The following is a 57671-nucleotide window of genomic DNA, read 5'->3' on the forward strand; positions in this document are numbered from 1 at the left end:
CTCCCTCTATAATCTTTTTGTTTTCTTACGAAAACTCCGTTTATCTAAGGATTTCATAGCTACTCTTTTTCATTAGACATTATTTACATGGTTAGTTTTAGCTTATCTTCAAGAAAATGGATGTAAGGGGGCTTGTTGACCAGCTCCACTTAAGTATTTTTTTAAAGTAGAGGGGATTTTACGTATGATCGCCACGATGGATCTCCACGTTTCTCATGGGGTTAACCCTCCCATGTCTCCCAGAGTCGATGCTCCTACATTCCTTCGTTCAACCTTGCCATGAGGGTGGAGGTCAGATATGCTCCCCGCCAGGGTCTCTGCCCGTAGTTTTAGTTTATGTTCTGACTTCTCCGTGCTTCAAATGTCTTAGAATATTAGATTAATTAATAATCAGCTTCGATAAATAGAGTTTTAATAAAACAAAATTATTGAGTTATGCAGCTTCTTGTAAGTTATTAAAATGCGGAATATCACTAAGCATCTTTTCTTCACTGAACTCACATTGTTTTGTGCCTATTGTAAATAAGATTCGTATTAGTTTATTGCATATGGCAATTAAAGACGGCATCTTTTTTAACGGATTGTCTGGACGGGTAGTATAATACTCATGCAGGGCTTTAAAGGCTTGGTTCTTCGCGACTAAAGGCATTACAACTCTAAAGAGGAGAGCTCTTAGCTTCTTTCTTCCTCGTTTTGTAATGGTGGTGCGTCCTTTATGAAGTCCTGATGTATTTTCCCGTAAGTTTAGTCCAGCTAGTTTAATAATTTGTTTTGGGTGAGAATAGTTTCTTAGATCGCCTACTTCAGCTAGAAACGCAGCGACAGTATCTTTCCCTATTCCTGTGATTGCCACCATGTTCTGCACACCAGGAACTTGTTTAAGTAATTCATCTAAATGAGCATCTAGTTCCTCGAACTTTTCTTTGAGTAAATCATATTGAGCCAATAAGGTTTTAAGCTCTAATTTAGCCATGTTATTCCCTTGTTTAATGCCGACTGAACGACTAGCTGCCTCTTTTAATCTCTTCACTCTACTTAAACCAACACCTCTTTGGGCGCCCTTTTTAAGGTGTTGTAAAATTTCATCATCAGATAATTTCAGTAGCTCATCTGGCAGAAGATCAAGCTTTAAAGTACGAAGTGCAGCCTTTCCTTCCCAGTCTTTAAATGCGGTAAAAAACTCAGGAAAATAACGGTCTAGCCAATTGTGTACCTTGCCTTGCACAGACCGGAGGTCCGTTGATAGTAGTTCGCGTATTTTCATGGCCCCTCGGAGTTCCGCATAAACACCTTCAGGGATAATTGGTTCAGCGTAGCGACCATCTTTGACCAGTTGTGCTATGACTTTGGCATCTTTTACGTCATTCTTGGTTGGTGAATTATCGTCTAATTCTTTACTTTTCTTCGTGTGTAACGGATTGACCACAACACACTTGATATTTAATTCTTTTAAGTAATGTGCAAGGTTAAGCCAGTAATGCCCTGTCGGCTCCATACCAACGATAACCTTGTTCATTTGATTAGCAGCTTGAAGTTGATTGATCCAACCTATTAAGCCATCAAACCCTGATTGCGTATTTTCAAAAGTAATAGATTTTCCTAGATCCATTCCTCTGAAGTCCTGTGCTCTTGCGACGTGGTTAAACTTCGCAATATCAACACCTACGATTAGAGTTTCAGCTGTGATTTGAGCTATTTTGTTATTTTGGTTATAATTCATTAGTGAGTCCTCCTTGGTTATCAATTAAGGGTCCTTTTGCGCGCAAAGCTTTGGACACCTCGTATCATACCAAGAGGGCTCTTTTTCTATCAAACTCCAAATTCTTTAATTACAGGAATGCTCCCCGTTGAACAAGAGCAGCGACCCGTTTGTTGAAGAGGAGTTTACTTTACTTTCTAAAACATCTATCTTCTTTTCGATTCTTCTCAACTGCTCGCTTCTTTTCTTTGTTGAACGTATTAAGTAGAAAATTAAAATAATTAAAGACACAGGAATTAAGAATCCGACTATCTGATACAAAATATCAATAAAGTCTGTCGCCACTATACTTCCCCCCCTTTATGAAAAACTCAATTTTTTTCTTATCTTTTCCTTGTTCAACTAATGCTTCCTGTTAGTTGAAGAAGATGAGTGATTATCATCAAACTGCAACAATTCCTTGATTCTTTTGAATAAAAATAAGTTTCAAGAGCAAAATATTGTTGAAGCATTAAAAGAAAAAGGCGGTGATATTTATGTATGGTAATAATAATCTGGTTGGTGTAGGAATAATTGCAATTCTTTTAACATCTATTTACACTGCAATTTTAGCTTCACTACTTATGCAAACTAAAGAACGGGTTGATTATATTTATCAGAAGGAACGTTTAAATAAAGATGCTTAAATATGGCGATGATTTCATCGCTTTTTTTATTTATCGAAGTAAACTCCCCCGTTTATGAAACAAGAGCAGCGACAGCTTCTTGTGCTATCGCTCTCCGTTTGTTGAAGAGGAGTTTACTATACTCTCTAAAACATCTATCTTCTTTTCGATTCTTCTCAACTGCTCGCTTCTCCACTTATATATATTTCCTCAATTGTCATCGACCAATTTCTATATCTACGTTTTCTTTTGTTATTTGGCAGTGGATTGGTTATTTTATCTATCTTTGAAACGAGATCCCGATTTCTTCTAAGAATATATTCTGTGTGCCACTCATTATCATACGCTTCAGTGAATAAATTCACCATGAGTTTATATCCTTCTTCAGTATAGTTAGAGGGGTGTTGAATCATATAGCAAGAAACCAGCCAAAAATGTAAAGCATATAGTTCTGGGTCGTTATGCTCCCAAACCAGTGGAAATTGAAACATCTCGTAGCAGGAAAATCCATCTGTTTCCTTCGCCCCGCATTCAACACATTTACCCAGACCCATTATTGTGTTATTGTCAACCATTGTAGATGATTCCTCCGTATAAGTTAATTTTACTCATTTATATTACTCTTTAACGTAACGTAAAGATCAACATATTATTCAATTCTTCTCCCCGTTAACTTAAGTACATTACTGCACACTTTCCTTCCCTTTGTCGTTATGGAAGGGTGGGACGTTCACTTTTCTTTATGAAGGGAAAAAGTGCGTTTTACAGTTTTTGATGAATGGTTCGTCCCGTTCACAAAAAACGAGCTCTTTTAGTATCGAAAAGCGGGGACGGTTCTCACGTGAAAAACGGCCTTTCAGCCTGAAATGTTACGTGAGATCCGTCCCTTTTAATCACTTCTTCTCCTGCTTTCTACGATTTTTTATAATATAATTCCTTATAATTTCTCTATATCATTCACCAATACAGGTAAGCCATTCTGAAACAAATGTTGATTGCCTGCAAGTTCCCGTGTGGATGCTTGTGGAAGTTTTTCTGAATAGGTTTTATGATGTTTAATAGGTACTATTACTTCGTCGCGGCTGTGGTAAAGAAACAGGTTGGGAATTGCGGGCAAACTTTTCTGGAAATTACTTTGGAGCATGAAATCTTTCAACTGCCAATCTTCATCTAACCCCCAGTATGGTGAAGCAATGATAAACAAACCACAGAAAGTCAGATTAGATGATTCCTCGGAAAGGTACTTTAATAAAACAGATCCTCCCAATGAATGACCAACCAAAATCACCTCTCCGTTAAGCTTATCCAGATCTTTTTCAAGCTGTTTCTTCCATAGGGTATATTCGGGGTTCTCCGGGTTAGGCATCTTTGGACAAACAAAGTTATATTGATTCCTGAGTTTTCTTTCCAAATACGCTGAAAGATTGCTACTTCCTTCTCCTTCGCCTTGCGGACCAGCACTGTGAATAAATAAAACTGTTTTTCTCATCTTGGCTTCCCCTCCCGTTCCTATTAAAAGCCCCTGTTTTTCTTTAACAATCTTTCTCATGCCCAGTAAAGCAGCGTGAATAGGAGTGTAAAATACTGTGTAGTTTTCTGTCTTTTAACAATAGAAGACTGATATAACAACAAAAAATCACATGTGATTTTGCTTGTAAATGGCTTGTTTGCACCTCTGAAGTAAACCCGCCAGCTGAAGAATGTGGGTTGGTTTCTTCATTTATATCCGGCCCGTGCCATTTTACTCAAAAGTGCGGCTGCCACAGGGTTTTCATACCGCACAAACTCCTGCCAGTTCCAAAATAAAACCCTCCATATAAACACCAGCGAGATTTACTTTGTTAAACTTGTTGTTGCACTTTAAAAGGAGGGAACTTTCATGGCGGATATAAAAGAAGTTAGTTATCTCGAAGAAACGTTAATTCAATTAAGAAAAGCATATAAAAAGCTCTCATCAAATATAGAAGATCAGGATCAGAATTTTAAAGACCTGCAAAAATATATGGTTGACTATAAAAGTGAACTCGATAAATTCGAAGTGTATGATTACCAGCAAACGTTAAGCATGATTGATAAGCAGGGCTTTGCACAAGTAAGGGAACGTGAACAAGTAAAAAAGCTGATCGAATCCCCTTATTTTGGCCGGTTTGACTTTTTATACATTGGAGACTCCCCTGATGAAACAGAAACATTTTATATTGGGCGTTTTGGTTTTACAGATGAAGAAGGGACACCACTGATCTATGATTGGCGCGCACCTGTTTGTAATCTATACTACGAATTTGAAATCGGCAAGGCGCATTATGTTGCGATGGAACAACGATTTGAAGGGAAACTTACCGGGAAGCGACAGATTAAAATCGAGAATTCCAAGCTTCAATTTGTCCTGGATAGTTCGTTAACGATACAGGATGAAGTTCTACAGCAAACATTGAATCAGCATTCAAATGAAAAGATGAAAACGATTGTCACTTCTATTCAGCGGGAACAAAATAGAATTGTCCGTAATGACTCCGCATATAATGTCATCATCCAAGGAGTAGCAGGGTCAGGGAAAACTGCGGTAGCACTGCACCGCCTCGCTTATTTTCTATATAAATTCCGTGATACGTTAAAACCAGAACGTATTTTTATTTTGTCGCCAAATAAAGTGTTTGGAGATTATATTTCATCGGTCCTGCCAGAGCTTGGCGAAGAGCCGATTCGTTCCTTCACCCTGGACGAGCTTACCACTAACTTATTACCAGCAGCTGTTACGTTTACACCATTTCAGGAAGAAACGAATGTCATTTTATCTGATCCTGAAGGAACTTTAGCCACTCGAGCTAAAATCAAGGGAAATTATTCATTTGTTGAGAAATTACAATCTTATTTGTATGAATTAGATTCGAAGCTGCTTAAAGACGAAACCATCTCCATTGCTGGCACAGAATTTTCGGCAGATTATTTAAAAGGCCGTTTCCTTCAGTATCGAAAAGAACCGGTTGTCACCCGTTTAGAGCTTATGACAGACGATATTCTTCAAGTACTAAAAGCAAAACGTAATAGAGAAGGAAAAATTCCAAGCAAGAATGAAATTATGAAACGTTTGAAAAAACGTCTTCTTTACACATCACCACTTGCAATCTATCGCGCATTTAGCGAGACGCTTGGAGAGGGTTCATTTATCTTTTCAAAGAAGCACTTCGAATTTAATGATGTCTACCCTTACTTATACGTACAGTTTTATTTTAAAGGGATTAAGAAGTATGAGCTTGTCCAGCACTTTGTGTTAGATGAATGCAGGATTACACCCCTGTTCAATATGCAGTATTGTCAAAGGTGTTTAGTTGTAAGCGGACTATCATTGGAGACTTTAGCCAGGCACTTTTGCCGTACAAAACCATTTCAAAAGAGGGGTTTGAAAACATATTTACTAATATAGACTATGCAGAGTTAACAACAACGTATCGGTCATCGTATGAAATTGCCATCTATGCGAAGAAATTTATGCATAGCGGAGAGATTCACCCCATTGCAAGGCATGGAAAAGAACCAAAAGAATTAACATATACAACATTTGAGCAAATGATGGAGCTAATCCATGAGAATGCCCGGAATGACTTTAAAACTACGGCTATCATCTGTAAATCGGAAAAGGATTTACTCGTCTTGCAGCACCAGTTAAACATACCCTTCACCGTGCTCGACGCCCAGACAGAAAGGTTTGAAACCGGCCTCCTGTTAACAACGATCCAGTATGCCAAAGGGCTTGAGTTTGATTCCGTCATCTTGCCTTTTGTGAACGAAACCAATTACAAAACGACTTTCGAGCGTGGACTGCTTTATATTGGGGCAACCAGGGCGATGCACGAATTAACTGTATTAGTGGATGGCAATGCCCCTTCCAAATTATTGTAACTCCTTTAAAATAGCTATGATTGATTCCACATCTTTCATGGCTATTTTTAATTGATTTATTAAATCATCTGTTACATGAAAAAATTCGGTTGTAAACTTCGGAGACATTAAGATTTGCATGATATCTGTGGTTTCTTTTGGATCTTCCATCTCATGAAATAAATGGGCTATGCTTGCAATTGAAAAGTGTGCGCTGCGTAACGTGCGGATAATGAGTAATTTTTGCACATCACGTTCTGTATAAATTCTTCGATTCTGTGTATTTCTTTCAACAGAAAATAACCCGTTTCGTTCCCAGTTTCGTATTGTTTCTTCCGTCAATTGAAGCATCGCAGCAACAGACTGGTGCGAATAAGTTTTACATGTAACTGGTTTGTTTTTTAATAACTGGTCAACTGTTTCAATAGCTTTTAGAGCATAATCATATTCTGTCTGTAAATAAGCTAAGTAGGATTCGGCTGCTTGTAAGCTCTCCTTGAACTGTTGACCACCGCTAAGCTGCACAATTTTCGCTGCCTTTTTTCTTAAGTTACTTTGAATAAATTCCTGTCTGAAAGCAAGCCTGGCTATTTTCATTTGCTTTAAATGCAGTTCTGAATAATCTCTGTAACCATTAGCTTTTCTCGGCACAGGCGACATAAACTGCCATTCTTCATATAGACGGACAGTATTTGGATGAACTTGTGCCAGTTCAGCAATTTCACTGGTTCTCATATAAAGCCGCCTTTCTGCCTGAAGGTAGAATATAATGAGATGGAAATGAACCAAATCTCGTTGTTTTCATTGTCTCAGCGTAATCAAATAATCTATATAGTTTAAATATCGTTTTCAGTTAAAAATTCCTGTATTACTCTGTTAACCTCATCCGGGTTATCTAAGTTTGTTGCGTGGTGTGCATTCTTTATGATTTTCAATTGCGCATTTTTTATTTTTTCCATCATCGCTTTCTGTTCCCTCATAATCATCGTGTCATGATCCCCTTGTAAAAGTAATGTCGGGCACTTTACTTTTTCCAGATCCTTCCCGCTTTCCATTCTGGTTACAGCATCCCACACACGATTCCAGTTATTTCTATCAATCATTTCAAAGGCTTCCTGTATGTAATCTTTATTATCGGGATTAAATTTCGAAAGCATCTTTGCTTGTATTTTTCCGGCAGCACTCATGGGTATTAAGCGGTTGGAAAAACGGTTGACCGGAACGAATATTTTTTCATACCAATTAAATGAATTAGTAAAAGGAGTTCCAATTAATATTAATGCTTCCACTCTATCCGGGTAACGAATCGCGGTCTGAAGTGAAATATGGCCGCCCATAGATAAACCGCAAAGCACCGCCTTTTCAATATTCAGATGGTCTAACAGAGCAATCAAGTCTCTGGAAAAATCTTCAGAGTCAACTTTCCCTTTAGGTAAAGATGATTGTCCATGCCCTCTGACATCCCAGACGACCGTTTGATAATTCTCAGAAAAATAGTCAACCTGCGGATGCCATTGTTTATGGTTCCAGGACGCACCGTGTGTAAAAATAATCGCTTTTCCTTCTCCCTGATTTTCGTAATACAGGGTGACATTATTACTTGTTAATACAGGCAATTCAGCCCCTCCTCCAATAACTCATCTCTTGCCATCTTTAATTTATCATGCAGAACTCCTCCCTCCTAGCAAAATAATCTTTTTTTACAAAATATAATTCCCGGTGATTTTCATAACCCGTGAAAAATAATCTACTGTCAGTTCCCTTAAGCGTTTGTGACTTTGCAGGTGGGGAAAGGAAATAAATTTATGGATAAATGGAAAATGAAGGGGATTTTTCAAAGCCTTGAAGTGTATGAGAGAGCGGATTAATCATGCTTCAAGCAGTACCGGCCGGCAGCTGTTGCACGGCCGGTTCCTGGTGTTTACCAGGTAAAGTATGAAGCCTTATTTATCTAAGCCCCTCTTAACTTCCCTCGCCCTGTCCGTCCATAAGCTGCACCTTCCTGGCTTCTGTACCGTCCAAGTTCATTTCATATAATTCATATTCCGGGTCTCCCTTGCCGAAGTTTACATCTGTCGTGAAGTAAATTCGGTCAGCAGCAATCACAGGATCTCCTGCATGCTTCTTTAAATCTGTGAGCTGCTCATGCTCCTTCGTTTCCCGGTTGTAGCGGAACAATTCATACTGAAAAATACCTGAAGATTCAGGATCGCTGATCGCCTGATAAATAATTTCATTTTCTTCAGGCGTCAATTCGAATGTATAGATATCCCTCTCCAATTCGGGGTCGCTCACTACCTGAAGACCGTTCGGGTCATCCAGAGGGATTTCAAACACCCGCTGATACATGTCATTGAAAATATCTTCGGCTGACTGCACATGGGCATCATCAGGCATCTGCACAAAAACAGAACTCCCTTCCCCGCTTATTTTCATGGACTGCATGGAATACTTTTCAAGATCGGTATGCTTCTTATGCTCTCCTGTTGCCAGGTTAAATTCATGAAGATCAAAGTCATGGGGCTGCTTGCTGGCAATAGGCGAATAATTATCAAAGATTTCGGCGCTCAGGTAAAAAACAGATTCGTCTTCCGCTGAAAATTCAATTTCTGTTACAGCTGCAGAGATTGAAAACAGCTCACTAGTTTCACCGTTCGGCAATTCCAGTAAGTGAACGGTACTAAGCAGCTCCTGCTCTGGATCTTTCCCGGTCGCTATAAAAGCAAGCTTATCTCCGTTTCTGGAAAAAGCCGGATCCAGTATCACTTTATCATTCTCCAGTTCAGCGAGTTTGTCTGCCTGTTCCCCGTCCTGGCTCTGCAAGTATAGCGCCGGCTCACCGTCCGTATAGTTTACATATGCGATTGCCCCATCAGGAGAAATATCATACTGGGAAGACAGGCCGTTCATTTTTTCATCGCTGTCCTTCCCCAGAATGATTCCTGCGGCCGAGAGTATGACCGTTATGCCGCCAATACCCCCGGCTATGATAAAAATTTTTTTCTTATTCATGGAAATAACCCCTTATCTAATGTAGTAAAATCAGCTCTGAGATTTTCACGAGTACGTAAACAGCAGCTGCTACGGTTATGCCTGCAAGCGCAAAGGAGCAGTACTTGTTTTTTCCCAGCAGCTTCATCTGGCCCCAATACAGCAGGGACCATCCTGCAAGGGGAAGCACCGTTACCACCATCCACAGCTGGAAGCCCCCGAACAGCCATAGTCCGGCCCAGATAAAAAATAATGTCACTGTTGAAAAAACGATGCCCGCCGGAAAATTAATCGTGTGCAGCCACTTTGCCTCTCTCACATTCGTCTTCTGGAAATTCGTTTCATAAATAGTTGTCTGGTATACAAGTGCTAAGGCCAGAATAATCAGCAGCCAGTTCACTGCGGCTAACGGGAGATAAAAAGTATGATCAATACTGGATATGATCCCAAAACCGAATAACAAGTTGAGAATATGGGCGATTAACATGCCGTTCATCCAGCGTCTTCTGCTCCCTTTCCCAAATTGGTTCAGAGCGGTGAATAAAAGCAGCGAGTTTATTATGACGGCGCTGATCAGCCAGACGATATAAGCATCACCCTGAGTTATTAAAGCGAGCAAATAGGCAGAAAAAATAAAGACGAAGGAGACAATGCTGAGGGTAAGCATAAACTCTTTCCGGTAAGGGTAGACAGACTGCTGCAGTGCCGCACCGATCTCTACCCCGGAGCCAAACATCTCCATTGCCTTTCGTTCAGCCTCACCACTGCTCATCCCCTCACTGATTAATTCCTCTTTTCTCATCTCAAGGTGGACGGTCATTTCCTCAGCCATGTCTGCCTTCTCTTCCTTTGAGCACTCTGTCTGATTTACAATTCTCTCCACATACCGATTGAAATCAGATTTCACCTAATCCCTCCGTGCTCCTTTTCACCAGGTTACGGATCATATCGAAATTCTTATGCTTCTTCTCCAGCTCACTTCTCCCCTCATCAGTGATTTGATAATATTTCCGCCGCCCCGCTTCCGTCTCGCTCCAGTAGGATGCTGCCCACTGGTTCCGCTCGAGACGCTTCAATGCGGGATAAAGTGTCCCTTCGCTCATTTCATATGCTCCGTCACTTAGCTGCTTTAATTTTTTTGTAATCTCATAACCGTACATATCCTGCTGGGCAATTAACGTGAGAAGCAATAAATCAATGCTCCCTTTCATCATCTCTTTATCCAAGTCCATTCACCTCTTTAAATGATTCATGTAATATTGATATTGTAATACGACATACATCGTATTACAATGTATTTATGGAAATATTTACATTTATTTTTCAGGAGGAAAAATTATGGATTGGATAATTTATGGAATATTAGCGTTGACAGCTGCCGGGTGGCTGCTGCTCGGAGTCGTTTACAACAAGCTGCGGAAGTACTTTCTTCCCCATATCATCAACCAGCTTGGCTTAACCCTGCTGATGATCAGTCTGTTCGTCATCGGTGGATGGGAAGGAATGGGAGTGGGTATGATTGCATTAATGATTATAGGCGCAGGCCTGCTCATGGCGCTGTCGGTTTTTGTTTATTCCAGGGTGAAAAAGAAGAGGCCAGTGTGAGGGGGGGAATGGAGTTGAGTACGGTAAGGTTGTATTACGTCTCTGTAGAGTTGAGGTATACCCGCCAATTGGCGGACTGTATTAATAAATATCTACTGCAAAGCTCCTCACTTTCCGGGAGGAGGGCGAATTTTAGTAAGAAATCAGCCGATGAAATATTTAGACGGAAAAATTCCGGTTAATTAATAAAATTTATTAAAAAGTGCCTAAATAGACGGAGCGATTCCGCCTATTAACCTGAAATACTCAAAAATGAGAGAATTTCTTTTCAATAACCGGAAAACTTCCCCTTATACTAGTCCAAAACGAGCACCCGTCTTCATTTAACCGGAAAAACTCCGTTTATTTTGCGTTTGCTTTTTATATTCCTCTTATAGAAACTGACTAGTTCAATGCCTACTGCATCAAAAGAATAAGAGACCCTTTATAATCATAATGTGTTCGGTTTTAGGAGCCAATTTTGTTAAAAACAAGGCAATTAACGTACTAATTCGCATACTAACTGACAAAGAAATCACACCCATTTTAACAACGGAAAAAGCACCCGAATTATTGATATGCTCCCCCAAAGGTAGACAGATGAAATAAACAAAATCTGTTTACCTTTGGGGGAGTTTTTGTGTCTAGAAAAGACTTTACGGCATCAGAAAAACTTAGGATTATCGCTGAATATAACGAAGGGGACCTCCCTGGTGAAGAGGTAGAGAAAATATAGTCTTAATGCAAGAACCATTAGGAATTGGAGGGCTCTGTATGAAGAGTCCGGCGCTGAGAGCCTGGAACCAATAAGGAGTCATACATCTTATTCAGCCGAACTAAAGCAGGCAGCCGTTCGTGACTATCTCTCCGGCAGATTTTCACAAAATGAAGTTATAAGGAAATATGGGATCTCAACTAGATCGGTTCTCATGGGATGGGTCGAGCTTTATAATGGTCATAAAGCACTTAAGGATGACAGGAAAGGATTGAGTCGCTCTATGACCAAGGGAAAGAAGGTTTGTTTCGAGGAAAAGGTTGAAATCGTTAAAGACTGTTTGGCTCATGGGAAAGATTATGCCCGATCAGTGGAGATTCACAAGGTTTCTTATGCACAGATTTACAGCTGGGTAAGAAAGTACCTTCAAGGTGGGGAAGAAGCTCTTCAGGATAATCGTGGAAAGCAAAGAACGGAAAAAGAAATGACAAAAGAAGAAAAAGAAATGAAGAAGCTGAAAATAGAGAACGAGCGTCTTCGTGCGGAAAATGCGTTCTTAAAAAAGTTGGAGGAGATCGAAAGGAGGCGGTATTGAGTGAGACCCGGTACCATAGCCGGTACACTGCTATATACGAACTCAGCACGGAAGAAAATATGTCTGTCCAGTTACTTTGTGACATTGCCCATGTTTCCAGGCAGGGATATTACAAATGGAAGAATCGCAGACCTTCGGCCAGAGAGAAATTAAATCGACGAGTTATGGAAGAGATGACTCTTCTTCAACATAAGTTGAAGGGTATTTATGGCTATCGGAGAATGGCGATTTCGATGAACCGGATCTTTAAGGAGCCTTTGAACCATAAACGTATTCTCCGTCTTATGAAAAGTGCTAACCTCTTGTCTGTCATTCGTCGTAAGAAATGCCGTTATAAATACTCTTCACCCCAGCATACAGCTGAAAATGTACTGAATCGCGAATTCCAGGCAGATCGCCCAAACCAGAAGTGGGTAACTGATGTGACAGAAATGAAGTATGGTAACCGTAAGGCTTACCTCAGTGCCATTATGGACCTCCATGATGGCAGCGTGATCTCTTATGTACTTGGTAAATCAAACAACAATGAGCTCGTGTTTAAAACGCTGAAAAAAGCTCTGAAGGCAGCACCTGATTCACAGGCACTGTTACACAGTGACCGAGGATTTCAATACACCTCCCATCCTTTTAAGAGAATGATCGAACAGGCGAATATGAAGCAAAGCATGTCCCGTGTTGGCCGCTGTATTGACAATGGCCCGATGGAGTCGTTCTGGGGCAAATTGAAGTGTGAAAAATACAGGCTTGGTTCAGACAATACTTTCGAGGAACTACAAAAAGACATTGATGACTACATACAGTTCTATAACCATTACCGTTACCAGGAAAAACTAAACGGCCTCAGTCCCTGTGAGTACAGAGCTAAGGCCGCTTAATACATTTTTGTTATTTCAGCTGTCTACTTGACGGGGTGCTGTTCATTATTCAGGTGCTTTTTTTCTATATATTTCCCCTTATTCAACTAACGCTCCCGTTCGTATTATAAGGTTAGCCAGATATTTTCTGGTTGACCTTATTTTATGTGGTCTTATTATAACAGTAGCTGGGGCAGTACGACCCTCCCCGTGGGGCCTTGAATCCGACAACTAAACCGCTCTCCCCCTACTTGTAGAAACATGTATGAGGCTGGTTGGGACTTGATCTCGTATATCAAGCGAAGCTATGACACTGCAAGATTGGTTAGGAGTAACCAGCAAGTTATTCTAAAGGAGACGTCTATAATGAATTCAGTTGTAGGTCTGAATGTTTAAAAAGGAGAAAGTCAGGTCCCAGGCATTCTGGGAAAAGAAAAGGCCATACCGTAAAATTATTAGTGTAAAGTATACTCTTGAGGGTTTACTCTTGTTGATTTTCTTGAGGAGATTAAGGCTAAAACAGTTAAACCGCCTGTTGTTCTATAGTCCACAGGGCATTAACTAATAGCTGGTTTTGTTGAAAATGAGCATTGACAGCTTATTTGACTTACTTCAATAAGGGGTGAACCTTTACCTCAATTTCTTTAGGTTTAGAGAGAAAGGCCCTGAACAAACTTCTGCATCAGGATATGTGCAACGGCAGAAGGAGAAGCCATACTTATAGGGAAACAGGTGCAGGAACTGGCGCTTGCATTTAACAATATGAAAGAGATTTGCAACTTTCCATAAATACTTTTATGACCTTTGGATATAAAAATCTGCTTAAAGTGAAGGATGATTACTTTGTTTTTGTAAATCATTAAAGTAATGATACACAAAATCTCGAAATTTTTGAGCTGCAATGGACAGGTAGCGATTTTCTAACCATGCTATTTGGTAGGTGCGCTGACAAACTGGCTTATCAATTTGCAAAAGGCGAATAGGTAGCTTCTTATTTTCTATTAAAGTTTCTGGCAAAAAAGCAACACCAATGCCGGTGCGAATGAAATGACTTATTGCGGAAAGTTCGTCAACTTCACAAACAATTTTTGGGGTGAAACCTGCTTTTTTACAAAAATCATCAGTCATTTCTCGAAAAGGATTTCCTTCTTTTATACTTATAAAAGCATCGTCAAACAACTGACTAAGGTCGATCCTCTTACGATCAGCGAATCGGTGCGTGGTCGGAACAGCTAGTAATATTTCTTCAGTGAGAAAGGATTTTCCAGCTATCCCCTCCACTTCTAGTGGTGGAAAAGTAATGCAAAAATCGATATCGCCATTTCTTAGTTGTTTCACCTTTTCATTATTTGAAGCTTGGCTGATTTGGAGTTTAATATCAGGATGCTCGGATAAGAAAGTGCCTATGAGGTCAGAAAAACATTTATGAGTTGTTGTTGATATAAAAACACGCCCCCCTTCTATCCGCGCAAGATCCTTGACTTCTTTTCTGCCTTCTTCAAGTGCCGAAAGCGCGATCTCCACTTTCTTCAGAAATACCTTCCCAAATGAATTGAGTTGGATATTCCTTCCTTTCCGCTCAAATAACTGTACACCCAAATCCTCTTCCAACCTCGCAATTGTTTTACTAAGAGCAGGTTGAGCAATACGAATTTCTTGCGCCGCTTTGGTCATGTGTTCTAACCTAGCAACCGTTCGAAAATATTGTAGTTGCAACAATTCCATTTTTCCCACCGCCTATTGATATACTCTGGTTTATATAATTATATAAAAATATATATTTTAATTTATTTACTATTTATCATAATATGATTATTACAAGATGACACAGATTTTGTTTGTAGGAAGAGGGATTACGAATGGGAAGTGCGGTTCAGCAACGCACATGAGTGAAATTAATAAGTCCTCTGGTCTTCACACTTATCATATCGATGATGAGTGCAATGATGTTTAATACCGTACTTCCTGAAATCAGTATGGACTTTCATCTTTCATACTCGCAAGTAAGTTGGATTTCTACAGCCTGCATGTTGATCTACGCATAATTTTTAAGTTAAAAACGATCTTCAAGCATCCCGTAAGTGACGGCTCCATTTTTGCTTGTGATCCCATGACCAGCCTGACATCCCAAGCATTTTTGATGGTTCTCCTTGGAAGGACATTGCTAGGAATGGGTGCTGAAGTAGTTCCCGCTGCAGCCATGATTACTCCAGTGCGCTATTTTGCTCCCAAAAGTCGAGACCGCGCTTTTGGGATATCAGCAGCTGGTTTGCGCTTGTTAGTTCCCTGTGCCCAGTCGTTGCTTCTCTAATTGTCAGCAATTGTTCTTGAGAATTAGTAATACAAATGAAAGGCAAAAGGTGGTGAAATTGATGAAACTAAATCACATGAATCTTACTGTTACAGACGTTGATGCTACTCGAATATTTTTTGAGCAATATTTTAACTTACAGACCAAAGGTAATCATAGCGATTCATTCGCTGTACTGGTTGATAAAGACGGATTTTTGCTCGCCCTAATGAAAGGTGTTCATGTTAACTATCCTCAGTCGTTTCATATAGGTTTTGAACAGGAGAGCGAAGAACAGGTAAATAAGATCAATCAACGATTAAAGGATGATGGATATAACGTAAAACTACCAATAAGGGCTCATCGTTGGACATTTTATGTTAAAGCTCCTGGTGGATTTACTGTTGAAGTTTTTAGCTGAGTATAAATACATTCAATAGCGCTCTGCTACTGAAAAGGAAAATGGGAAAAACCTCTTTTTATAGATGTGCAGATGATATGTGATAAGGTGAGATGCTATATGCGAGCAGCAGCATTTTCAAGTTATGGGCCACCGGAAATGTTACAGATAATGGAACTTGATGACCCGCAAGCTGGAGCAGGTCAAGTTCGAGTACGGGTTAAAGCCGCTGGCGTCCAACCGTTCGATTGTGCAGTACGTAATAGTGGATGGACACCGCCGGGACTGGAGATTACTTTTCCTCAGATTCTTGGTAATGAGTTCTCTGGAATTATCGATCAAGTGGGAGAGGGTGTCACAGGCTTCACTATGGGCGATGAGGTTTTAGGCTGGGCGTTAATGGCTTGTTATGCCGAATATGTAGTTGTCAGTGTGGATCAGATTGTGCAGAAACCACAGAAAATGTCTTGGGAGCATGCAGGTGTTATAACTGCCTCAGGGCAAACTGCTCACACGGCATTACGTGAGCTTGGTGTTGGCAAGGGAGACACCGTATTGATTCATGCTGCAGCTGGTGGAGTTGGTACCTTCGCAGTACAATTGGCACAAGCGTGGGGAGCAGCAACAGTCATCGGCACCGCCAGCGAACGCAATCACGATTACCTCCGTTCACTAGGCGCGGTCCCTGTTACCTATGGAGAAGGACTTGTTGACAGAGTGCGATCAATCTCCCCGAGAGGTGTAGATGTTGCCTTTGACGCTGCGGGGGGAGACGCTTTGGAAGCCTCAATGAAGCTTGTCAATGACATGGAGCGAATTGGAACAATTGTAGCGTTCGATCTTGCAGAGGAATTTGGTGTACGTCCTATACGGAGCGAACGTTCAACTGATCGGCTTTCCGAACTCGTTAGCCTTTACGTTCAAGGAAAGTTAAACATACACACTAGAAATATATTCCCACTTGATGAGGTTGTGAGTGCACATCATGAGGTAGAAACTGGACACGGTTGCGGAAAGGTTGTCCTTAAAATCGACTAGAATTACTCATAAACCATATTATTAATGGCTAATAATTAGAGTTTGCCCCAAAATATCATTATTAGTGACAACCTCTATTTCAATTTTCTTTAACATTTAAAGGTAGGGAAGAATGAATTACCCATCACAGGTTAAGTAGTTCCGTTCGTGAAGAGAAAAATACAAATAGAACCGTAATTACTAGTCCAAATATCTAGCTAATTGGACTAGTAATTTTTATTGATAAAATAAGGTTTTTGCCTAATTTGGTCTTTAATTGGAACCCGAAATATCATACTAAAAAAACAGACTAATGCCCATTATTCAATAATTATTTTATATGTTAAAGTAGCTGCTATTTGCTTATCTAATCATAGTATTAAACCTTTTATCTGTTCAGGATATTTAGAAGCATATCTAATAGCATATGGTACACCCATCGAATATGCCATAAGACAGTAATTTTGAACTTTACTGTCTCCAACAACACTTTCAATATCCGATACATGATGTTCCAAGGAATACCCAGAAAAAGGTGCTTCGCTTTGCCCTCTCCCCCTTAAACTTAAAAGTGTACATCTTCTTGGTGAATAGTATTTTATTACATTAATAAATTGCTCAGCAAAATTCATTGCCCCAGGAACATATAATAAAGGGGTTAGGTTTTTATCATACCTTTCTGTTTCCAGATAATGAATGTTAACATTTTTATTCTTAACAAACTATTCCTTAAAGTCCATCTATTCACCCCACCTATTAACCTCTTAGATTTAAGATATTGCTAACTACTGCTCGCTTCTATTTTATTATACCTTCTTGAAGTATGCTCCCCGTTTGTTGAACAAGATCAGCGACAGCATCTTGTGCTTACGCTCTCCTTTAGTGAAAGAAGAGCATTGATAGTTTCTATTGCTAATTCGATAAAACTTTATTTTTTATATTTTCTGTATCTATTCCAGCTGCACTCAATTTAACTGCTGCTTCTTCCTCAATTATGTCCTTTAAGATTTGGAGAGTCTGGTCAAATCCCACATGTCTGTCCATCATAAAGCTCATTTTATGTTCGATATCTATCCAAGTGGATATATCAGCCTCATTATGTTGTATCTGTGCTTCTAATTTATCAAGAGCATTAGCAACCTTTGATTCATACGATTCTTTATTTTCAAATTCAAACCAAAGATTATAGACCTCTTCTCCTAAAAAATTTCCTAATGTATCTCTTATTCTTTCAATTGATTTAATTTCATTTAATGCTTTTTGTTCTTTAGCTGTATGATTATCCATAGTATCAAATGCAGGGATATCTCCTGCTTCAGCTTCAACTAAGTCATGGATAATAATCATTTTCAATAATCTGGAGGTATCTACTTTCTGCTTTAAGTATGGCTCTATTAACATTGCCATTAAGGACACTCTCCAAGTATGCTCAGCCACACTTTCTTGTCTGCCATTAGAAAGCCAACTGTGTCGCATTTCAAACTTCAACTTTTCGCCTAGTTTAACTATTTCCATTATCTTCAAAAGTTCTTTATTCATTTCTCTACCCCCGTTTAATATCCACTTTTGGCTTTATTTCAGAAGTAAGTTTTATTCGATAAAACTCCCCGATAGCACTACAACAGCCCTGGCAGCTACTTGAAGTATTGCATCCGTTTGTTTTTATACTTGCACTAATTCTCTCCACACACTTTGTACAACAACATAATTACAAAAATGGCAGTCGTAGTCATTGCAAATAAAGATGCACTTTTGCAACTCACAATTTCGCTACCGCGTTAGTTAAGTAAGGAAATACTATTTATTTCACTTTGCTACCCATCAGTATATCTTTTAACTGGTCAACATTATCGACAATAAAAGTAGGATTAGAACGTCTTAATTCTTCAAATGAACCATACCCATAAGTAACCCCAATAGAGTCAATTCCAGTATTAATTGAGCCGATAATATCGTGCTCTCTATCTCCAATCATAATAAAATCCCCAAGTTTATATTCAGTATATTTATCTAGTATGTATTGAATGATTTCAGTTTTTGAAGCTCTTGTTCCATCAAGATTGCTCCCTGCAATAAGTTCAAAATACTGGTCAATATTGAAGTACTTCAGTATTTGCTCAGCGAAAACAGTAGGCTTTGAAGTTGCAACAACTAAAATAAATCCTTGTTCTTTTAACAATTTTAATAACAAGGCAATATTTGAATATAACTCATTTTCAAACATTCCTTTTTCCTTAAACCTCTCCCTATATAAATCTATTGCTTTTTGTGAATTCGCCTCATCAAAATTGTAATATTCAGCAAATGACACTTGTAATGGTGGTCCAATAAAACATTCTAGTTTATCAATATCAGGCTCATAAATGCCCATTTTATGTAACGCATATTGAACGGATTTAGTTATTCCTGCTTTTGGGTCTGAAAGTGTGCCGTCTAAATCAAATAAAATCACTTTATATTTATCCATATGAGACCCCCTCTATTAACAGTTAATCAGACTAATCGTACCATATGAAAAACAAATAAATTCCTATTTTTTATTCAACTAACCTGTTCATTAATTTAAAACTGTTGAAAATTCCTTATTGCAAAATTTTCCCCGTTAGTGACACAAAGGGTAACAACAGCTCCCTTTGTTATCGCTCTCAGTTATCAAAAGAAACCTAACCCTCATTTATTTCCTTCCACTCATTTTCTAATGCTCATTTCCCATAGACTCCAGTATTCATCACCAATCTTTCTTGAGTCTCTATGTAACCCTTCTTTTATAAATCCTGCGTTTTCATAACATGAAATTGCTGGAGCGTTAAAATCAAAAACACCGAGACTAACTCTATGTAATTTAAGTTCATCAAATACAATTTTGAGGATTTCTTTCATCAATCTCTCACCTATTCCTTTACCTCTTACATTTTCATCTCCAACTAACACCTTTCCTACTCTTGCTGACATGTTTTTTCTATCAATATTTCCTAATGATATATGTCCTATTACATCCCCTGTTTCATTATCTATTACACTGTAAATCATAACACGAGAATTATCAGTATTCGCACCTTTAAGATAATCCTCCAGCTGTTGTTCAGTTAACGGAAAACTAAAATTTGGACCTCCCCATTGGAGTAAAAAATTTGGAGTTTCAATCCAATTTATTAGTTGTTTAAAGTCTGAACGTTCAAAAAACCTCAACTTTACCATAATAAAGTTCTCCTTATCATATTTGAATGCAAATCTTATTCAACTCCTCGTTTCTTTAAGTACATTGCTTCACATAACCTTTATATTCTTTCATTTACTTTAACATAAATATCCAAAACCTTCCTTTTCACATTGGAATTCACATGGCAAACCATATTGAAATCACAAGAAGGAAATATTTATTTCCCCTTATGTGAATAGAAGTGTAAAATAGCCGGAAAAACTTCACTTATTTTACGTTTGCTTTTTATATTCCTCCTATAAAACTACTCAGATGTTATTACATCACCTGCTTTAATAAAATAAGAGACCCTTTAAAATCAAAGGATCTCTTTTTTGGCTGCTATTTAATTACTGTACGGATAATGTGAGCCGTGAAGGACAATTTTCAGGTCGCCATCATCACTTCTTGTAAATGCGAAACTGTATTCCACTTCCACAGGTTCTCCTCCATCAGCTGGTGTAAAATAATAGACGCCCATACTTACAGCCTTATTTCCTTCAATGATAACCCCTTCATTTTCCCACTGTACATCTGTCCAGGGCGCAATAGCAAAACCATTATCCTCGGGATACTCTTCATTTCCTCCTACGAAATAAGACAAAGCCCCTTCAAAGGTACCGCGGAAACGATCCTCTCTGGCTAAAGTTGGTTTGAAAAGAACCTCGCCTATGTCATAACCATAGAAACGTTCGATATGTTCGGAAGCAGCGGCTTCATAGTCGCCATCCTCGCTGTATACTTCACCGATATGAACAATGCCTTCTCCCCAGCTTTGCTGAAATTCCAGAACTTCCTCCTCTGTAATCTCAGCAGCTTCGTCTCCTTCTTCCACATTTTCCTCTTCTGTTGTTTCTTCTGCAGGATCATTTTCAGTTTCAGTTGCCGTATCCTCTTCTGCGCATGCTGTCAGGACTGCGACCGATAGAAACCCTGCAATACCAATCATTTTAAATCGTTTCATCATCTCACTGCCTTTTTATCCAATATTGTTACCTAACTATTAACTAAACTAGTTAAGCGAAGTGAAAACACGGACAATAATAGCAGTAATATGTTGCTAAAACAACAGCTCCCTTAGAAAAAAGTGGTTATATTTGATAGAATCATAAAGTTTGAAAAATGACTTAGATAAAAAGTTCTAAAGAGAACCGGAAATAAGCCAAAGCCAGGTTTTAAAATAGGACTAAAAAGCTTAAAGAACAAAAACAACTAAACCCTACCAGAAGCTGGAGATAAAGTATACAAGTTCCTATACTTTGAAAAATCTTAACCCCAACCGATCCTCAGACAAACAAGAGGATAGTGGATTATTTATGTTAAATTAGAATAAAGATATATACAGACAATGTTAAGGAATGTTTTACAAGTTCGGATCACACAAAATTTCTTCCACTGAATAACTAAGTGTAAAAATTAATGAGGAGAGATTATTATGAAAATGAAAGCAGAAAAAACTTTAAGAGTTTGTGAAAAAGGACATAAGTATTACAAAAGCACTGAATGTCCGAGCTGCCCTACTTGTGATAAAGAAATGAAACCTGAAAGCGGCTTCCTGTCGAAACTGAGTTCACCTGCAAGAAATGCCTTAGTTCACGAAGGGATTGATACTTTGCCAAAACTCTCAAAGTACACCGAAAAAGAAATTCTAAAAATCCATGGTATTGGACCTGCCTCCTTACCAACACTGAGAACCTCATTAGAAGAAGCGGGTTTATCTTTTAAAGAAAAATAATAATACGTTTCCTGTCAATTGTAAACATGGATGGATTGTTTAAGTCGTGTGCTTATAGTAACAGGACGCGATCGTAAAATTACAGGAAGAAGAAACCAACCTGCGGAAGAATGCGGGTTGGTTTACGCCACTATATCTGCATCCTGCTCCAGGCTTCCCGACTCCCGGAGATCCGACAGCCCCGGCCGCTTATCAAGGCGCGACTCCACACCCCGGGAAAGCTGGGACAGCGCAATGACCGGCACATTCAGATCCCGGGCCATCACCTTCAAAGCCCGGGAAATCTCCGCCACCTCCTCCTGCCTGTTCGACCGCTTCGTAATCGGCCGCAGAAGCTGCAAATAATCAATCACCACAAAGTGATCCAGCTCCGGATACCTGTCTATCAACCGCTTCGTGTTCGCGTAAATCTCCGAGACCTTCACCGACGACCGGTCGCAAATATATAGCTTCTCCTTCCCGATCGCCTCCACAGCCCCCGTATATCTCTCCCAGTCCCCCTTATCAAACAGCTTCACCGGATCCCTCAGCTTCTGGGAATTGATCCTCCCCCGTGCTGAAATCATCCGCTGCAAAAACTGTTCACTGCTCATTTCCAGAGAGTAAAGGTGGCCGTATGCCCCCTTACTCCCTGCCATCCCGGCAGAACCTCCTTCCACTAAACCACTCCCGTCCGACCCGGCTCCCATGTGCAAATGACCTGCCGCGACATTCAAAGCAAACGCCGTCTTCCCAACCGACGGCCTTGCCGCGACAATAATAAACTGCCCTTTCCCATGCCCGTTCGTGAGCCGGTCATAATCCCGGTACCCGGTGAGGAGCCCCAACGGCCTCTCCCCCTTCACTGCCTGCTCATACATGGCATCAAGTGTCCCCCGTAAATCAAACTCTTCAGCCGCAGCCTCCAGCCCACCAAACTGCTGGGCCTCCCTCAAGAAGACATCCACCCGGTCCTCCCCCGTGCTGATATCCACCTCATCCGGCGCCATCAGCATCTCTTCCGCAAGCCGCCTTACCTCCCCACGCTTCCACGCCTTCATGACCAGCTTTTCATACAGCTTGTACCCTTTTACCGACGGCACCCCTTCCATCATCTCGCTCAAATCCAGCTGCGCCATATGGGACGTGCCAAGCTTTTCATGCAATGTCGCCCGGTTGATCACCTCCCCGCGGCTGCCGATCTCAAGCATTGCCCGCAACAATCCCTGATGCATAATCGACATCTGCTCCGGCTGCACCCCCACCTGCTTCACAAGAGAGTTATCGAGAAGAATACACCCAAGCATCAGCTTCTCCGCTTCAAAATTCCCCTGGAACACCACTGGCCATCAGCTCCCACTCTTCAATTTCAGAAAGCGCATCCCGCCGGAACTCCGGGCGGGCCCGCTCTGCCAGGTCATGCACCGTAGGCGGAAATTTAGAGTGGACAACATATTTGTCCAGCCGCCTCATCACAGTAGAGTATTTCTGAGAGGCCAGCACCCGCTGCCACGCCTCCACCGTTGAACCGCTGAGAACAACCCTTCCGGGAAAAAAGGAGTTGATCTGCTCGAGCAACTTTGCTGTTTCCTGCTTATCCATCGTTCAGGCCAGCCCTGTGAGATAACGCTCAAACTCAGTGTCTCTGTTTTCACTGCCACGCTCGTTTAAATACGATTCGAATTTAGTCCCAAATAAAGTTTCCGGGCGGAGAAACTTATTCATTTCCGGATCTTCCAGCCAGTCGGCTGTTTTCGTATCGATGACTTTTCTAAAGTCTTCGACTTGATGTCCTTCTTTCCATCTTGCCTGTATAAGGCTCTGTGTTTTTTGCGTTTTCGCCTGAAAGTTTTTCCCTGTTTGTTCGTTCAGGTAATCGACGATCTCAGCTATATGTTCTTTTGTTATTTCTGTTGTAGTCTCTGGTATTGTAGTGGCATTCTGCACATTCGTAGTTTCGTTTTTACTTGTGGAGTTTTCCTCAGGGGTTGTGGTTTTTACAATTTCGTCTTCATGTGCAAACGGAATGTCGAGGCTTTCAGCCTCATCGAAATCGAATTCTTCAAGAATAATCAAGTGATCGTCATAATGTACCGGCGGTTCGATCTGAAGTTCTTCTCTCAGGAAGTTCAGATCGACTCTATACCCGTCAAGGAAGCAGCCGATTTCCAGGAGATCCTTCTGCAGCTTTCCAAGGTTCACCCGGTACTGCCTCGTATGGTCCCAGCTGTGGTGAGGATTTCTCCGTTCGGAAAGCCAGCCGCTGGCAACAAGTGTTTTCAGGTAGTGGCGCATTGTCTTCACAGCTACATTCAGCATCGTTTCCTCGGAAAGCTCCTCTGCCGTCTTAAAAATCCAGCCATTACACGGCTCCAGGTCCGAATCGTTCCGGCGCTTACGCTCCTCTTCAATAAAATAATCAAAATCCTTCGTAAACTGGGACCAGTACAGCATCTGGTTCAACACCAGCGCCAGACGGTAATCCCCCGTCAGCATAATGAACTCTTCCTTAATCACCGACCGCAGCATTTTCCTCGTTTCCATCACATAAACAACCCCTTTAACATTTTTTAGCCTTTCATAAGACATGTACATGTTTAAGGGTAAAAAGGAGGGGGTGGTAATTGGGGAAATAAAAAAAGACCCCGGCTGTCGGGGTCGAGAATTTGACACTCCCTTATTTAATAAGGGAGTATCAAGACAATGTGTGAAATTTGTGTAAAACCCAAAACTCTTTGTATAGGTAATTTTTAATTCATTTAAATAGTAATCCCATTTGCAATCATTTTTTTTTGGATACTTGTTAAAATTGTTTCATCAAGAATAAATGAATTCTTTTGAAAAAAATCAATTGTTAACGTTCTGTAAATACTATTTTTAGGTACTTCCAAGAATTGAAAGGAATTTATTTCAAAGACTTCACCGTTAAAATATGCTTCCATAAAGCGTTCAGAATTATCTCCAATTTGAGATAATAAGTCAAAAAGAGCATAGCCCTTTATTTTAGATTCTTTTAATGTAGATTCAATTAAATGAATATCTTCAAAAGGATCCTGATAAGAAGTAGTTATAAATAAACATTCATATTTGCTTTGATCATCTAGACGAAAAATTTTATAACTATCCATTATTCACTCTCCTCCATTCATTTATGAATTCTAAACTTCAATATAACATTTTATAAAAAAAGAATCTAGAATTTATTATTCCTTATAGTAGTTATCTATTATATCAAAAACATTCAGGATTATACCTCTGGCATCAGATATGTTGTCAATAACTTTAGTGCGGTCTATATTCAACGGACCTTCTAAGTTATTCCAATGGAAGAGTGAGTTCCGATTTTTATTTAAAAAATTGTAGCTATCTTGCACGCTTTCGCGTTGTTGATCTGTGAAGTATGCCTGATAAGCGCTTTGGAGAACATATTTCCCATTATGGGATTTACAAAACATACTAAATTTCCCTTCTTCTAGAGGAATGTTCTTTTCTTTCATTCTATACCTCAAATGTCCTTCTAGAACCCTTAATGAAGGGAATGTTAAAAACGTGTAATCAAACATATCTGCTTGGAGTCTTAAGTTATAAATGGACTGATAAAGGACTTTTTTCATCTTTTCATCAAGTTTACCATGTGAATTTGGCAAAAAGTTTTCAAGCGACTCTTTAATTTCATCTTTAGTAATTTTTTCTCCAACACTAAAATTTTGTTCCATAACTTTTGGCATTTCTTCTACTTCAAGTAAGGCCATTACCAATGTATATACTTCAGCAAATAATTTCAGCGGTTTTCCTTGAACCATTAGTTTTTGGGATTTATGAAAGTATGATACAACGACTGTTTCGTTGAAATCTCCATCCAAAAACCATTTTGTCCATCTTGCATTTTCATCCTTGTGATTAAGTTTTATTCCTTTTCCTTCTAATACTAGCTCTATAACAGTTGTTATATCATCAAAACTAATATCTTTAAACACAAAGTAAGGCTTCTCAAATTTAGATATATTCGAGTGGGTGCATATTGGTGACTCTTTTAAAAAGTCGGCCAATTCAATTTTAAATTCATCCCTTTTTCCGGGATTGGGATCGATAGTTGTAGTACCATCATTATTATAATGAAAATCAATTTTATTATCTTCTCCATTAATTACATAATCTATACGATATCTAATCCCACTTATATGTCTGATTTCTTTGAAATCACACTCTTCTTCTCTTCCTAGAATAAAATAACTAACTGCTTCATTAATTTTATCTCTTAAAATATTCAATCTACCATAAGTACTCTTTGTTTTACTCATTTTATTCCTCCATAAATGTGACCCTTGCATGAAAATTCTGTTTTTCAATTGTTATATAACTTATTAAACAGATTAACTTCCTTATATCAAAATCAATTTCTATACTATCTAGTTCTTTAATTTTATTGCCTTCATCTTTCCAAAAGTATTTAGCAATCTTATTAAGTACATTATCATTGAAGACGAAACTACCAACCTTTAATTGAATAGGTATATGATCTGTTTCTCCTACTATCATACGAAACATAGTCAAATCAACATTATGTTCCATATCAAACTGAATATTTACCCTTTTCTCAGGTTGATTTATAGCTTTCTTAGCTAATTCATCAACTAATTCATTATAATAATCTCCCGAATGCGCCTTAACTTTTGTAAAGAATATGTCGATTACTTTACTATATTCGTTCATCTTTTCTTTGTATGATTTAGTACTTCCCTTCTTGGCTTCCCAACTACCATCTACCCACTTTTGGATACCTTCATAATCATAATAAATGTTCAATCTTTCATAACCATTTTCTATAGCCCACTCAACAGCTGCTAGTGCTCCGGAAATCTCTGCAGAAACATTCCAAAGGTTTTCATCTTTTATATCAATTCTCTGTGAGATAGTATGTATTAATTTTTCATTCCAAATAAAAGCACACCCGTAACCAGCAATATTTTTATCCTTAGAAAAACTTCCATCCACAAATACAATCAAACTATTTTCCGTATTTTTTTTGTATATTTCATCTTTATTATCTATGTATGCTTTAGCGCTCTCTATATTAGTGAATGACTTATACTCAGCGCCACTGTAACCCCGAACTTGTAACTCACATTCATACCAGGAATTGAAAATACCTACTTTTTTACCTTTACGAACTGCATAATATTTACCCATTCAAGAACCCCCCTCCAAATAATTATGTTTTGTTACATATATTTCTAATTATATACTATTTGTATATATTTGGTATTATATTGTAGCTAAAAAATATTAGAGTTTTTTATGGAATTTGTAAACAGTCTATCACACAGTGGTGAATATTTTGTCATTTAGTGGTAATAGCTGTATCGATGGTGATACATTTTATTGGCTGTAATGATTTTAGGAAATTAAATACTATCGTTCTCTCTTTAATTCCGTCGAAATTTGCGTTGAATATTTAATAGAGAAAAACAGAGGACAATGATAATAAAAAACAAGAATCAAGATAATGACGGTATATTTTCCGATTCAGAAAAAAGGGAGGCAATTCACCTTTCACCAATATACAGTATATGGAATTTCATTACTAAGATTATGCATTTAATACCAGTTTAAATAATTGCTCCCCCCCCCCGGCATACTCGATAAATAGTCAGGTAGCTTATCTTAATACTCTCCTTTGTCCTCTGCCACTTCGGATAAAGGCCTAAAAAACTCATTCTCTTCATACTCATACTTCACTTTCTCCAGGCGTTCTCTAAAGTACTTTTCCAGCTCTTTATCAGTACAGTAAATAAAACAGCCCTTTTGTCCTCGGGTCATTAATGTGCGGTAAGTGTTCCGGATTATTTCGTCAGCCAGCTTTGCTGCTTTTTCCAGGTCTTCTTTTTGCATCTTCTTCAACCCGCGAAGTGAGTTATCTGTTTTAGCTCGTTTGGATGGATCGGTGATAACTTGTCCGTCCCTGTAAACCAGGTCATCTCCGATAATGACCCCGACATAATCGAACTCCAGTCCTTGGGAGGTATGGATACAGCCAATCTCGTTCACGGACTCTGGGTCAATCGCCCACGTAGCAGTGTTGTCCAAGTTCCAGCTCATTGCAAAGCCCGTGTCTTCAAGCACGATATCATAATGATATGGATCTGCTTTCCCTTCCTTTGCCCAGTTCCAGCAATAACCTGCTACAAGCCTGGCTTTATTGTTTTTCTCATTAAGCTTGGTGATTACTTCTCTTAATTCATTAGGGTCTGAATATACTCTGAAGTCATAGGTTGCTCCCATATGGTGTGTGTTCGCTGTTTCACGAATCTGCAGTACATCATCGACCCAAGCCAGGTAACCGTCTGACCCATTGCATCTGAACTGTGATTCCAGCTTCATTGTTGTCACGTTAGCCCCTTCTAACTCGGCAAAACGTTTAATCTCATCTATGCTTCCGGCATCCTTAAGTGTCACTCTTTGCCGTTCGTCTATAAAATAAATCGCCAGCTTGGAAGCGGCCATGATTTCCTTTGTCTGGTTCTCCCCCAGGTGTGAAAACATACCTGATTTTTCATTCAAACGATGGGCTTCATCCACAATGAGGCAATCGAACTCATCACGTGGAGCATCAATATACGAGCCGGATCCTTTAAACAGATTATCGATATGGCCTTTACGGAAATCCTGCTTTAATTTTGCGGCATAAATGTTCCTTGGTGCAGCGTTCTTAGTGACATACTGGCTTACGAGTCCGCGCTTAGTCATCTCAACCAGCAGATTAATTGCCAGGACAGACTTCCAGGTCCACCTTCGATCACTAAAACTTCCTTCGTCTTTGTTCTCAACGCTTGGTTTGCCAGCTGCAACGCCGTCTCATAGACAACTTTTTGATCATCAATCATGACAAATTCCCGGTTACCTTTCAGCATTTTGCTGAGAGCATCCTGCAGCGACTTGGAAGGACCGATTCTTCCTTTTTCTATCTCATAAAGATTTTTCTTCTGGTCTCCAGTATGGATATACCGCTTAATAAAATCACGGAGTTTCTGGGCATCCCCTTTTAAAAACACGGGTGCCTTCTCCACATAAAACTCATATATTGGATCTGTCAGAGGGTCATTTTCTTTTTGATGGATGTAATTATGTAAATACGCACATGGATAAAGCTGAAGATCCTCTTTTTGAGCATTTTCATTATAGTCCTCGATAAGAGCTGCATAAGACCAGGCCTGATAAGAAGGATGTGTAGTTTCAGCAAGACCGTGCCTGAATTGAGTTTTAACAATAGCTTCTTTCCCAACAATCTTTTCCACCTTGTCCCATTGCTTCAACTCAACAATTACTACAGATCCCCGCTGGTCTTTTTCATAGCCTGAAATAAGCATATCCACCCGCTTGGACGTATACGGGATTTTGAACTCTATCGCTACTCCAGCGTCCTCAGGAATTTCCTGATCCATCAAAACTCGGTACATATACTGCATCGAGTTGTCCCAGGAACGGACTTCACTCTCATTAATCCGGCCGACCTTTGTTTCATAATTATCCTGAATGTGCTGGACCAGCTTGTCCGCAAACACGTCTTTAAGAAATTCCGATTTCGTTGCTTCGTAGACGATCATATTGTTCACCACGTTTCCCTTAAATACTTTATATAAATTTGATAAAATGGTATATTTTTGTATTATTTTATCATATAAAAACCATAAAGATAGGATATTCTGGATTTATTTGATTATTAACCTGACACCATATGGGAACACTAAAAATTGAGGTGTTGAAAAAATGGAAAACCCATGGATATTTTTATCTGTATTTATATCCTTACTCATCGTTGCTATATATTCAACCTACCGCCAGCTAAAAAATACTAAAGAAGGCAGCCCTTATGCCATGCGCCCCCTAGAGGTTCAATTTTCAATTGATAAGGTCGATAAGATGAGCGGAAGACAATTCGAACATTTCCTGAAAACTTTATTTGAAGAAAAGGGTTATAAAGCGACTGTAACTAAAGATTCAGGTGATTATGGTGCTGACCTTATCCTTAAAAAAAGAGGAAAAAAGACTGTAGTACAAGCAAAGTGTTACAGTTCTTCTATTGGACTTTCAGCTGTACAACAAGTGGTTGCTGCGGTTAGTTTCTATAAGGCAGATGAGGCTTTAGTTATTACTAATAATTATTTCACAAAGCAAGCTAAAGCATTAGCAAACGCAAATAAAGTTACCTTAATAGATCGTACTAAGCTATGTAACATGATGGATGAAATCTATGCGGTTTCTACTCCAAGGTTTCTACGAAATTTCTTCTTACCGATTCGATCAGGTGATTGATATTAGGCCTAGTACTTTTATCATAATTTCTTAAAGATAAATAAATCTTATATTTTTATCTTTCAAAAATCCTGATGCCCCTTCCAGATCAATTTCGTGCGCCATGTGCATCTCTTTTACGAGTGGGCCTGGAAGATAGGGTGTATATTTAGATTCAAACCATTGAAAATCATTGGTTACTTTCAATATATCTTCTATCATCCAATTTCTTGAGTACAGATGCTGAAACAAGTCTTCAAATCTTGGAGTTGGAGCTATTTCAATTCTTCCAATCCCGTCTATCCCAGTCACATTTAAACCCGTAGCCTCCAACATCCAGTAAATTGTTTTTGCTATTACTGTTCCGGTAAAGGTTTCGAAAACTATCTTTTGATTTGATATCCAAATTGGCCTGTCACCAGCATTTAAGCCTTCAAAATGATATTTCCTTCTCATGTCATCTACTGCCTCTATTCCGGTCTCACCCATATAGTGGTGAGAGGTATTAGAACACAGAATCTCCATCATCTTCTCGCCTATACGATGGTGGATTTTTATATTACCACTCGTATAGCGTGGGGGATTACCATTAACAGCTATTGATACATAAATTTTGTTCCGTTTTGCATCTACTTCCTGAATGGTCCATAGTTTTCCTGCGAGAATGATATTATCACCAACGTTAATCATATCGCTTTTGTCTAGTGTTCCTATTTTTTTTGGACCATTCAATACAGTGTATTCTTCCTGAGACATGAACACGGCATAAAAGTCTTTACTACGCAGGATTTTCTCTCCTTCAAGACCCACGATGATTTCTCCAGTCCCGTATATCTCCTCAAGGATATCATTGTCGATCATATCAAGCACAAGGCCTCGCATCCACTCCTCTTTTAAGGAGTAAAATATCCCCATACCAGCTACTGTGTCAACAAGCTGGTCAATAGTTAAACCGTTTGCTTCTGTACATAGAGAAATTATTTGCTGAAAGGCTATATCATAAGGCTTGCCATATCCTTTCGCAGGCTCTATCCATCCTTCAAGGTTCAGTTCCATTACTGCCAATGACTGGAGCAGGCTGTCCTCATTAGTTGCATAAAGCTGCAGCATTTGATTGGCCCCTTTTTTTCTCCCTGAACGACCTAACCGCTGCTTTAAGGAGGAAACCGTAAAAGTACTATCGACCTGTATAACAATATCAACATCACCAATATCTATACCAAGCTCCAAGGAACTGGTTGCTATTACGCTTTTTGGTGTGTTAGACTCTGCCATGCTTTTTTCAACATATTCTCTTTCTGCTTTATCGATAGATGAATGGTGTGCAAAATAACATTCACCCATCTTTTCGCGCTCTGACAGACGGTTGAGATAATACGTTAATTCCTCTACTTCCCCACGGCTATTACAAAATATAATCGCTTTATGCGCTCTGGTAAGCTCTCTTATATCTCTAAATAATTCGATGGGCTTCTTCCTGTCTTCTCCGGTTTCGAAATACATTAGGGAATAGTGAAGCTTTTTGTCATACCCTCTTGACTGAACAATAACGACTTCTTCAGGGTTATTAAAATTGACCCACTCTTTCACTTTTCCGAAGTTATCTATTGTTGCTGACAAACCTATTATTCTTGGTCTTTTTGATGTGTATCCCCCTAAACGTGAGAGGAGAGAACGAAGATGTACACCTCTTTCACTATCAATAAAGGAATGAATTTCATCTATTACGATAAAATCCACGTTTTTAAAAATATGTTTCAGTTGTTCTGTTCTGTTTATAAACAAACTCTCAATAGACTCAGGTGTAATCTGTAAGATGCCTGCAGGTTGTTTTACAAACTTGCTTTTTTTAGATTGAGAGACGTCTCCATGCCATCTATGTATAGGAATATCGTTACTCTCACATAACTGTATTATTCGGTCAAACTGATTGTTAATTAATGCTTTTAGAGGAGAAATATAGATAACCTTCAGTTTTTCTCTCCCTTCGGACTCAATCAGAGACAGAATGGGCAGAAAAGCAGCTTCTGTTTTACCAGAAGCAGTGCCGGAAGAAATAATTATATCCTTTTCTGTTTCAATAACTAATGGAATAGTTTCGTCCTGCACTGGGGTGAAACTGTCCCATCTCATTTCCCAAATCTTTTTTTGAATATAAGGAGATAATAGGCAAAATGTACTCATCAGCGGTTCCTCCCTCAAGTACTCGAAAATCTGCTCATTACGTTAGGATATGCTTCTTCCTGTTCATTTGTATCCTCTCTGCCAAAAATCTCATTTTTATTAAATGCTGGATTCTGATATAAAATATTCAAGCTGTCTATAAAACGTTTTACTACATGTCCGACAGTCGTATGCTGTTCTGCGCCTGGAACCGAAAATTCTTTAATGATAAAGTTTTTTAACTCTTCATCCGTTATACTACTTTCGTATTTATAATGAACAGCATGTATTTCCCTTAACCTTTGCAATAGAACAAAAAGCTCTTCTTGTCTTAACGGAGAGAGTTTTATAACTGGCTGTGATAAGTCCCGAAACTCTTCTGTCTCATATCTGTTAACTTCAAGTCTTCGACGCAAAGCACCATAGCTGTATAAACCTCTTCTCTCATCTTCAAGAAACTCTGGAGTCCCTCCAAAAGTGATATATAAACCTTCAAAACTCCCCTGAAGACAGTCATTGAACATTGTAAGAATCGTTTCGTAGTTTTTCTCCCTAGCCTGGGGATGAGTAATTTTATACAGGTTAATTGCTTCATCAAAATTTACAACCAGTCCCGCGTAACCAACTTGTTTGACAAACTGAGATAAAACTTTAAGGTAATTGTAATAATTACTATCATCAATAATATCTCGTACTTGCAGATCTGCTTTTGCCTCCGTTCTTGTTCCATATTCTCCTCTCAACCAACGTAATGCTTTACGCTGAATATCCGTATCTTCTTCAGCAAAACCCCGGTAATATACACTCAGAATGCGGGCAAAGTCATACCCTCCAGAAAGCTCATCCATTTTAGTGACTTCTTCAGTTATTTCTTTTTCCACATCTTTAATAAACTCTTCATTTGAAAAGTCAACGGTTTCATACTTCTTTACTTCTATCACTTTTGTTTGTACTTGTGTAATCCATTTTTCGATAATTGCTGACAATGCCCCTCCTTCTGGAGCTGTATTAGTTGATAAGTTATTAACCAACTCTGTATAAAGGGTTACTGCCTTCCCATCACCATACAGCCTTTTTTCTGGAGAAAAATCTGCCTTAGTAACTACAAAATTACTTTGAATTGCTTTCTGTTTTATTAAACCTTGAATAAAACTTTTTCCACTGCCGAAGGCTCCAATAAAGAATTTAACAATGGATGCTCCTTCTGTTACATTTTCAAGATCTTTCAATATTTGTCTGGATTCATTTGCGCGCCCTACCATTATGTGCTGGATTCCCCGGCGAGGAACCACCCCGCCGGAAAGCGCATCTATAATTGCTGCTGAATCTCGCTTTTTAATTTTCATAAATTACACGCTCCTCCAACAAATTAAGCAGTGACTGAAATTCCTCATCAAACACAACATTGTCCCCTTCGGTATCAACAATATTTTCCTCCAGGTATTCCATAGCCTTTTCGTTCAATTCTGTCAGGAATACTCCGAGCATTAAACTCTGTTCTTTGGCGAATTTCTGGGCCTTTTCCTGTTCAATTGATCTACCAGAATTCTGGGTAAATAATAAGAGGAAGGCAGCTTCCTGGTTAGTCAATTGATTAACAAAGTCTCTAACCTCTTCCTCATTCTCAGAATCTTCATAGTGAATTTCTAATTTTGAATTACTTTTTAGGTCCGCTATATTTTCATCTGTAGATGGCTTTTCAGGCTTTGTGTCAGTTGCCACTTCTTTATCAGTACCTTCCTCAAATACTTCAACCAGCTCATTTGTTTCTCTTTTAAGGTTCTCGATTTTACTCTCGTCAAAAGTAAGATATGGAGATTTATCTCTATCTTCCTGAGGCGGCATTGGGATTTTACTGCCTTCAACTTTCTCTTCAGTAGTTTCTCGAGGACTTACATCTTTAAAACGTTCGTTTGTGATCTTCCTGGAGGTTTTCGTTGATTGACTTGTACCTATGTTATTTAGAAAACGTGCTTCCATCTTCTCTTTAATGCCTATTGGCAGAACCTCTTCATTTACTTTTATTCCTCTGTTTACGTTATTCATCTTCCTGGAGATATTTTCTGAAAGCCGTATCATCGCATTAACTTCCTGGACAAGTACTTCTGTTGGCTGAATCTTTGTAATATATTCATGTACCGCTTCTACTTCCCGGCCTATAACTGCACTTCTGAAAACATACCGGACATTTCTTTCTTCCCTGATCTCAAACCAGCGGTCAAGTAAGTTTTGATTGTTATCTTGATAAATTTCTTCCAGAAAACCCATACTCTCTTTAAAAACGTTATAAACTTTTGTTCTGTTCTCTGAGAAATATGCTGTTTCCCTCTGATTGCTGAAATACTCTTTCCAAGTATTCATGGTAACTTTATTTAACGCTATTCCTTCCTCTAATACATCATAAAGTTTAGGCACCCGCTCATTCGGAGAACCCCATTCTTTTGCAAGCTCTGGTTCATTTAATTCGTATAACATGTCAGCTGTCCAGGCTGGAAGATAATTTTTAAGCTTCGTGTGGCGGTCTACATATTTTTTATACAAGGTGTCCATCATACTTACATTAAAAGCTGCCTTTTTGTTAAAGGAATAATTTATTAATTCATAAACAAAAAGGATTATATAACTCATATCCACATCAATATAATTTTTATTCAGAACTTGTTGTCTCCAGTAAAAATACCATTTCAACTGTTTATCATTTAAGTCTTTGAAGGTCGTCCAGTAAGTTTGAAATGGGATTTCCCTGGCGCTATTCTGTGTCCGCCCTTTGTATTTATAGGAGTCTTTTATAAATTCTTGCCCTGAATGACTTACCGAGACACTATAACGTATACCCCCTGAACTGTATGTCTCCTCTTTATTATTAATTGCCTTTTTAACATCGTCTAAAATGTGTTTGGGCGTTTCTAAATGAGCATACTTATCTAGGATAAGGTCTTCTTCATTGTAAAAAGAGAAGATACTTTTCTTTTTCTTTTCCTCCTGATTAGGTTTTTCAGATTGGCTGTTTTCGTTAACAGTAGGTTGCTTTGGCAAATCTACTTCTTTCGTGGTTTTAGACGTCTCCACTCTTGGTACAGGAACATTGTCACCTGTCAATTGCTCATGCCATTTTCGAATGAAAATCATATCAATCCAACCAATTATCACCATTAATGGAATCAATGGATTAATAAAGATTGACACCCCAGCATAAATAGCCCCTCTCAAGTATTTACCATAATAAAATGCATGGGCTCCTAAAGCACCGAGAAAAAGAGCCAATAAATAGCCTACTTTTTTCTTCCTGTTAAACATCCGATCACCTCAAATATAGGTCTTATACCAATATTTTACCAACTATAACTGAATATTTCGACAAAAATACATGGAAAAAGAAAAAAAGAAGAAACCCTTAACAGCTTCCTTCATCCTCTGTTTTTTTATTATTGATTTTAAAGTGTCTCTGGACTCAATTTTTTAATTTCGTCATTCTGAACATCTAAACTCTTAATCCAGAGATCAACCAATTCAACTCCATTAATTAAATTCACATTTAAGCCTTGTGCATATGCGATAGCTTTTTGAGAATCGTTTTGCTAAACATTAGAAAAAAATAACCATTAGCTCATTCATTTCTCCCTCTTTAAAGCGTTTATCATACTTAAAATAACAACCTATCTTTATAAAACTTCTTTAATTCTTCCTTTTCTCCTTTACTTATTTCTATACATGCCAATACTTCTTCTAAACACTCTTCCCACGTAACCCAGGCAATCCTTTCAGCTAACTTTTCTAGAAACTCCTGCTTTTCTGGTTCTTTTACCCAATTATTAAACCGGGGAATATCCAGCGCCAAAGCTTCCGGCTCCTTCATATACTGCTCCATTTTAAAATAATAGAACCGTTCTCCTGGGTATTTTTTGTAGCGGGCCGGGGTTACAAGTACAAAATAAAAGTCTTCAACTTTATCTTTCTTTTTGGCTAAGCCGACATCTATACAGCGGGCTATTTGGTTACGGCTCGTGCAGTGGGTGGTGTCGCTCGATATATCTGAGGTGAATTTGCATTCAAAGAAGACTTCTCTCTTATCTGCCTCTAGTACAGCATCGAATGTAGTCGGTCCTTCGATTGCTTTATCCAGTTCACTAATATCTCGCGCGTATTTTACCGGGTGCTCACTAGCAGGTTTTATAAGTGATTCTTTTATTTCTTTGGAAGGTGAGACAGCTTGCTCGAGCATCACTTCATATTCCTTTTTTGAAGTACCCCAATCACTTCCAAACGCCTTATATAGCATGTTGTCCCATACTTGGTTTCCACCCTTATTTAGCGCAGCAAATGTAAGGAGAGTGAGGATGTTTTCATCTTTATGGATCTGCACTGCTTCTCGTACCTTTGATAAGTCCTTTGGCAGTTCTGTGTTGGCAGCATAAAAAGCTTTTTCCTTTTCCACCAGCTTCTCAATATAAAGCATTCTGCGATCCTTGTCTTTGGAATACAGCTTTCTGAGTTCTTCTCTATCAAATATAAGACTCATAAGATCACTCCCTTTGCTTTCCTAATATTCAATATAGAAATCAAAAAGTGCCTGCCCTCGTCTAATTGAACGAGCGACAAGCACCCCAAACACTCTTTATAAAATCAAACTACTACTCTATTTAACCCCCGCGGCCTTCTCCACTTTTAACAGCTTAAAGAATTCTCTCATGAATCCTGGGAGGTCTGGCCATGCGTGGCCGGATACGATGTTTCCGTCTACATGGAGCAATTCGTCAATGTAGGTTGCGCCGGCTGCTTCTACTTCTGGGCGGCAGGCGTGGTAGGCGGTCATTTCCCGGCCTTGTATGTGTTCGCGGACTGTAGTGAGTACAAGCTGGCCGTGACAGATAACTCCCATTGGCTTGTCTTCTTTTAAGAAATGGGCTGCTATCTCCTGCACTTTTTCGTTCATGCGGATGTATTCCGGCGCTCGTCCGCCTGGGATAATCAAGGCGTCGAAATCGGCAGGATCAATATCGTCCACGGAGGTGTGAGACTCAATTAAGTATGCCTGCTTTTCAGTGAATGTCTCCATTTCTAAGAAATCATGCACCACTGTCTGCAGCTTCTTTTTTGTTGGAGATGCAATTGTACAGTCGATGCCTTCCTCGATGCAGCGATAGTACGGATAGAATACTTCAAGTGCTTCAACAGCGTCCCCTGTTACGATTAAAACGTTTTTGCTCATGTTACCTCACCTTTCCTTTCAGTATTTTAGTAAATTACTATATTATCCCTTTGCCAGGCTTTCGCCAGCCGGGAATAATAAATACTGTGAAAGACTCCTTTGAGTAATGGTTCCATGATGGATGTATTCATTTCAGGTTTAAGAAAGTAACTAACACAATTTTTCTCAGTCCTGCATTTATTCCAGCTTCTGTTTAAATCCCCAATTGAGTATTCTATAAAATCTTCCATTTACCTTCATGATTTTAATGAAAATCTTGTTTTTCCCCAAGTCAAAACCTGTCTGCTATTCTATAAATAACCGAACAAAAAAATAATTTAGGAAAAGAGAAACCTTTTACATATCCGGATCACTCTAATTAGTGAGAGGAGGGAGTGAGGGCGCGATGAAACATGATATACAAACTGTGAAAAGGGCGATTAACGGAGACGCGGAAGCTTTTGAAGAGTTGCTTTTTAAAGAGGAGAAAATGCTGTATTACAAGGCTCTCTCTTATGTTGGCAAAAAAGAAGATGCACTGGATGCGATCCAGGAAACGGCATGCAATGCCTTTCTTGCGATAGGGAAATTACGAAATCCCGAGTATTTTTCCACCTGGCTGTTCCGGATCTTAATCCGGGAGTGCTACAGGCTGTTAAAAGAACGGGACCAGATGATGCCTTACGAGGAAAGTGAATTGCTGAAGCGATTAGACCGGAAGCAGGACGAAGAGACAGACTCCTTCCATTTGAGCGAGGCTTTATCAAGGCTGAATTCAACTTATCAAATTTGCCTCATCTTATTTTACTATCACGACCTGACTGTTAAAGACATTGCCGAGGTGACGGATAAGCCGGTAAGCACAGTGAAGACGAATTTACGCAGAGCGAGGAAAAAATTGAAAAGTGAGTTAGAAAGGAGTTATCAGTTAAATGAAAAAGTCACATGATTCTTTCGAGGAATTTCCGCAAGACGACGTTCGTTCAGCCATTCGTTCGGGAATCGTTCAGGCTAAAGAGCAGGCTGAACCGCCCCGTTACAGAGTAGCTAATTGGAAAAGAAAGATTACCTATGGTTTGTGCAGTGCGGCAGCTGTTTTTGGATTATTGGTTGGCTCCTCTTATTTTTCTCCAGCTTTGGCAAGCAGTCTGTCCCAAATTCCGATTATTGGTTCTGTGTTCGGGAATTCTGATCTGATCAGTTTGCAGCAGGCGCAAAAAAGCGGGTTAACGAGTGAAATTGGCGAAACACAGACAGTTGACGGAATATCCGTTACTCTTGATGAGATTTTATATGACCAGAATAATATCACAATTGGCCTTGTCATTGAATCTGATAAGGAGCTCGAAGACTTTTATTTTGGCGCAGGAATGGATTTTACGATTAATGGGAAAAACCCTTCTGGCTCCACTGGCAGTTACGGCGAAGAGAATCTGTCGGAAACAACCCGGACTGCCATACAGGAAATCAATGTTACCGAGGAGATGCCTGAAGAATTCGAGCTTGGATTGATGCTTCAGGGGCAAAAAGGAGAAACATGGTATTTCTCCACTCCGGTGGAACAAATCACCGATATTCATAAAATTTCTGTCCAGCACACTCAGACAGTTGATGGGCTGACCATTACGGTACCAGAGATGTCCATCAGCGAAACAGGTGTAAGTATCGCCTATGAGAGTGTTGAAGAAGAAACAGATTTTGACCTGAGCCGGGGAGGAAACATTGAATTCCACGTAGTGGACCAGAACGGAAATGAAATAACCGGCCGCTCCGGGGGAGCATCCGGGGAAAGAGTGAAGGACAAAATAGAGTTCAGGAGCAGCAAGCAGTTTGATCCCCTTGATTCCAGTGTAAGAGAGCTCACCATCACTCCTTATTTAGTCATTCCGTCCGGCGGAGGAGGAGTGGAAATTGACGAAAACGGCAAGGAAACAGAACTGGAATTTAAAGGTCATTTAATAAAACCGGTGGAGTTTGATTCTTTTAAAGTGAGGGTGCCTCAAATAGATTGATTGTTAGAAATCGCGGATATTAATTCTGTTCTGTTCAGTTATTAACCTGCACACCAAAAAGAAGAATATCTTACTGGGAATAAGAAAATCCTGCTTAATTAATTTAAATCCCATTTTATGGACATTTACAATCATATTTATCAGCAAATCAAGTTTTCAATTTTTTTCCTTTTACGATAGTCTAAGGTTACGGAATAAAATTATTTGGCAGCTAAGTTTTTTACTAGTATAAAACTTAGCTGTTTTTTTGTGTGTAAACACTAATGAGTGGATCTCTCTTTAGGAGAATACTACTGAAGAAAGGAGTTAAGCCGTGAAAAAGGAAAATGTAATAATACTTATAAGTTTTTTATTGATTATCAGCTTAGTTTTTAATTACCAATATTTGAAGACACACCAGGATGAAAAAAGACAATTTGATATTTTTAGTAACATATTTGTCCAGCAATTACATCAAACGATTCTTCATACTCAGACACTCGTTAATGATGATGCAGTTGATGAAGTGTTCGTTAATCGTCTCATGAACTTAAAATCAGATCTTGATACCCTTGAGGTACTTGTGGATGCTTCTACTTATATTAAAGACTTTTCGGGAGGTTTATCTAATTTTTCAAGGATTTCCCACTTACTCACCAATGGGCATAGTGACTATGGTATAAGGCCGTTTCACGAAGAACATCAACTGACTCCTCCGGAAGAAAAATTTCTGCGTGAACTTCTGGAGATAATGGAAGAAACCCATGCCCAATTAACCGTACCTGAAAATCCATATAGGTTTAATTCCGAGCTTAATCATTATCACTTCAACAATATATTATCTGAAAATATTTTTGGTTACTCAGCTTATAACAGATTTAACTCCATCATCGAAAGTTACGCATCAGAAGATTAATAATATATCCCAAGTCACCAGAGTTCAGGAGCAGCAAGCAGTTTGATCCCCTTGATTCCAGTGTAAGAGAGCTCACTATCACTCCTTATTTAGTCATTCCGTCCGGCGGTGGAGGAGTGGAAATTGACGAAAACGGCAAGGAAACAGAGCTGGATTCTAAAGGGCATTTAATAAAACCGGTGGAGTTTGATTCGTTTAAAGTGAGGGTCCCCCGATAAGTTTATATAGCGCTCAGGCTGTTGAGTAAGTCTTCTCAACAGCCTAATGCGTGGGTAACATCATGTGTTACTCTACGCCACCCTTTCTGGAGTATCTGTAAGTAGTGTCTGCCTGATTGTAGGTCTTATCACGTACGAGTTGAGAAAGAGCAAAAGTCAGAAAAAAGAAGGTGCGAACTTAACTAAACATTCTATCTAGTTGAATTAGTATAAAAGTAAATGGCCAGACCACTAAAGATATTTTAACTATAATTAAAATTAGATTTTCTGTTTGCGATAACTTATTTGAAGCGCTTTTCTTCTTGTTATTAAGAATTTTATATAGATAAACTGAAGATCCAAATAGACCTAAAAATGCGAGCGCTTGAAGAAAGTTTAAAACTGTGATAATCATTTTCTCCCTACCTCTCATTCATTTAAAAAACAGAAGAATTATTTTTTATTGATAATTTATCGGCACACCAACCACTCTTTTAATATAGGGTTCACTATTCGTAGAGTCAAACAATCTAATAGGAATTTCTCGATTATAAGACAATGATAACTACAGGGAGAATAGAGGTCATCCAGCTTAAACTGTTGCCCAATTCCTTGATCTATCGCGTCTCCAATTTCATTTAAAGCTCCCTGCCCAATATTAGCAGCATCTTCCAAGCACCGCTGGAGAGTGCTAGATTGTATTAAAAATTCACCTTCTTCCAGACTAATTTCTTCGTTTCATTTAGCATATGTGCCAAGGAATAATTTTCTTCCTTTTCAGCAGTTGTATAGTCTGAATACCGATAATTACGGGCAGCCTTTACCCAGTTCCCCCATTACTACAGATAAATTTATTATCTCCCCTTATTACTGTTAAGTTATCATTTCCCGTTCAGTAACTCTGCTCATTACTTTAATAAAAAATACGTGGCCAAGGCTGAAATCTTGAGCAAATACGCTCCTTAGCGGCTCAAGTATTGTGGTATAATCAATTCTGATAATCCTTAGAATGATTGCTGCTCCTCTTTGTTTATTCAATATTTTTTGTATAGCAAGATTAAACTTGATAATTGTGGAGGACATTATGGAAAATGAGTTGCAGTATTTAGGAGAAATGATTTTAAAAAAGAAACACGATATTGCTAAGGTAGTACACGAAGACAGAATGTCCGGGGTTCCATTGACTCAAACCGAGAATGAGGACTTCAGGAAGATAGAGCCGCTAATATTGAAAAGTTCGTGCAGAACTTATTGCTTTATTTGGGCAAGCATTAATCGACTACAAGGATAGAGAAAAGGCTGTTGAAAGTGTAAGAAGCTGGGCTGCAGAAAATGGGGAATACTTTTTCAATATGGGTACTTCCCTAAATGAAGCTTTAAAAGATACAAGCTTTTACAGAGAATACATATGGAAATCAATTAAAGAAGAGGCAACAAAAGAGAATATGTCAGCCGACACGGTGTTTGAAGTGATAGCCATTATTGATCCGCTCTTAGATAAAGCTGTATATCATTTTAGCCTTACGTATGTGGAAGCATTTCAGAAGTCTCTCGAAAATACACGTGCTGCTATTCTGGAGTTATCGGTGCCTGTTGTTCCACTACAGCCAGGCGTTGGTGTATTGCCATTAATAGGGAACATTGATGCAGAAAGAGCGAACCTGTTACTGGAAGAAACACTAAGACAGGCAGAGAAGCTAAGGCTGACACACCTTATTATCTATTTCAGGAGTATTAACTGTAGATACAATGGTAGCAAATGAACTGTTGAAGGTTATAAGCACATTATCTTTAATCGGTGTTGAAGCAATTATTACTGGTATCCGTCCGGAAGTAGCTCAAACGATAGTAGCCCTGGGATTCAATTTGAAGGAGTTAACAGTTAAAGGAAATCTCCACCAGGCTTTAAATGAAATAAATTTACTAAATACTAACTAATCATCCGAAACAAAAACCATCATTTATTTTGATGGTTTTTGTTTGTGTGCCAGGCAGGTAATTACAGCAATCCCCAAAAGTCAGTCATAATCATAGAAATTATTACGGCGAACCCGAACCCCAATTCGCTTAATGTGACTATATAGGCTCTTTTGTTTTCAGCATACTTCCATTCCATGAAAGCTTTTAATCCTTCTGTTGCAACCATAAAAACTATAAATAGGTAAAACGGGTGCAGCCAGGTGTACCAACCAGGTTCACTATCTGACACTATAGCTCTTCCCGAGAGAATAATGAACAGTAAAAGAACCAATGGAACAAATATAATCCGAATCGTCCAGTCGATTTTCTCATGCTTCTTATTCACATGGTCATATGAAAAAAATCCCCGCTTTTTCTCCACCTTCAGCCATCTTCTCATCAGCGCGCCAAAGGAATTCAAAATAATTACAAGTATAGCCATTAGAAAAATAAACCTAAACCAAAAATCCAGCCCCGGTCCTCCCATGTTCCCACCCTCTCCTTTTACCATATTATTCCTGTATTAAGAATTCACCACGGATATGGAAGAATCCTCCTTCACTGGTACAAACGAAAGTATAGGGAAGATTCCCTTAAGCCTCACGACAGAGTCCTCACAGGGATACTATTATCCTAATGAGGGCTCTGTTATCAGAACAATCCCCAGAAATCGGTCATAAACATAGAAACTATTAAAATTATTCCGAATCCCAATTCACTTAATGTGACTATATAAGCTCTTTTGTTTTCAGCATATTTCCATTCCATGAAGGCCCTTAGACATTCCGTTACAATAATTAACCCAAACAATAAATAGGACGGGTGAAACCACATGTACCATCCGGTTTCACCATCTTCTACCTGGCCTCTTCCAGAGAGTATGAGCAGGAAAAAAATCAAAACAACAAATATAATCCGGATTGTCCAGTCGATTTTTCCATGTTTTTTATTCACATGGTATTGCGAAAAAAATCCCTGCCTCTTCTCCACTTTCAGCCAGTTTCTCATCAGTGCGCTAAAGGAATATATTAGTATTACAATAATAGCCATTAAAAAAATTAACTTAAACCAAAAATCCAGCCCTACTTCATACACTATGTTTCCGCTCCCTTCTCCCGTTTCCAAATTATGCCTATATATATATAATTCACCAAGGTTACGAAAAATCCTGTTTCACTGGCAGGGTTTGATTTTTCTCCAATAGATTACTTGGTTTATCCAATATAATCAGTTTTTGCTATCCACATTAATCACAGCCGATTCTCCATGTGTGTGAACCGCCTGTATAACGGCGGCTATTTTTACTATCATAAAATATAATCTTCTTTCAGAATAAGAGAATCTAAAACCCAAAAAAACAGCTGCGTTGTATATTGCCATTTTTAATAATTCTAAAAGGAATGATACATCTAATACCGTAGAACTGGAAAAAAGCACAATGGAAACAATGATGGAGCCAAGGTAAGCAATAATAATATATATACACAGATACTTGACAGAGAACTGTTTTGGCTATCTCCGCAGCGCAATTTGCGTCGGCAAAGCAAAAACAAAAAATAGGATAAAATAAATAGTGGTTACCACTATTAACCCTATGAAGTGAAAGTGGGGGAACCAGAAAATAAAGTAATACAAACTTGCAAGTAATGATGAGCCCAGCAGGCAAAGGAACATAAGACCAATAATACAAAACACCCCCTATGGTGCCAGTTTAACTTAAATAATAGAGCGTCGGAAAGTTCCTCCAGGCTTTGATTTGCTATAATGGCCACTATGTAAATACAGGAGCGTGACATATGGAAAATAACGTTTTTGAAGAGATGGCCAAAAGATATGATACAGAAGAAAGAATCAAACTGGCTCAAGTGATTGTTAAGGAATTAAGGCCGGGAATAGAAAACAGCAAGTAATCTCGATTGAAAAACAAGTTGTTATAAACGCAATTTACTATTTGCCTTCGGTGATTTCTAAAGAAAAGGCTTGCCAGCTGACAACCGTTTTGGCAAGCCTTATTTTCGTTTTCTTCCATCTTTAGTGATGCTTTATTAAATGAGTTGCCCAGCTCTTATGAAACATTTTCGTGACGATAACTGTTCTTACCAGATTGCGTTTGGACCAGTATAAATAATACCCCACCAAAAAACATTAATACTGACATAGCTAAAAATCCTGCGGCTGGGTTAAACAGATCCATTAAAATCCCTATAGAAGTAGCTGAGACCGTCTGCAGCAAAAAGGAAATCGCCATCCACACGGACATCGCCCTACCCATAAAATGCTTCGGAATCGTTTGCATTAATTTCGTATTCATGACAATCCTGATTGTTGAATTGGATAATCCAATAAACAAACTGCCTGCATACAATGCTATGATTAGATGGTTAAACATTAACGAAAACAGTACAGCAACAGCGATGCCAAAAAACAATAGAATTACCTTGTTCGTTTGAAGTCTGGCAACCAATGGTGCTGCCAGAAATCCTGATAATAACCCCCCAACTCCATAGAACATATCAGAAATCCCAAATACAACTGCATCTGCTTTTAATGTATCACTTACATAACCCGGTAAAACAACGTTAAATATCATTGTAGCGACTAACGGAATGACCGGAACAATTCCCAGAAAGAAAAGCTTAGGATTACCAAGGAGAAAGTCCATTCCATTCTTTAATGCATTAATAAACGGCTCTTTTTTATCAGGAATGGGAATGGCGCTGTACCGAACTTTGGAAAGAAAGAAGCTGCTAATTATAAAAACGGAAGCATTTATCACTAAAATCAACTCAAATCCCCAGTACTGATATAAAAATCCGGAAGCCCCGCCAGCCAGAAACATTCCTGCCTGTAAGCTGACTTCCACTAATGAGTTTCCTTTTATCAGTTCTTTCTCCGTCAGCAATTCCTGAATCAGGCTTCTTGATGCTGACATATAGACAGCCCACCCGATCCCGTTTATAGCAGAAAACATATACATATAAAGCAAACTAAACCCATCCAGAAAGATTAACGCTGTAATGGCCAATATCACAACAGCCCTAATCCAGTATGTCCACTGAATAACAGTTCTCCTTCGAAAACGGTCAATAATCCCTCCCATCAGAAGTGAAGCAAGAAACCCTGCTATCACATTAATCGACAACATAAACCCAACAACACTAGCTGCACCTGTTTGTTCTAAAATAAACCAGTTAGCTCCAATAGTAGCCATTCCAACGCCAAATCCTGAAATAATATCCGATAAGAAGAAGTATCTGAAATGCCGATGCTTAAGCAAATTAATAATCATATACTCTCTCCTGACTGGATAAGGTGTTTTTGTAAGTGGTGCTGGATTTTAGTAATATAAGGATCCAGTTCATGCAGCTTCATGGATGAATAGATCGAGAATGTCGGCAATCTGTTAAGTCCGCAGTATTCAAATGTCTTATGGACAGGGAATAAAACTTGATCCTCACTTAATCCTTCTAAGAAATCTCCCTCCGTCCCGTTAAAAGCTGACTCACTAGCCCCCCATGTAACAGAAAGCATATATTTCTTTCCGTTAAACTTTCCACCTTGTCCAAACCCTTTTGACTTCCCAAAAAATATATCAGGAATAAAGACGTCATCTATATATTTTTTTAAAACACCAGGCAAGCTGAACCAGTAAATGGGTGTCTGAATAATGATGACGTCGGCCCATTTAAACTTTTCAATCTCTTCATGTATTTTATAACCTTCTGAAATGCTCGTATGCTTTATTTCAAACTCTTGCGCTGTAAAGTCACCAATATGCTTTGACATTGCTTCATTTAAACGCCCCTGCGCCCTCTCAAAGTAATCTTGCCCGTTAATCAGCAATAGTTTTTTCATCCTGCAACCTCCTTGAATAATCTGTAAATTAAGGTTACACTATCTCTTGCAATCGTTACAGATGATTATTCCGATAGAAACAATCGAAATTTCCGATAGAAGGAGGCAGAAATGGATATTAAGCATCTTCAAACCTTTCTGGTTGCATGTGAGACATTAAATTTCACAAAAACTGCAGAGAGACTTCAATATGCACAATCCAGTGTTACAGCACAGATAAAGAATTTAGAAAACGAACTGAACCTTCAGCTTTTTGAACGTCTTGGTAAAAAACTAGTTCTCACTCATTCGGGGGAACGCCTAAGACAATACGCTTCAAAGATTGTCCATTTAGAAGAAGAAGCCAGAAACGCTATGGTTTCTGACCAAAATGGCGGCACTCTTATTATTGGCGCACAGGAAAGCCAATGTACCTATCGTTTGCCAGATTTACTGAGGGACTTCAAACTGAAATACCCTTCCATTCAGCTCATTTTTAAAGCAGCCCATTCTGATGAAGTGGCTGCCAAAAGTCTCATGGACGGGGAGATTGATTTAGCCTTTATTATGGATACGCAAAAAACAAATCCATATTTGGCATCCACACCTTTAATAAAGGAAAAACTGATCATAATCAGCTCACCTGATCATTCATTAGCTATGAGAAAAACAGTTACCGCTGAAGACTTAGTAACTGAAACGATTCTTTACACAGAAAGCGGCTGCTCTTATCGAAAGATTTTTGAAGAGATACTTAGCTATTATAAAGTCATTCCTAGAACTACACTTGAATTTGTCAGCTTAGAAGCTATTAAAAAATGTGTAGCCGCCAACTTAGGCATTGCCGTTTTGCCGGAAATGGTTGTTGAGAAAGAAATAAGCGAAGGAGATTTATCAGAGGTGAACTTTGAGGTTGAGATGCCCGTTATGGTAACACAAATGGCAATACACAAAGACAAATGGATCAACCCTCCATTGAAGGATTTTATGTCTATGACAAAGAAATATTTTAAACAATAATATTTTGACCGAAAAAAGAGGACGAGTACTTGACTGAACTCGTCCCCTTAATTTTTCCCATTGCTGCATTTTTTTTATAAATAAATCATTTAATCATCACTTTTCCATCTTCCTGTTTAATCGAAAACTCCCCCATTCCTTCAATGCTGACTTCTAATGGGAAAAATTGTGCATCTTTATTGGAGAAAAACCACCGGCGCCCCCTTTTTACTATTATAAAAAGACCATTTTCATTGCCCACTGGAGTTAATCCTTCACTATCTTCTCTCCAGTTAGGGATACCCATTTGATTCAATGTTCTTGCAAAGGGAATAACCTCATCAACCACGATCCCAATCTCACTAACATTAAGAAAATCATCAGATGAAAAACTGTGATCCACTTCATTCTTCAAATTGTGGCGGGCAATAAATTCCAGGATATTACCTGAGGGATCTTCGAAGTATACAGCATGTGCGTTCCAGCTTTTAAAGAACACTTCATCTGATTCCCCTTCTGTATTTAACGGCACTTTTGATTGTATCCAATGCTTGGCTTCTTCTATTTTATTGTGTGGTATATTGATTGCGAAGTGATAAAAAGGCCCTGATTCTCCTACTGATTCCTGAAAGGTAACAGCAGTTAAACCTGCTTGCACTGTAAATTCCTTCTTAGCTTCTCTAACGACCTGGAGCTCAAGTGTATTTTTATAAAAATCTCTCATTTCATCTAATTTATTAGTTAATAATGTAACCTCCGTAAACTTCATGATTCTCTCTCCTTCATGTATTAATCTGTAAAGCATTAACAACGTCTCTATTAATTATCTTACAAACTTCTTTATATCATTGGCTCATATAAAAGATGTAATTTTTCTGCAACTTTAGTAGTAGATAATTAACCCAAGGTTTTATTAAACTATCATCCAGCTAATCTGATTCTCCTTTTAAAGGCAATAAAAAAAAGCCGCAAAAGCAGCTTTCTTGGTCTATTTTCGGCTTTATTCCCGATAAAATAGTTAACCTCGCTAAATCCATAACCAGCCTTTTCAGCAACAACAATTTTGTAGTTGTTGTCATATTGTCCTCCAGAAAAGAAGGTTTGTTCTATGACCACTTTTCTTCATCATCAATCCATTGCTTGTTTTTTAAGTCATATGATTTATAGTCATCTGAGAAAACAAAATATGATGGTAAGCTGATTGTATCTCCACCTGCTTTTTCCCAGCATCCCCTGAACCAGTCAGCAACTGCTTTTTGCTCTTGCTGAACTAACGTTTCTTCGTTCTCCTCGTAAAAATCAAAAAAATCATTCAGCTGATTTTCGTTTAATTGATAATATACAACTTCCGGCAGGACATCGATGCTGCCTGCAAAAACTTTGGTGTCAGTACCATTGTCAAAAACTTCGTTAGCTTCTTTATCCATAGAGAACAGTCTGATTGCTATCTCAAATCTTGTAGGCTCCATGAATGCGGAGAACTCCAGCAAATCTGTCTTTGGAGAGAAATTATATGTGAAGACTTTTTTCAGATTCTCTGTTAATAAATCCGATTGTTTATGAAGATTTGCTTTAATTGAACTAATATAGCTATCAACTGAGAACATTTTATTTGCCTCCCCCACAGCAGTTTACCTTATATTACCACAAACCTGCCCTCTCATCCTTTTCCCAATCCCGCCGGCCCCCTTTCAGGCACGGCGGGATTCTGTATTATTGCTGGCGATTTTCCACCCTTGTAATCCAATTCAAATCTGCTTCCAGATGTAACAGCGTCCCTGTAACCAGAAGATACCTGTCTTCATCGCCGTTTATAAGGAGCTCCGTTTTCAATCTGGACAGTTCCATGGTTTCCTTTATAATAAGCGCTTTTTGCTGATCAAGCATCTGTTTTTCCTCTTTGAATCCGATCTTTCTGGCACAATTCCATTTAAAGAAGAAATCTTCTTTCACAGAGTGATAAGGAACAGAATCCAGCAGCCATTTCTCAAGCGTTTTTATTCCTTTTGCCTCAATGGCATAAAGTTTTCGTTCCTGGTCGTCTGTCCCAGCTGAGGTTACCATACCGTCACGGGCCAGTCTGTCCAGAGTGGTATAAATCTGTCCCGGATTGATTTTTCCTTTCAGGCCGATCAGTGAATCGACCCCCACCTTTAAATCATAACCATGATGTTTTCCATTATATAGAATCGTTAAAATTCCGTATTTTACCGACATGATATTACCCTTCTTTTAGTGAAGATTGAAGTTTAATGTTTGAAGCATGACTCCCGGCAGACCAGGATGCAAGCAGGCTGAATACCAACCCAGTAATAACAGCAATAAGCACATAGCTCACCGGAATCTGGAAGGCAAGAAAACCTTCCATTAATGCAGAACGGCTTGCGGTGAAAATAAGGAGGACCCCAGTAATAACTCCTCCAAAAACACCCGTTATCCCGATAAGCAGCCCTTCTGCAAGGGTCATCTGCTTAACCTGAGTAACCGTAAATCCGACTGCTCTCATTGTACTTATTTCAGACGTTCGTTCCACGGTGTTCATCAGCATTGTATTCGCAGTGCCAATACTGGCCAGGCCGATCATCAAAATCATCAGCACATAAATGAGACTATACATTTCAGATATGGCTGAGGTTGTAGAATGTATCTCGTCTTCCACCGTTTCTGCACCGGAGAGCTTATGACCAAAATCCTCCCAGACCCTAGTAAAGAACGAATGACTATCTTCTCCCAGACTGAGCAGCAAATCAAAACTTTCACCCCATCCGAAAGCTTCCTGCATCTGACCTTGTTCCATGAATGCAACGTAACCTGAATAGTGAGAGGTTGAAACATTCCCTGAGACTTCCAGCTCCTGTTCTCCCTCTGGTGTATTTATTATCATCTTTTCCCCAATTTCTCCTCCCCACTCTTCATATGCACGATTTCCGAGAAGGATAGACGGCTGGCCGGCTAGCTGGCCGTTTAAAGTAATATCAGGATGATCATACAGAGAAGGGCCTCCGGAGTTGATCGAAAGAACGGAAAACTGCCTGTACTCGCCACTAACCGTTCGCCATGTTATTGGTGTCGCTTCCGCCAGCTCATGAACCTCCTTCACCTCTTCATATGATTCAAGATGTGAAATATCTTCTGCGGTCCATGGCGATTCAGAGGAAATTCTTATATCACCGCCATATGTACTTCGGATTTCCTTCTCATACCCATCAGGCGCTGATTCTACCACTGCACCCAGCAAAAGAATCACTGCAACCCCAACTGCCAGAATTGCGGATGTATTAGCATTACGGCCCAGCTGATAATGAAGATTTTGTACTGCTAAACTCCCCCCGTACCCAAATACATACGATAGAGCAGGCCTGATAACTTTTGATGTAACGGTAAGAAAGAATGGAAACAGAAGAATTATGCCAGCCAAAATCCCCACATACGAGATGGGGTGATCCACAAAAACAAATGCAAGAAGCACTATACCCGCAGCAAAACGCAACGTCCTTTTATTGGAATTTGCGCCTTTTTCTCCTTTTAGCGTAAGCAAGATTGATGTTTTCCCAGCACTATAAATCGGGACAAGAGAAAAGAGGACGGGAAAGACGAAACCTGCCACAGCTGAAACAATTGCCGGGGTTACCCAATTCAGTGAGTATACCATATCGAAAGCAAACACGCTGAGAAGCGCAACCATAAAAAGATCTCCAAGCCAAACACCAAAGGGCACCCCTATAACTACCGAGACGGAGGCTAAAACGAGAACTTCTGTAAGGACCAGCCTGGATATGGAGGACTGAAGGTAACCAAGACTTTTCATAATGGCAAATTCCTTTTTCCTCTCGATAACACTTGTATAAATCATATTAAATACAATAAATCCGCTAATTAAAATCGCAAGACCCGCAATTAAATAGAAGAACGTATACAAACCGCCGATGTCATTACTCTGACGATCATCAGCCACCACCGGCTGAATAAATTCAGAAGAGCCCTGAAATTCTTCCTGAAGAGTCCGGAAAAGGCCCTCTCCATCCCCTTCCGTCTGAATCCGCATATAAGAGATCTCTTCATTCATACCTGTCCATTCCTGCAGAATATTAAGGGGTATCATTACGCGAAAACCCGCTGACTGTGCGCCTTCCCAGTCAGCAGGACTGGCTAATATCTGCACATATTCCACAATTGCTGAAACTTCGAGTTCCCCCATCCCCTCAAAACGAACAGAGTCTCCAATTTCCTTCCCGAGCAGACGGGCGACTGGTTTCGGTAAAATTAAACCCTCATCTTCCAGACTTCCCTCTGTAACTGGCAGCTTTATAAGGGGACTGGAAAAATCGCTGACCCCTGTGATACGTACAGATCGTTCATTTTGCGGTCTGTCTTCCTCCAGTTCGAAAAATGCCTGTTTATCGAGAACAAGAAGGGTTTCACTTACTTCTGGATGCACTCCCAACTCCTCGATATTTTCTTCTGGAAATGTATGGTTGTCACTAAGAATCCAATAATCTGCATCGGCAACATACATCTGCTCGTAGTAGGAGAAAACATCCTCGGTTGTCTTATCAGCCACAAGCATGGCCGCCATAACCGCAACCCCCATTACCATTGCTGCCAGGGTAAAGAAAAACCTCTTTTTTCTACGTGTAATATTACGCCAGGAAATTAGCCAGATATTCAGCATAATCGTCATCCTTTCTCGAAATCATCCGGTCAATCCTGCCGTCCTTAAAAAGAACAATCCGATCGGCAAATCCGGCTGCAAAAATATCATGAGTGACCATGACAATTGTTTGATTGTATTTTTGATGAAAGGAAACTATCAGTGCCAAAATCTCCTCGGCTTTCGCCCTATCCAAATTACCAGTTGGTTCATCAGCCAGCAGAACTTCTGGTTTGTTTACAAGAGCACGGGCAATGGCAACCCTTTGCTGCTGCCCTCCACTAAGAAGATTCACCCTCTTCTTTTCAAGACCTGACAGCCCAACTGCTGCAACCAAATCATTAATTCTTTCCTTAGCATCTGCACTCATCTTTCCTCCTGCATGAATAGGAAAAGCAATATTTTCCTCGACACTAAGATTTTGAAGCAACTGATAATTTTGAAACACAAACCCTACATTTTCCCTGCGGAAAATTGTTCTTTCCCTCTCTTTCATCGCTTCAATATTTTCTTTATCAATCTCTATAGTTCCATCATCCGGCACATCAAGACCGCCAATCAGCTGAAGAAGAGTGCTTTTACCTGATCCACTTGGTCCCATAACAGCCACAAATTCCCCTTTCATTATGTTAAGGTCTACCCCGTTCAACACACGGGATTGTTCTTGTCCTTGAGAAAAACTTTTCCTTACATTCTGTACACTAATCATCAAACCCCTCCACTTTCACTTTATATACAAAGTATGTATTAAAAATCCCTTTATTTTATTATTAAAGGGGTATAACACATTATTAATTATATACTAAGTATATAGTATATTTATGTTTTGTAAATAGATTACTGAATAACACAAATAAATCTGAGGGTTGAGCTGCTGAAGTAAATGAGACAATAAAAAGTTCAGCCACATGTAGTAGCTGAACTTTTAGATGCTTACACTTCCATTCCAAGTAAAAGTAAGAGAATATATGATTTACTGAAAGCTTAATCTCACGTTCTCCAGTACAGCATTTGGTATCGGTGCTGTTTCCTGCCTTCTTACCTATACAGACTCCGGAACATCTGTCATGTGTGAAGCGAACATAGCAGTCTCCCATGCTGGGCTAAATAGGTTCAGACTCTGCACTCCTTTGAAAGTTCATTAATCCGCAATCTTCTTTCTTTTCTCGCCTGGGCGTTTTGGAATAACTTTTTCTCTTCTTCTGTTTCAGGCTCCACGCCGCTCACCGGTGTCGGTTTGCCTTTCTCATCTACCGCAACCATTGTCAGGATAGCTGTTGTGGTCACCGTCTTTTTTCTTGATTTTAAACTTTGAGTTTCTACTTTCACGTAAACTTCCATTGAAGTTCTGCCAGTGGAAATAACAACGCCTTCTAAATACAGTATGTCCCCTACTTTAGCAGATGAAAGAAAGTTCACCGTATCAATAGAAGCGGTTACCACCACCTCCTGGCTGTGCTTCATTGCCGTTATGGCAGCTATTTCATCAATATAAGAGAGTATGACGCCTCCAAAAATAGTGCCTAAATGATTTGTATCCGGCGGCAGAACCAGTTTTGTAATTGTTGTTCTCGAAATACCAGCAGGTAATTTCCCTTCCATACTTCATTCCTCGTTTCTGTAGATTGATATTGAATTTTCCGGGGAGGAAGGAAAGATAAACCCAATAAAAAAACCATCACAATGGATGGGTTTATGAATAACGGGGCAGCTTCAACCAGACAGTAAAATATACTGTCGTTTATGTGCACCTCGCTATACCTTCCCAGTTCCCGAAGAAGATAATACGGATAACGATGGCAGGTCTCCTGACTTGTGCCTCTGCCTACTTTAATCCCTTCCCGTCTAATGACAGTGGATTTGATTATTTCGTCAGCACTTACAGTTGCGGGTACAGTTCCGGATTTGCACCGGATTCCCTATTAAGTCTTTATCAGACACCATAGTTATTGGTTAATATCAGTATGCTGTTGTAACTTAAACCATATTCTATTCTCCTATGTAAACTACGGCTGCCCACAGAAGAATAGATTGGAAAGTTCAAACACTTCTTTTTTATACTAGCAGAATACTCTGATGATAGCCACCATTGTCGGGGGCTGCTATCAAAGACCAACTATTACACTCGTAACTCCCTGCAGTCAGGCAAGACGGTTAATTTTGTGCAGTTCTATGCAAAGTTAGCCCCAAAATATAAAAAGAAAGAAATAACAGAAACATTGAAAATAGTAATAACCAGGGCCACTAAAGGAATAAGTTTCTTTTCCTTTCCGGACCTAAGTGTAACGATAGCCAGCAGTAACGAAATAATGGTTCCTGCTACTATAAATACTACAATAGGGACCGTTAATGCTTCATTTGTTGCCGTTGCAAGTGGGTCTAAAAGAAACATTGCCAGCGTGACCAAAAGACTTATAAATAAAAACAGTAAAGACTTTTTCGTTACAGATTTTCCGTTCATTAGTTTCCCCCGGTTCGTGATTGCTTTCGCTTATGTATGGTTAATAAGAAGCTGCAAAAAGCTGCTCCCTTCAACTCTCACTGCCAGCTGAAGTTCACCTGTTATTAACAATCACACTCATATTCTTTAAATTTATATTCTCTGCAGAACCTTACCTCTTTAAAGTCCCTTGAATCTGATTCGTACACCTTCACTAAAGGGGCAACATCTTTCTTTGCAAATTCCCTTATTTGCGTCTCAATATCAGCAGAAGAATCCAGTGGATATTCGTTCATATCCTCGTAAAGATTATTGTGTTCACAAACTTCATACGTCACAGCAATATAAAATCGCGTCATGGGACCCTCCCTCTATATATTAAATGCCTCCCTTTATTTTAACACCATTTTCCAGTGAAGAATAAAATAAGCCGCAAAGGCAGCTTTCTTTATCTAAAGAGAATTAATTATTTTTGTACCATCTGTAATCTTAGTTATATTATGTTTCCACATCGGTATGACATTTCCTTCCACAATTATTTGAAGTTTAAAGGGACACCAGGCATCGGTACTAGGTGCCTACTCCCGGATAGCTTGTTGTCTCTATGTTTTCAGCAGCAAGCCTGAAGACAAGAAAAAGCATGGGGTTCAAAAAACCCATGCTTTTGCCATGCAGCTTGTTTGTTATTTATCTTCCCGGAGTAAGTAACTGTTGCCGTCCTGGTCTTTAAAGGAGAACATTGTGCCATAAGGCATTCTTTGCATTTCTTCTACTTCCACGCCGCTTTGCTGCATTTTTTCATAAGCAGATTCTATATCCGTGGTGCTGAACAGAATCGAAGGATGTGCCACCGCGGAAGAGTTGTACTGCTCCATTGCAGGCTTGGAGTAAAGGACAAGGGTGGTGAATTCCTCCTCACTCGGGCCCACTTCGATCCAGGCCATGCCAGGTGCCATTTCCTGTTCGAACTTTAATACGAAACCGACTTTGTTCAGCCAGAAATCCTTCGCTTCTTCCTGGTCGTTTACATAAACAGTTACCTTGCCAATTTTGTTGATCATACGATTGCTCCTTCTGTTTTTTTTAGTATGTATTATTTTATCATTTCATTTTGGCCAAACCAATTCTATACTTAAACAAGAGCAGAGTACAAAATTCAATTAGGTTAAGATTGTTTTAAATACCTTCAGAAGCTAGGAGTTTTAATATGAATTGGATAAAAAAGATGACACCAGTGCAAGGATTAGTAATAATGGGTACGATTGTTGTGATTGTGGCAGCATCCCTGATAGCAACTCAATCATATTTTGGTTATTTGGAAGTGACAGAAGCGGCTAATCGTTGTTTTGATAAAGGTGGTCTTCCTGTTATTGAAAAGTCCGGACTGAGAATGACTTACTTTCATTGTAATATGGAATAAGTCATGGTCATACGACCGTTTTTCACGTCTGCAAAGCTAGTTTCGGTCGTATGACTGCTTTCTACAACCATTTACGAGCATTTAAAAAGACACGAAGAATAATCTTCGTGCCTTTTTTAAATATGAATTTTATTAAATCTATGCCTGATACACTTCTGCTTTTTCGTCTGCTTATTTGTCTGCTTTCACCTCAGGGTTTTCGCCACAAGTCTCAAGCCATTCCACGATATATTCCGAGAATAGTTCTGATACTCCTGTCCTTCTGTATTCAATTTGCCTCTCATCTCCTATCACAGTACCCTGGTATTGACCCAGGAAAATGATGTGACTCAATCATTTTCGATGTTTGCTATAAATTACTATTATGCAGAAACAGGATAGTAAGATATGGATAATAACATTTTTGAACAAATGGAAAAAAGATAGGATACAGAAGAAAGAATGGACTTCGTTAAGGAAGTATGGTCAGAATTCCCAAGCAGCAAATCAAATTAACATCTTTTTTAATCCCCTGTTTTTAAAATAATGAATTTTTACCTGCTTGTTCTTCCACTGTATCTGTGGCTGTGCGGTGTTTCCCCGTCTACTGATGTTACACCTCTGAACTCATGGTAATGGCCGCCGCCAGGTAAGCTGATTGCCGGGCCTGTCACACCACGGATTCTGTGCCTGTGCCTTGCATCAAAAGAAGTAATAGTCATATATCTGTGCGTGTGCTGAACGCCGCTTCGTGCAGGTTCCGTCGTGCCGGCATATCTGTGATCATGTCCCACATCAAAAGAAGTAACCCCTTTAAATTCATGATCGTGAACCGGGACACCATCCCAGGAGGTAATATACAACGTATGAGAATGAAGCGGTCCGCTGTCATCTGAGTCCATGATAAAACCAGTGATAGGAATATCAGGCATAATACATCCCCCTTTCATTTTTAAACTTGTAATATTTTATGATCAAAAACTAAGTTTGAGTGGGGGAATGTTGGACCGGAGAACAATTTGTGTGTAAACTTTTCAAATAAAAAAGAGCATCCAATGAAGATGCTCCGCTTTACTAACTCAGGCAGTCAGAGTACCTGGAATACTCATTTGGTATCTTTTTCTCATACTTAACAGGAATGTGGCGGGGGTATTGCCTGCTTTAGGCCTGATACACTTCTGTTTTTTCATCCGCTTCTTTACCTGCTTTCATCTCAGGAGTATCCCCACAGGCCTCGAGCAGTAACTCCAAGATATTATAGATGCCGGCTGAGCCGCAGCAGCTGTCGGTTCTCTCTATTTCACAGTATTCCGCTCCCTCTTAGTAATAAGGATAACCACCATAATAAGGGTATGGCGGAGGAGCAAGATACGGTAACAGAGCTAAAGCTGCTAAGCTGCCAACCGGGAATCTTCTGCGCCTGAAGCGGCGGAACCTTCTTCGCGGGCGTCCATAACCTCCGTAGCCCCCATATCCTCCATATCCACCGTAATATTGCCGGCTGTCCTCGTCTGCCTCACTTTCCCGATCCATCACGTCTTCACCTGCCAGTACAGTGACCTCATCTCCGTCTACACCTTCTATGATGCCGTCAAAGCTGGTCCCGTCGGCCATCGTAAAGGTGACGTGATAATACATAAGGCTTCTGCACTGGTCGTGCATATTTCGCGAATAGTTCTGATACTCCTGTCCTTCTGTACTCAATTTGCACCTCATCTCCTTTCCCAATACCATGGTATTCACCCAGGATAATGAGGTGACTATTTAAACGTTTCAGCAATAAGAGAGTTGAGCTTCGTGTTCAAAGTTCGCACACGCCCACTCACCTTCTCTTTTAAACAATTCATATACAGTCTCACGGTCTGCTGGTGGTTCCTCTGTCCATTCCTGCAAGGTAAGAATAACTGATTTTTTATCCGGGAAGTGGTGAATAAAGACTTCTGCTTGTTCGTGAAGCCGTGTCGACCAAATCCTGGAACGCACCATCACCATTGAGTAGAAAGTTCGAATGAGTTTTCGCGAGAAGCCTTGGGAAATCGT

The 57671-nt window shown here is 39.3% G+C and carries 59 protein-coding genes, 2 pseudogenes and 1 riboswitch (1 of these 62 cut by a window edge); of the genes and pseudogenes, 17 read left to right on the forward strand and 44 right to left on the reverse strand.

What is annotated here, in order from left to right; all coding sequences use genetic code 11:
- Positions 1 to 433: 433 nt before the first annotated feature.
- Together BK582_RS03035 and BK582_RS03040 are read right to left on the reverse strand one after the other, a co-directional pair.
- Positions 434 to 1720 carry an IS110 family RNA-guided transposase gene (locus BK582_RS03035; protein ID WP_078592918.1) on the reverse strand — a complete coding sequence of 429 codons (1287 nt, stop codon included), beginning with the start codon at positions 1718 to 1720 and terminating at the stop codon, positions 434 to 436.
- 105 nt (positions 1721 to 1825) lie between these two features.
- Positions 1826 to 2044 (reverse strand): hypothetical protein, encoded by a 219-nt coding sequence (locus BK582_RS03040; protein WP_078592919.1) that lies wholly within the window; start codon positions 2042 to 2044, stop codon positions 1826 to 1828.
- A 191-nt stretch (positions 2045 to 2235) separates the two neighbouring features.
- Here BK582_RS03040 and BK582_RS26765 point away from each other — a divergent pair, with 191 nt between their 5' ends.
- The gene (locus tag BK582_RS26765) at positions 2236 to 2385 is read left to right on the forward strand and encodes a hypothetical protein (protein ID WP_169910801.1); all 150 of its coding nucleotides are present in this window, start codon (positions 2236 to 2238) and stop codon (positions 2383 to 2385) included.
- 155 nt (positions 2386 to 2540) lie between these two features.
- On the opposite strand, the gene BK582_RS03045 is transcribed toward BK582_RS26765, so the two are convergent.
- Both BK582_RS03045 and BK582_RS03050 read right to left on the reverse strand, forming a co-directional pair.
- A complete protein-coding gene (locus tag BK582_RS03045) occupies positions 2541 to 2939 on the reverse strand; it encodes a DUF5946 family protein (RefSeq protein ID WP_078592920.1) in 399 nt (132 codons plus the stop codon).
- Positions 2940 to 3301: 362 nt separating this feature from the next.
- Positions 3302 to 3853: an alpha/beta fold hydrolase gene (locus BK582_RS03050; protein ID WP_078592921.1), complete on the reverse strand. Its 552-nt coding sequence runs from the start codon at positions 3851 to 3853 to the stop codon at positions 3302 to 3304.
- A gap of 390 nt (positions 3854 to 4243) precedes the next feature.
- Between BK582_RS03050 and BK582_RS26770 the strand changes: the two genes are divergently transcribed.
- Together BK582_RS26770 and BK582_RS03055 are read left to right on the forward strand one after the other, a co-directional pair.
- Positions 4244 to 5788 carry a HelD family protein gene (locus tag BK582_RS26770; protein WP_169910804.1) on the forward strand — a complete coding sequence of 515 codons (1545 nt, stop codon included), beginning with the start codon at positions 4244 to 4246 and terminating at the stop codon, positions 5786 to 5788.
- 143 nt (positions 5789 to 5931) lie between these two features.
- Entirely contained in the window at positions 5932 to 6264 is a 333-nt protein-coding gene (locus tag BK582_RS03055) for an ATP-binding domain-containing protein (protein ID WP_218190699.1), read from the forward strand.
- Here the strand turns inward: BK582_RS03055 and BK582_RS03060 are convergent.
- The 5 genes from BK582_RS03060 to BK582_RS03080 form a co-directional block, all read right to left on the reverse strand.
- Entirely contained in the window at positions 6256 to 6978 is a 723-nt protein-coding gene (locus BK582_RS03060) for a MerR family transcriptional regulator (protein WP_078592923.1), read from the reverse strand. The two genes, BK582_RS03055 and BK582_RS03060, sit on opposite strands and share 9 nt — an antisense overlap.
- Positions 6979 to 7079: 101 nt before the next feature.
- On the reverse strand, positions 7080 to 7859 hold the full coding sequence (locus BK582_RS03065) for an alpha/beta fold hydrolase (RefSeq protein ID WP_078592924.1): 780 nt from the start codon (positions 7857 to 7859) through the stop codon (positions 7080 to 7082).
- A gap of 346 nt (positions 7860 to 8205) precedes the next feature.
- Positions 8206 to 9255 carry a TolB-like translocation protein gene (locus tag BK582_RS03070; protein ID WP_078592925.1) on the reverse strand — a complete coding sequence of 350 codons (1050 nt, stop codon included), beginning with the start codon at positions 9253 to 9255 and terminating at the stop codon, positions 8206 to 8208.
- A gap of 16 nt (positions 9256 to 9271) precedes the next feature.
- Positions 9272 to 10141, reverse strand: coding sequence for a permease prefix domain 1-containing protein (locus BK582_RS03075; RefSeq protein ID WP_078592926.1), 870 nt, complete (start codon positions 10139 to 10141; stop codon positions 9272 to 9274).
- Positions 10131 to 10460 (reverse strand): PadR family transcriptional regulator, encoded by a 330-nt coding sequence (locus BK582_RS03080; protein WP_078592927.1) that lies wholly within the window; start codon positions 10458 to 10460, stop codon positions 10131 to 10133. Before BK582_RS03080 ends, BK582_RS03075 begins: the two co-directional genes overlap by 11 nt.
- A 112-nt stretch (positions 10461 to 10572) precedes the next feature.
- On the opposite strand from BK582_RS03080, the gene BK582_RS03085 reads away from it, so the two are divergent.
- The 3 genes and pseudogenes from BK582_RS03085 to BK582_RS03095 form a co-directional block, all read left to right on the forward strand.
- Complete coding sequence (locus tag BK582_RS03085) at positions 10573 to 10839, forward strand: YesK family protein (protein ID WP_078592928.1); 267 nt, start codon at positions 10573 to 10575, stop codon at positions 10837 to 10839.
- 785 nt (positions 10840 to 11624) lie between these two features.
- Positions 11625 to 12128 (forward strand): helix-turn-helix domain-containing protein, encoded by a 504-nt coding sequence (locus BK582_RS28275; RefSeq protein ID WP_420841243.1) that lies wholly within the window; start codon positions 11625 to 11627, stop codon positions 12126 to 12128.
- A pseudogene (locus BK582_RS03095) lies at positions 12083 to 13003 on the forward strand (IS3 family transposase); the annotation flags it as partial. The gene BK582_RS28275 and the pseudogene BK582_RS03095, both read left to right, overlap by 46 nt.
- Positions 13004 to 13804: 801 nt before the next feature.
- Here BK582_RS03095 and BK582_RS03100 read toward each other — a convergent pair.
- The gene (locus tag BK582_RS03100) at positions 13805 to 14707 is read right to left on the reverse strand and encodes a LysR family transcriptional regulator (RefSeq protein WP_078592930.1); all 903 of its coding nucleotides are present in this window, start codon (positions 14705 to 14707) and stop codon (positions 13805 to 13807) included.
- Positions 14708 to 15354: 647 nt separating this feature from the next.
- Between BK582_RS03100 and BK582_RS03105 the strand changes: the two genes are divergently transcribed.
- Both BK582_RS03105 and BK582_RS03110 read left to right on the forward strand, forming a co-directional pair.
- Complete coding sequence (locus BK582_RS03105; protein ID WP_078592931.1) at positions 15355 to 15693, forward strand: VOC family protein; 339 nt, start codon at positions 15355 to 15357, stop codon at positions 15691 to 15693.
- 99 nt (positions 15694 to 15792) lie between these two features.
- A complete protein-coding gene (locus BK582_RS03110; RefSeq protein WP_078592932.1) occupies positions 15793 to 16710 on the forward strand; it encodes an NADP-dependent oxidoreductase in 918 nt (305 codons plus the stop codon).
- Positions 16711 to 17060: 350 nt separating this feature from the next.
- Here BK582_RS03110 and BK582_RS26395 read toward each other — a convergent pair whose 3' ends face one another.
- The 5 genes from BK582_RS26395 to BK582_RS03130 form a co-directional block, all read right to left on the reverse strand.
- On the reverse strand, positions 17061 to 17387 hold the full coding sequence (locus tag BK582_RS26395) for an alpha/beta fold hydrolase (RefSeq protein ID WP_269148992.1): 327 nt from the start codon (positions 17385 to 17387) through the stop codon (positions 17061 to 17063).
- Positions 17388 to 17601: 214 nt separating this feature from the next.
- On the reverse strand, positions 17602 to 18228 hold the full coding sequence (locus tag BK582_RS03115) for an HD domain-containing protein (protein WP_078592933.1): 627 nt from the start codon (positions 18226 to 18228) through the stop codon (positions 17602 to 17604).
- Between the two features lie 262 nt (positions 18229 to 18490).
- A complete protein-coding gene (locus tag BK582_RS03120) occupies positions 18491 to 19156 on the reverse strand; it encodes an HAD family hydrolase (RefSeq protein WP_078592934.1) in 666 nt (221 codons plus the stop codon).
- Positions 19157 to 19377: 221 nt separating this feature from the next.
- Positions 19378 to 19887, reverse strand: coding sequence for a GNAT family N-acetyltransferase (locus BK582_RS03125; protein ID WP_139368205.1), 510 nt, complete (start codon positions 19885 to 19887; stop codon positions 19378 to 19380).
- Positions 19888 to 20234: 347 nt separating this feature from the next.
- Positions 20235 to 20855 carry a hypothetical protein gene (locus BK582_RS03130; RefSeq protein WP_218190701.1) on the reverse strand — a complete coding sequence of 207 codons (621 nt, stop codon included), beginning with the start codon at positions 20853 to 20855 and terminating at the stop codon, positions 20235 to 20237.
- A gap of 474 nt (positions 20856 to 21329) precedes the next feature.
- On the opposite strand from BK582_RS03130, the gene BK582_RS03135 reads away from it, so the two are divergent.
- Positions 21330 to 21623, forward strand: coding sequence for an RNA polymerase alpha subunit C-terminal domain-containing protein (locus tag BK582_RS03135; RefSeq protein WP_078597768.1), 294 nt, complete (start codon positions 21330 to 21332; stop codon positions 21621 to 21623).
- A 122-nt stretch (positions 21624 to 21745) separates the two neighbouring features.
- Here the strand turns inward: BK582_RS03135 and BK582_RS03140 are convergent, their stop codons facing one another.
- The 7 genes and pseudogenes from BK582_RS03140 to BK582_RS03170 all read right to left on the reverse strand — a co-directional run bounded on the left by BK582_RS03140 (position 21746) and on the right by BK582_RS03170 (position 29206).
- Positions 21746 to 22945 (reverse strand): replicative DNA helicase, encoded by a 1200-nt coding sequence (locus BK582_RS03140; protein ID WP_078592935.1) that lies wholly within the window; start codon positions 22943 to 22945, stop codon positions 21746 to 21748.
- Positions 22923 to 23204, reverse strand: a complete 282-nt coding sequence (locus BK582_RS03145; RefSeq protein WP_078592936.1) for a replicative helicase loader/inhibitor — start codon at positions 23202 to 23204, stop codon at positions 22923 to 22925. The genes BK582_RS03140 and BK582_RS03145 overlap by 23 nt, the downstream gene beginning before the upstream one ends.
- A 3-nt stretch (positions 23205 to 23207) precedes the next feature.
- Complete coding sequence (locus tag BK582_RS03150) at positions 23208 to 24146, reverse strand: conserved phage C-terminal domain-containing protein (protein WP_244895330.1); 939 nt, start codon at positions 24144 to 24146, stop codon at positions 23208 to 23210.
- Between the two features lie 215 nt (positions 24147 to 24361).
- Complete coding sequence (locus tag BK582_RS03155) at positions 24362 to 24730, reverse strand: type II toxin-antitoxin system RnlB family antitoxin (RefSeq protein WP_078592937.1); 369 nt, start codon at positions 24728 to 24730, stop codon at positions 24362 to 24364.
- 75 nt (positions 24731 to 24805) lie between these two features.
- A complete protein-coding gene (locus BK582_RS03160; protein ID WP_169910810.1) occupies positions 24806 to 25903 on the reverse strand; it encodes a type II toxin-antitoxin system RnlA family toxin in 1098 nt (365 codons plus the stop codon).
- Position 25904: 1 nt separating this feature from the next.
- Complete coding sequence (locus BK582_RS03165; RefSeq protein WP_078592939.1) at positions 25905 to 26792, reverse strand: ribonuclease H1 domain-containing protein; 888 nt, start codon at positions 26790 to 26792, stop codon at positions 25905 to 25907.
- Positions 26793 to 27266: 474 nt separating this feature from the next.
- Positions 27267 to 29206 (reverse strand): annotated as a pseudogene (locus tag BK582_RS03170) (DNA/RNA helicase domain-containing protein).
- Between the two features lie 163 nt (positions 29207 to 29369).
- Here BK582_RS03170 and BK582_RS03175 point away from each other — a divergent pair.
- Complete coding sequence (locus BK582_RS03175; protein ID WP_078592940.1) at positions 29370 to 29915, forward strand: restriction endonuclease; 546 nt, start codon at positions 29370 to 29372, stop codon at positions 29913 to 29915.
- Positions 29916 to 29945: 30 nt separating this feature from the next.
- On the opposite strand, the gene BK582_RS03180 is transcribed toward BK582_RS03175, so the two are convergent.
- The 5 genes from BK582_RS03180 to BK582_RS03200 form a co-directional block, all read right to left on the reverse strand.
- Positions 29946 to 32078, reverse strand: a complete 2133-nt coding sequence (locus BK582_RS03180) for a DEAD/DEAH box helicase (RefSeq protein ID WP_078592941.1) — start codon at positions 32076 to 32078, stop codon at positions 29946 to 29948.
- A gap of 14 nt (positions 32079 to 32092) precedes the next feature.
- The gene (locus tag BK582_RS03185; protein ID WP_078592942.1) at positions 32093 to 33403 is read right to left on the reverse strand and encodes an ATP-binding protein; all 1311 of its coding nucleotides are present in this window, start codon (positions 33401 to 33403) and stop codon (positions 32093 to 32095) included.
- Positions 33393 to 35354 (reverse strand): TerB N-terminal domain-containing protein, encoded by a 1962-nt coding sequence (locus BK582_RS03190; RefSeq protein ID WP_078592943.1) that lies wholly within the window; start codon positions 35352 to 35354, stop codon positions 33393 to 33395. Before BK582_RS03190 ends, BK582_RS03185 begins: the two co-directional genes overlap by 11 nt.
- A 346-nt stretch (positions 35355 to 35700) precedes the next feature.
- Positions 35701 to 36576, reverse strand: coding sequence for a hypothetical protein (locus BK582_RS03195; RefSeq protein WP_078592944.1), 876 nt, complete (start codon positions 36574 to 36576; stop codon positions 35701 to 35703).
- 117 nt (positions 36577 to 36693) lie between these two features.
- Entirely contained in the window at positions 36694 to 37266 is a 573-nt protein-coding gene (locus BK582_RS03200) for a DJ-1/PfpI family protein (protein WP_078592945.1), read from the reverse strand.
- 385 nt (positions 37267 to 37651) lie between these two features.
- On the opposite strand from BK582_RS03200, the gene BK582_RS03210 reads away from it, so the two are divergent.
- From BK582_RS03210 to BK582_RS27780, 5 genes are all read left to right on the forward strand, one after another.
- The gene (locus BK582_RS03210; protein WP_078592947.1) at positions 37652 to 38194 is read left to right on the forward strand and encodes a sigma-70 family RNA polymerase sigma factor; all 543 of its coding nucleotides are present in this window, start codon (positions 37652 to 37654) and stop codon (positions 38192 to 38194) included.
- Positions 38178 to 39257, forward strand: coding sequence for a DUF4179 domain-containing protein (locus BK582_RS03215; protein WP_078592948.1), 1080 nt, complete (start codon positions 38178 to 38180; stop codon positions 39255 to 39257). The genes BK582_RS03210 and BK582_RS03215 overlap by 17 nt, the downstream gene beginning before the upstream one ends.
- Before the next feature lie 313 nt (positions 39258 to 39570).
- A complete protein-coding gene (locus BK582_RS03220; protein WP_078592949.1) occupies positions 39571 to 40152 on the forward strand; it encodes a hypothetical protein in 582 nt (193 codons plus the stop codon).
- Between the two features lie 1549 nt (positions 40153 to 41701).
- Positions 41702 to 42112: an STAS domain-containing protein gene (locus BK582_RS27775; RefSeq protein ID WP_244895331.1), complete on the forward strand. Its 411-nt coding sequence runs from the start codon at positions 41702 to 41704 to the stop codon at positions 42110 to 42112.
- Positions 42099 to 42287: an STAS domain-containing protein gene (locus BK582_RS27780; protein WP_244895332.1), complete on the forward strand. Its 189-nt coding sequence runs from the start codon at positions 42099 to 42101 to the stop codon at positions 42285 to 42287. Before BK582_RS27775 ends, BK582_RS27780 begins: the two co-directional genes overlap by 14 nt.
- Positions 42288 to 42348: 61 nt before the next feature.
- Here the strand turns inward: BK582_RS27780 and BK582_RS03235 are convergent, their stop codons facing one another.
- From BK582_RS03235 to BK582_RS03255, 4 genes are all read right to left on the reverse strand, one after another.
- Positions 42349 to 42750 (reverse strand): DUF4181 domain-containing protein, encoded by a 402-nt coding sequence (locus tag BK582_RS03235; RefSeq protein ID WP_169910816.1) that lies wholly within the window; start codon positions 42748 to 42750, stop codon positions 42349 to 42351.
- A 209-nt stretch (positions 42751 to 42959) separates the two neighbouring features.
- Positions 42960 to 43358 carry a DUF4181 domain-containing protein gene (locus BK582_RS03240; protein WP_139368306.1) on the reverse strand — a complete coding sequence of 133 codons (399 nt, stop codon included), beginning with the start codon at positions 43356 to 43358 and terminating at the stop codon, positions 42960 to 42962.
- Positions 43359 to 44373: 1015 nt separating this feature from the next.
- Positions 44374 to 45597, reverse strand: a complete 1224-nt coding sequence (locus BK582_RS03250) for an MFS transporter (RefSeq protein WP_078592953.1) — start codon at positions 45595 to 45597, stop codon at positions 44374 to 44376.
- Entirely contained in the window at positions 45594 to 46163 is a 570-nt protein-coding gene (locus tag BK582_RS03255) for an NAD(P)H-dependent oxidoreductase (RefSeq protein ID WP_078592954.1), read from the reverse strand. The genes BK582_RS03250 and BK582_RS03255 overlap by 4 nt, the downstream gene beginning before the upstream one ends.
- 111 nt (positions 46164 to 46274) lie before the next feature.
- Here BK582_RS03255 and BK582_RS03260 point away from each other — a divergent pair, with 111 nt between their 5' ends.
- Complete coding sequence (locus BK582_RS03260; protein WP_078592955.1) at positions 46275 to 47162, forward strand: LysR family transcriptional regulator; 888 nt, start codon at positions 46275 to 46277, stop codon at positions 47160 to 47162.
- A gap of 85 nt (positions 47163 to 47247) precedes the next feature.
- On the opposite strand, the gene BK582_RS03265 is transcribed toward BK582_RS03260, so the two are convergent.
- From BK582_RS03265 to BK582_RS03305, 10 genes are all read right to left on the reverse strand, one after another.
- Positions 47248 to 47910, reverse strand: a complete 663-nt coding sequence (locus tag BK582_RS03265; RefSeq protein ID WP_078592956.1) for a VOC family protein — start codon at positions 47908 to 47910, stop codon at positions 47248 to 47250.
- A gap of 152 nt (positions 47911 to 48062) precedes the next feature.
- Positions 48063 to 48257 carry a hypothetical protein gene (locus BK582_RS26780; protein ID WP_169910819.1) on the reverse strand — a complete coding sequence of 65 codons (195 nt, stop codon included), beginning with the start codon at positions 48255 to 48257 and terminating at the stop codon, positions 48063 to 48065.
- Positions 48248 to 48748, reverse strand: a complete 501-nt coding sequence (locus BK582_RS03270) for a hypothetical protein (protein ID WP_078592957.1) — start codon at positions 48746 to 48748, stop codon at positions 48248 to 48250. Before BK582_RS03270 ends, BK582_RS26780 begins: the two co-directional genes overlap by 10 nt.
- A 106-nt stretch (positions 48749 to 48854) precedes the next feature.
- On the reverse strand, positions 48855 to 49358 hold the full coding sequence (locus BK582_RS03275) for a PadR family transcriptional regulator (protein WP_078592958.1): 504 nt from the start codon (positions 49356 to 49358) through the stop codon (positions 48855 to 48857).
- Positions 49359 to 49362: 4 nt separating this feature from the next.
- Complete coding sequence (locus BK582_RS03280; RefSeq protein WP_078592959.1) at positions 49363 to 51813, reverse strand: ABC transporter permease; 2451 nt, start codon at positions 51811 to 51813, stop codon at positions 49363 to 49365.
- On the reverse strand, positions 51782 to 52501 hold the full coding sequence (locus BK582_RS03285; protein ID WP_078592960.1) for an ABC transporter ATP-binding protein: 720 nt from the start codon (positions 52499 to 52501) through the stop codon (positions 51782 to 51784). Before BK582_RS03285 ends, BK582_RS03280 begins: the two co-directional genes overlap by 32 nt.
- Before the next feature lie 404 nt (positions 52502 to 52905).
- Positions 52906 to 53394: an acyl-CoA thioesterase gene (locus BK582_RS03290; protein ID WP_078592961.1), complete on the reverse strand. Its 489-nt coding sequence runs from the start codon at positions 53392 to 53394 to the stop codon at positions 52906 to 52908.
- A gap of 179 nt (positions 53395 to 53573) precedes the next feature.
- Positions 53574 to 53752: riboswitch (cobalamin riboswitch) on the reverse strand.
- Positions 53753 to 53962: 210 nt separating this feature from the next.
- Positions 53963 to 54253: a hypothetical protein gene (locus BK582_RS03295; protein WP_078592962.1), complete on the reverse strand. Its 291-nt coding sequence runs from the start codon at positions 54251 to 54253 to the stop codon at positions 53963 to 53965.
- A gap of 104 nt (positions 54254 to 54357) precedes the next feature.
- Complete coding sequence (locus tag BK582_RS03300) at positions 54358 to 54591, reverse strand: hypothetical protein (RefSeq protein WP_078592963.1); 234 nt, start codon at positions 54589 to 54591, stop codon at positions 54358 to 54360.
- Between the two features lie 324 nt (positions 54592 to 54915).
- On the reverse strand, positions 54916 to 55293 hold the full coding sequence (locus BK582_RS03305; protein ID WP_078592964.1) for a VOC family protein: 378 nt from the start codon (positions 55291 to 55293) through the stop codon (positions 54916 to 54918).
- A 191-nt stretch (positions 55294 to 55484) separates the two neighbouring features.
- On the opposite strand from BK582_RS03305, the gene BK582_RS03310 reads away from it, so the two are divergent.
- Positions 55485 to 55652 carry a hypothetical protein gene (locus BK582_RS03310; protein ID WP_218190702.1) on the forward strand — a complete coding sequence of 56 codons (168 nt, stop codon included), beginning with the start codon at positions 55485 to 55487 and terminating at the stop codon, positions 55650 to 55652.
- Between the two features lie 533 nt (positions 55653 to 56185).
- On the opposite strand, the gene BK582_RS03315 is transcribed toward BK582_RS03310, so the two are convergent.
- The 3 genes from BK582_RS03315 to BK582_RS03325 form a co-directional block, all read right to left on the reverse strand.
- A complete protein-coding gene (locus BK582_RS03315) occupies positions 56186 to 56563 on the reverse strand; it encodes a YmaF family protein (RefSeq protein ID WP_078592966.1) in 378 nt (125 codons plus the stop codon).
- Positions 56564 to 56951: 388 nt separating this feature from the next.
- Positions 56952 to 57335 carry a hypothetical protein gene (locus BK582_RS03320; protein WP_078592967.1) on the reverse strand — a complete coding sequence of 128 codons (384 nt, stop codon included), beginning with the start codon at positions 57333 to 57335 and terminating at the stop codon, positions 56952 to 56954.
- 69 nt (positions 57336 to 57404) lie between these two features.
- Positions 57405 to 57671, reverse strand: partial view of a nucleotidyltransferase domain-containing protein gene (locus BK582_RS03325; RefSeq protein ID WP_078592968.1) — the 3' portion only. 540 nt of this gene lie beyond the right edge of the window; the window shows 267 of its 807 coding nt (coding positions 541-807); the start codon falls outside the window, past its right edge; the stop codon is at positions 57405 to 57407.

It is taken from the genome of Evansella clarkii (assembly GCF_002019695.1).
Classification (GTDB): domain Bacteria; phylum Bacillota; class Bacilli; order Bacillales; family Salisediminibacteriaceae; genus Evansella; species Evansella clarkii.

Excerpts from the sequence above, each read along its gene's own strand:
- BK582_RS03035 (WP_078592918.1), bottom strand. The coding sequence starts at position 1,720 with ATGAATTATAACCAAAATAACAAAATAGCTCAAATCACAGCTGAAACT.
- BK582_RS26765 (WP_169910801.1), top strand. The coding sequence starts at position 2,236 with ATGTATGGTAATAATAATCTGGTTGGTGTAGGAATAATTGCAATTCTT.
- BK582_RS03045 (WP_078592920.1), bottom strand. The coding sequence starts at position 2,939 with ATGGTTGACAATAACACAATAATGGGTCTGGGTAAATGTGTTGAATGC.
- BK582_RS03050 (WP_078592921.1), bottom strand. The coding sequence starts at position 3,853 with ATGAGAAAAACAGTTTTATTTATTCACAGTGCTGGTCCGCAAGGCGAA.
- BK582_RS26770 (WP_169910804.1), top strand. The coding sequence starts at position 4,244 with ATGGCGGATATAAAAGAAGTTAGTTATCTCGAAGAAACGTTAATTCAA.
- BK582_RS03055 (WP_218190699.1), top strand. The coding sequence starts at position 5,932 with ATGATGGAGCTAATCCATGAGAATGCCCGGAATGACTTTAAAACTACG.
- BK582_RS03060 (WP_078592923.1), bottom strand. The coding sequence starts at position 6,978 with ATGAGAACCAGTGAAATTGCTGAACTGGCACAAGTTCATCCAAATACT.
- BK582_RS03070 (WP_078592925.1), bottom strand. The coding sequence starts at position 9,255 with ATGAATAAGAAAAAAATTTTTATCATAGCCGGGGGTATTGGCGGCATA.
- BK582_RS03085 (WP_078592928.1), top strand. The coding sequence starts at position 10,573 with ATGGATTGGATAATTTATGGAATATTAGCGTTGACAGCTGCCGGGTGG.
- BK582_RS03100 (WP_078592930.1), bottom strand. The coding sequence starts at position 14,707 with ATGGAATTGTTGCAACTACAATATTTTCGAACGGTTGCTAGGTTAGAA.
- BK582_RS03105 (WP_078592931.1), top strand. The coding sequence starts at position 15,355 with ATGAAACTAAATCACATGAATCTTACTGTTACAGACGTTGATGCTACT.
- BK582_RS03110 (WP_078592932.1), top strand. The coding sequence starts at position 15,793 with ATGCGAGCAGCAGCATTTTCAAGTTATGGGCCACCGGAAATGTTACAG.
- BK582_RS03115 (WP_078592933.1), bottom strand. The coding sequence starts at position 18,228 with ATGAATAAAGAACTTTTGAAGATAATGGAAATAGTTAAACTAGGCGAA.
- BK582_RS03120 (WP_078592934.1), bottom strand. The coding sequence starts at position 19,156 with ATGGATAAATATAAAGTGATTTTATTTGATTTAGACGGCACACTTTCA.
- BK582_RS03125 (WP_139368205.1), bottom strand. The coding sequence starts at position 19,887 with ATGGTAAAGTTGAGGTTTTTTGAACGTTCAGACTTTAAACAACTAATA.
- BK582_RS03130 (WP_218190701.1), bottom strand. The coding sequence starts at position 20,855 with ATGATGAAACGATTTAAAATGATTGGTATTGCAGGGTTTCTATCGGTC.
- BK582_RS03135 (WP_078597768.1), top strand. The coding sequence starts at position 21,330 with ATGAAAGCAGAAAAAACTTTAAGAGTTTGTGAAAAAGGACATAAGTAT.
- BK582_RS03145 (WP_078592936.1), bottom strand. The coding sequence starts at position 23,204 with ATGGATAAGCAGGAAACAGCAAAGTTGCTCGAGCAGATCAACTCCTTT.
- BK582_RS03150 (WP_244895330.1), bottom strand. The coding sequence starts at position 24,146 with ATGGAAACGAGGAAAATGCTGCGGTCGGTGATTAAGGAAGAGTTCATT.
- BK582_RS03155 (WP_078592937.1), bottom strand. The coding sequence starts at position 24,730 with ATGGATAGTTATAAAATTTTTCGTCTAGATGATCAAAGCAAATATGAA.
- BK582_RS03160 (WP_169910810.1), bottom strand. The coding sequence starts at position 25,903 with ATGAGTAAAACAAAGAGTACTTATGGTAGATTGAATATTTTAAGAGAT.
- BK582_RS03165 (WP_078592939.1), bottom strand. The coding sequence starts at position 26,792 with ATGGGTAAATATTATGCAGTTCGTAAAGGTAAAAAAGTAGGTATTTTC.
- BK582_RS03175 (WP_078592940.1), top strand. The coding sequence starts at position 29,370 with ATGGAAAACCCATGGATATTTTTATCTGTATTTATATCCTTACTCATC.
- BK582_RS03180 (WP_078592941.1), bottom strand. The coding sequence starts at position 32,078 with ATGAGTACATTTTGCCTATTATCTCCTTATATTCAAAAAAAGATTTGG.
- BK582_RS03185 (WP_078592942.1), bottom strand. The coding sequence starts at position 33,403 with ATGAAAATTAAAAAGCGAGATTCAGCAGCAATTATAGATGCGCTTTCC.
- BK582_RS03190 (WP_078592943.1), bottom strand. The coding sequence starts at position 35,354 with ATGTTTAACAGGAAGAAAAAAGTAGGCTATTTATTGGCTCTTTTTCTC.
- BK582_RS03195 (WP_078592944.1), bottom strand. The coding sequence starts at position 36,576 with ATGAGTCTTATATTTGATAGAGAAGAACTCAGAAAGCTGTATTCCAAA.
- BK582_RS03200 (WP_078592945.1), bottom strand. The coding sequence starts at position 37,266 with ATGAGCAAAAACGTTTTAATCGTAACAGGGGACGCTGTTGAAGCACTT.
- BK582_RS03210 (WP_078592947.1), top strand. The coding sequence starts at position 37,652 with ATGAAACATGATATACAAACTGTGAAAAGGGCGATTAACGGAGACGCG.
- BK582_RS03215 (WP_078592948.1), top strand. The coding sequence starts at position 38,178 with ATGAAAAAGTCACATGATTCTTTCGAGGAATTTCCGCAAGACGACGTT.
- BK582_RS27775 (WP_244895331.1), top strand. The coding sequence starts at position 41,702 with ATGGGTACTTCCCTAAATGAAGCTTTAAAAGATACAAGCTTTTACAGA.
- BK582_RS27780 (WP_244895332.1), top strand. The coding sequence starts at position 42,099 with ATGGTAGCAAATGAACTGTTGAAGGTTATAAGCACATTATCTTTAATC.
- BK582_RS03235 (WP_169910816.1), bottom strand. The coding sequence starts at position 42,750 with ATGGCTATACTTGTAATTATTTTGAATTCCTTTGGCGCGCTGATGAGA.
- BK582_RS03240 (WP_139368306.1), bottom strand. The coding sequence starts at position 43,358 with ATGGCTATTATTGTAATACTAATATATTCCTTTAGCGCACTGATGAGA.
- BK582_RS03250 (WP_078592953.1), bottom strand. The coding sequence starts at position 45,597 with ATGATTATTAATTTGCTTAAGCATCGGCATTTCAGATACTTCTTCTTA.
- BK582_RS03255 (WP_078592954.1), bottom strand. The coding sequence starts at position 46,163 with ATGAAAAAACTATTGCTGATTAACGGGCAAGATTACTTTGAGAGGGCG.
- BK582_RS03260 (WP_078592955.1), top strand. The coding sequence starts at position 46,275 with ATGGATATTAAGCATCTTCAAACCTTTCTGGTTGCATGTGAGACATTA.
- BK582_RS03265 (WP_078592956.1), bottom strand. The coding sequence starts at position 47,910 with ATGAAGTTTACGGAGGTTACATTATTAACTAATAAATTAGATGAAATG.
- BK582_RS03270 (WP_078592957.1), bottom strand. The coding sequence starts at position 48,748 with ATGTTCTCAGTTGATAGCTATATTAGTTCAATTAAAGCAAATCTTCAT.
- BK582_RS03275 (WP_078592958.1), bottom strand. The coding sequence starts at position 49,358 with ATGTCGGTAAAATACGGAATTTTAACGATTCTATATAATGGAAAACAT.
- BK582_RS03280 (WP_078592959.1), bottom strand. The coding sequence starts at position 51,813 with ATGCTGAATATCTGGCTAATTTCCTGGCGTAATATTACACGTAGAAAA.
- BK582_RS03285 (WP_078592960.1), bottom strand. The coding sequence starts at position 52,501 with ATGATTAGTGTACAGAATGTAAGGAAAAGTTTTTCTCAAGGACAAGAA.
- BK582_RS03290 (WP_078592961.1), bottom strand. The coding sequence starts at position 53,394 with ATGGAAGGGAAATTACCTGCTGGTATTTCGAGAACAACAATTACAAAA.
- BK582_RS03295 (WP_078592962.1), bottom strand. The coding sequence starts at position 54,253 with ATGAACGGAAAATCTGTAACGAAAAAGTCTTTACTGTTTTTATTTATA.
- BK582_RS03300 (WP_078592963.1), bottom strand. The coding sequence starts at position 54,591 with ATGACGCGATTTTATATTGCTGTGACGTATGAAGTTTGTGAACACAAT.
- BK582_RS03305 (WP_078592964.1), bottom strand. The coding sequence starts at position 55,293 with ATGATCAACAAAATTGGCAAGGTAACTGTTTATGTAAACGACCAGGAA.
- BK582_RS03310 (WP_218190702.1), top strand. The coding sequence starts at position 55,485 with ATGGGTACGATTGTTGTGATTGTGGCAGCATCCCTGATAGCAACTCAA.
- BK582_RS03315 (WP_078592966.1), bottom strand. The coding sequence starts at position 56,563 with ATGCCTGATATTCCTATCACTGGTTTTATCATGGACTCAGATGACAGC.